The sequence below is a fragment of the Escherichia sp. AM3 genome (genome assembly GCF_032029835.1).
Lineage (GTDB): Bacteria > Pseudomonadota > Gammaproteobacteria > Enterobacterales > Enterobacteriaceae > Escherichia > Escherichia coli.
Genome location: NZ_JAVUPQ010000018.1, coordinates 1 through 56,421 on the forward strand (window position 1 = coordinate 1; position 56,421 = coordinate 56,421).

Annotated in this window: 59 protein-coding genes, 1 pseudogene and 1 CRISPR repeat array (1 of these 61 only partly in view); of the genes and pseudogenes, 35 read left to right on the top strand and 25 right to left on the bottom strand. The window is 53.0% G+C overall.

Annotation, left to right across the window (positions count from 1 at the left end):
* Window position 1: 1 nt before the first annotated feature.
* From RTW80_RS31310 to cas2e, 7 genes and pseudogenes are all read left to right on the top strand, one after another.
* Window positions 2–58: an IS1 family transposase gene (locus RTW80_RS31310; protein WP_003032489.1), complete on the top strand. Its 57-nt coding sequence runs from the start codon at window positions 2–4 to the stop codon at window positions 56–58.
* A gap of 16 nt (window positions 59–74) precedes the next feature.
* A pseudogene (gene casB / locus RTW80_RS09650) lies at window positions 75–416 on the top strand (type I-E CRISPR-associated protein Cse2/CasB); the annotation flags it as partial.
* A 12-nt stretch (window positions 417–428) separates the two neighbouring features.
* A complete protein-coding gene (cas7e, locus tag RTW80_RS09655; RefSeq protein ID WP_085448449.1) occupies window positions 429–1,520 on the top strand; it encodes a type I-E CRISPR-associated protein Cas7/Cse4/CasC in 1,092 nt (363 codons plus the stop codon).
* A gap of 2 nt (window positions 1,521–1,522) precedes the next feature.
* Complete coding sequence (gene cas5e / locus RTW80_RS09660; protein ID WP_000844431.1) at window positions 1,523–2,197, top strand: type I-E CRISPR-associated protein Cas5/CasD; 675 nt, start codon at window positions 1,523–1,525, stop codon at window positions 2,195–2,197.
* Window positions 2,184–2,783: a type I-E CRISPR-associated protein Cas6/Cse3/CasE gene (gene cas6e / locus RTW80_RS09665; RefSeq protein ID WP_000281395.1), complete on the top strand. Its 600-nt coding sequence runs from the start codon at window positions 2,184–2,186 to the stop codon at window positions 2,781–2,783. Before cas5e ends, cas6e begins: the two co-directional genes overlap by 14 nt.
* A 15-nt stretch (window positions 2,784–2,798) precedes the next feature.
* A complete protein-coding gene (gene cas1e / locus RTW80_RS09670) occupies window positions 2,799–3,716 on the top strand; it encodes a type I-E CRISPR-associated endonuclease Cas1e (RefSeq protein WP_000312399.1) in 918 nt (305 codons plus the stop codon).
* A gap of 1 nt (window position 3,717) precedes the next feature.
* Window positions 3,718–4,002 carry a type I-E CRISPR-associated endoribonuclease Cas2e gene (cas2e, locus tag RTW80_RS09675; RefSeq protein WP_001416755.1) on the top strand — a complete coding sequence of 95 codons (285 nt, stop codon included), beginning with the start codon at window positions 3,718–3,720 and terminating at the stop codon, window positions 4,000–4,002.
* A gap of 105 nt (window positions 4,003–4,107) precedes the next feature.
* Window positions 4,108–4,990: a CRISPR direct-repeat array (repeat unit 29 nt; unit sequence GAGTTCCCCGCGCCAGCGGGGATAAACCG).
* Window positions 4,991–5,071: 81 nt separating this feature from the next.
* Here cas2e and iap read toward each other — a convergent pair.
* Window positions 5,072–6,109, bottom strand: a complete 1,038-nt coding sequence (gene iap / locus RTW80_RS09680; RefSeq protein WP_000490426.1) for an alkaline phosphatase isozyme conversion aminopeptidase — start codon at window positions 6,107–6,109, stop codon at window positions 5,072–5,074.
* A gap of 251 nt (window positions 6,110–6,360) precedes the next feature.
* Between iap and cysD the strand changes: the two genes are divergently transcribed.
* The 12 genes from cysD (at window position 6,361) to rpoS (ending at window position 16,131) form a co-directional block, all read left to right on the top strand.
* Window positions 6,361–7,269 (top strand): sulfate adenylyltransferase subunit CysD, encoded by a 909-nt coding sequence (gene cysD / locus RTW80_RS09685; RefSeq protein WP_000372110.1) that lies wholly within the window; start codon window positions 6,361–6,363, stop codon window positions 7,267–7,269.
* Between the two features lies 1 nt (window position 7,270).
* Entirely contained in the window at window positions 7,271–8,698 is a 1,428-nt protein-coding gene (gene cysN, locus RTW80_RS09690; protein ID WP_096967628.1) for a sulfate adenylyltransferase subunit CysN, read from the top strand.
* Entirely contained in the window at window positions 8,698–9,303 is a 606-nt protein-coding gene (cysC, locus tag RTW80_RS09695) for an adenylyl-sulfate kinase (RefSeq protein WP_001173673.1), read from the top strand. Before cysN ends, cysC begins: the two co-directional genes overlap by 1 nt.
* Window positions 9,304–9,352: 49 nt before the next feature.
* Window positions 9,353–9,676, top strand: coding sequence for a DUF3561 family protein (locus RTW80_RS09700; RefSeq protein ID WP_001246104.1), 324 nt, complete (start codon window positions 9,353–9,355; stop codon window positions 9,674–9,676).
* A gap of 193 nt (window positions 9,677–9,869) precedes the next feature.
* On the top strand, window positions 9,870–10,181 hold the full coding sequence (gene ftsB, locus RTW80_RS09705; protein ID WP_000517476.1) for a cell division protein FtsB: 312 nt from the start codon (window positions 9,870–9,872) through the stop codon (window positions 10,179–10,181).
* A gap of 18 nt (window positions 10,182–10,199) precedes the next feature.
* Entirely contained in the window at window positions 10,200–10,910 is a 711-nt protein-coding gene (gene ispD / locus RTW80_RS09710; protein ID WP_000246138.1) for a 2-C-methyl-D-erythritol 4-phosphate cytidylyltransferase, read from the top strand.
* Window positions 10,910–11,389 (top strand): 2-C-methyl-D-erythritol 2,4-cyclodiphosphate synthase, encoded by a 480-nt coding sequence (gene ispF, locus RTW80_RS09715; RefSeq protein ID WP_124064006.1) that lies wholly within the window; start codon window positions 10,910–10,912, stop codon window positions 11,387–11,389. Before ispD ends, ispF begins: the two co-directional genes overlap by 1 nt.
* Window positions 11,386–12,435 (top strand): tRNA pseudouridine(13) synthase TruD, encoded by a 1,050-nt coding sequence (gene truD, locus RTW80_RS09720; protein WP_000568946.1) that lies wholly within the window; start codon window positions 11,386–11,388, stop codon window positions 12,433–12,435. The genes ispF and truD overlap by 4 nt, the downstream gene beginning before the upstream one ends.
* Window positions 12,416–13,177 (top strand): 5'/3'-nucleotidase SurE, encoded by a 762-nt coding sequence (gene surE / locus RTW80_RS09725; protein ID WP_001295182.1) that lies wholly within the window; start codon window positions 12,416–12,418, stop codon window positions 13,175–13,177. The genes truD and surE overlap by 20 nt, the downstream gene beginning before the upstream one ends.
* Complete coding sequence (pcm, locus tag RTW80_RS09730; RefSeq protein ID WP_000254708.1) at window positions 13,171–13,797, top strand: protein-L-isoaspartate O-methyltransferase; 627 nt, start codon at window positions 13,171–13,173, stop codon at window positions 13,795–13,797. The genes surE and pcm overlap by 7 nt, the downstream gene beginning before the upstream one ends.
* 184 nt (window positions 13,798–13,981) lie before the next feature.
* Complete coding sequence (nlpD, locus tag RTW80_RS09735; protein WP_224692580.1) at window positions 13,982–15,076, top strand: murein hydrolase activator NlpD; 1,095 nt, start codon at window positions 13,982–13,984, stop codon at window positions 15,074–15,076.
* A 62-nt stretch (window positions 15,077–15,138) separates the two neighbouring features.
* On the top strand, window positions 15,139–16,131 hold the full coding sequence (rpoS, locus tag RTW80_RS09740) for an RNA polymerase sigma factor RpoS (protein WP_000081550.1): 993 nt from the start codon (window positions 15,139–15,141) through the stop codon (window positions 16,129–16,131).
* 93 nt (window positions 16,132–16,224) lie between these two features.
* On the opposite strand, the gene RTW80_RS09745 is transcribed toward rpoS, so the two are convergent.
* The 5 genes from RTW80_RS09745 to ltnD all read right to left on the bottom strand — a co-directional run bounded on the left by RTW80_RS09745 (window position 16,225) and on the right by ltnD (window position 21,261).
* Window positions 16,225–17,589, bottom strand: coding sequence for a GntP family transporter (locus RTW80_RS09745; RefSeq protein ID WP_000104459.1), 1,365 nt, complete (start codon window positions 17,587–17,589; stop codon window positions 16,225–16,227).
* An 88-nt stretch (window positions 17,590–17,677) separates the two neighbouring features.
* Entirely contained in the window at window positions 17,678–18,454 is a 777-nt protein-coding gene (locus tag RTW80_RS09750; RefSeq protein WP_001136925.1) for an HPr family phosphocarrier protein, read from the bottom strand.
* Window positions 18,455–18,458: 4 nt separating this feature from the next.
* Window positions 18,459–19,097, bottom strand: coding sequence for an aldolase (locus tag RTW80_RS09755; protein ID WP_001278994.1), 639 nt, complete (start codon window positions 19,095–19,097; stop codon window positions 18,459–18,461).
* Window positions 19,094–20,356 carry a 3-oxo-tetronate kinase gene (otnK, locus tag RTW80_RS09760; RefSeq protein WP_000590403.1) on the bottom strand — a complete coding sequence of 421 codons (1,263 nt, stop codon included), beginning with the start codon at window positions 20,354–20,356 and terminating at the stop codon, window positions 19,094–19,096. The genes RTW80_RS09755 and otnK overlap by 4 nt, the downstream gene beginning before the upstream one ends.
* Entirely contained in the window at window positions 20,353–21,261 is a 909-nt protein-coding gene (ltnD, locus tag RTW80_RS09765) for an L-threonate dehydrogenase (protein WP_000847971.1), read from the bottom strand. Before ltnD ends, otnK begins: the two co-directional genes overlap by 4 nt.
* Window positions 21,262–21,456: 195 nt before the next feature.
* Here ltnD and ygbI point away from each other — a divergent pair, with 195 nt between their 5' ends.
* The gene (ygbI, locus tag RTW80_RS09770) at window positions 21,457–22,224 is read left to right on the top strand and encodes a DNA-binding transcriptional repressor YgbI (protein WP_001295181.1); all 768 of its coding nucleotides are present in this window, start codon (window positions 21,457–21,459) and stop codon (window positions 22,222–22,224) included.
* A 50-nt stretch (window positions 22,225–22,274) separates the two neighbouring features.
* Here the strand turns inward: ygbI and pphB are convergent, their stop codons facing one another.
* On the bottom strand, window positions 22,275–22,931 hold the full coding sequence (gene pphB, locus RTW80_RS09775; protein ID WP_001141320.1) for a protein-serine/threonine phosphatase: 657 nt from the start codon (window positions 22,929–22,931) through the stop codon (window positions 22,275–22,277).
* Between the two features lie 105 nt (window positions 22,932–23,036).
* Entirely contained in the window at window positions 23,037–25,598 is a 2,562-nt protein-coding gene (gene mutS / locus RTW80_RS09780) for a DNA mismatch repair protein MutS (protein ID WP_001272928.1), read from the bottom strand.
* 75 nt (window positions 25,599–25,673) lie between these two features.
* Here mutS and RTW80_RS09785 point away from each other — a divergent pair, with 75 nt between their 5' ends.
* Window positions 25,674–25,808 (top strand): hypothetical protein, encoded by a 135-nt coding sequence (locus RTW80_RS09785; RefSeq protein ID WP_000611932.1) that lies wholly within the window; start codon window positions 25,674–25,676, stop codon window positions 25,806–25,808.
* A gap of 76 nt (window positions 25,809–25,884) precedes the next feature.
* Window positions 25,885–26,238 (top strand): nitrous oxide-stimulated promoter family protein, encoded by a 354-nt coding sequence (locus tag RTW80_RS09790; RefSeq protein WP_000015497.1) that lies wholly within the window; start codon window positions 25,885–25,887, stop codon window positions 26,236–26,238.
* 36 nt (window positions 26,239–26,274) lie between these two features.
* Here RTW80_RS09790 and flhA read toward each other — a convergent pair whose 3' ends face one another.
* From flhA to hypA, 6 genes are all read right to left on the bottom strand, one after another.
* Window positions 26,275–28,353, bottom strand: a complete 2,079-nt coding sequence (gene flhA, locus RTW80_RS09795; RefSeq protein ID WP_001301332.1) for a formate hydrogenlyase transcriptional activator FlhA — start codon at window positions 28,351–28,353, stop codon at window positions 26,275–26,277.
* A 73-nt stretch (window positions 28,354–28,426) separates the two neighbouring features.
* Complete coding sequence (gene hypE, locus RTW80_RS09800; RefSeq protein ID WP_001059922.1) at window positions 28,427–29,437, bottom strand: hydrogenase maturation carbamoyl dehydratase HypE; 1,011 nt, start codon at window positions 29,435–29,437, stop codon at window positions 28,427–28,429.
* The gene (hypD, locus tag RTW80_RS09805; RefSeq protein ID WP_001212985.1) at window positions 29,434–30,555 is read right to left on the bottom strand and encodes a hydrogenase formation protein HypD; all 1,122 of its coding nucleotides are present in this window, start codon (window positions 30,553–30,555) and stop codon (window positions 29,434–29,436) included. The genes hypE and hypD overlap by 4 nt, the downstream gene beginning before the upstream one ends.
* Window positions 30,555–30,827: a hydrogenase 3 maturation protein HypC gene (gene hypC / locus RTW80_RS09810; protein ID WP_000334881.1), complete on the bottom strand. Its 273-nt coding sequence runs from the start codon at window positions 30,825–30,827 to the stop codon at window positions 30,555–30,557. The genes hypD and hypC overlap by 1 nt, the downstream gene beginning before the upstream one ends.
* Window positions 30,818–31,690, bottom strand: coding sequence for a hydrogenase nickel incorporation protein HypB (hypB, locus tag RTW80_RS09815; protein WP_000337665.1), 873 nt, complete (start codon window positions 31,688–31,690; stop codon window positions 30,818–30,820). The genes hypC and hypB overlap by 10 nt, the downstream gene beginning before the upstream one ends.
* A gap of 3 nt (window positions 31,691–31,693) precedes the next feature.
* The gene (gene hypA, locus RTW80_RS09820; RefSeq protein ID WP_001299100.1) at window positions 31,694–32,044 is read right to left on the bottom strand and encodes a hydrogenase maturation nickel metallochaperone HypA; all 351 of its coding nucleotides are present in this window, start codon (window positions 32,042–32,044) and stop codon (window positions 31,694–31,696) included.
* A 211-nt stretch (window positions 32,045–32,255) separates the two neighbouring features.
* On the opposite strand from hypA, the gene hycA reads away from it, so the two are divergent.
* From hycA to hycI, 9 genes are all read left to right on the top strand, one after another.
* Window positions 32,256–32,717: a formate hydrogenlyase regulator HycA gene (gene hycA, locus RTW80_RS09825; protein WP_000158056.1), complete on the top strand. Its 462-nt coding sequence runs from the start codon at window positions 32,256–32,258 to the stop codon at window positions 32,715–32,717.
* 124 nt (window positions 32,718–32,841) lie between these two features.
* A complete protein-coding gene (gene hycB, locus RTW80_RS09830) occupies window positions 32,842–33,453 on the top strand; it encodes a formate hydrogenlyase subunit HycB (protein WP_001079186.1) in 612 nt (203 codons plus the stop codon).
* Complete coding sequence (hycC, locus tag RTW80_RS09835) at window positions 33,450–35,276, top strand: formate hydrogenlyase subunit 3 (RefSeq protein ID WP_001274388.1); 1,827 nt, start codon at window positions 33,450–33,452, stop codon at window positions 35,274–35,276. Before hycB ends, hycC begins: the two co-directional genes overlap by 4 nt.
* Before the next feature lie 2 nt (window positions 35,277–35,278).
* Window positions 35,279–36,202 (top strand): formate hydrogenlyase subunit HycD, encoded by a 924-nt coding sequence (gene hycD / locus RTW80_RS09840; protein ID WP_000115224.1) that lies wholly within the window; start codon window positions 35,279–35,281, stop codon window positions 36,200–36,202.
* 17 nt (window positions 36,203–36,219) lie between these two features.
* Complete coding sequence (hycE, locus tag RTW80_RS09845) at window positions 36,220–37,929, top strand: formate hydrogenlyase subunit HycE (protein ID WP_001288122.1); 1,710 nt, start codon at window positions 36,220–36,222, stop codon at window positions 37,927–37,929.
* Between the two features lie 9 nt (window positions 37,930–37,938).
* Entirely contained in the window at window positions 37,939–38,481 is a 543-nt protein-coding gene (gene hycF / locus RTW80_RS09850; RefSeq protein ID WP_000493785.1) for a formate hydrogenlyase subunit HycF, read from the top strand.
* Window positions 38,481–39,248, top strand: coding sequence for a formate hydrogenlyase subunit HycG (hycG, locus tag RTW80_RS09855; RefSeq protein ID WP_063119328.1), 768 nt, complete (start codon window positions 38,481–38,483; stop codon window positions 39,246–39,248). The genes hycF and hycG overlap by 1 nt, the downstream gene beginning before the upstream one ends.
* Window positions 39,245–39,655, top strand: a complete 411-nt coding sequence (gene hycH, locus RTW80_RS09860; protein WP_001291921.1) for a formate hydrogenlyase assembly protein HycH — start codon at window positions 39,245–39,247, stop codon at window positions 39,653–39,655. Before hycG ends, hycH begins: the two co-directional genes overlap by 4 nt.
* Window positions 39,648–40,118, top strand: coding sequence for a hydrogenase maturation peptidase HycI (gene hycI, locus RTW80_RS09865; RefSeq protein WP_000132961.1), 471 nt, complete (start codon window positions 39,648–39,650; stop codon window positions 40,116–40,118). The genes hycH and hycI overlap by 8 nt, the downstream gene beginning before the upstream one ends.
* A gap of 158 nt (window positions 40,119–40,276) precedes the next feature.
* On the opposite strand, the gene ascB is transcribed toward hycI, so the two are convergent.
* Both ascB and ascF read right to left on the bottom strand, forming a co-directional pair.
* Window positions 40,277–41,701, bottom strand: a complete 1,425-nt coding sequence (ascB, locus tag RTW80_RS09870) for a 6-phospho-beta-glucosidase AscB (protein ID WP_000110363.1) — start codon at window positions 41,699–41,701, stop codon at window positions 40,277–40,279.
* Window positions 41,702–41,709: 8 nt separating this feature from the next.
* Entirely contained in the window at window positions 41,710–43,167 is a 1,458-nt protein-coding gene (ascF, locus tag RTW80_RS09875) for a PTS cellobiose/arbutin/salicin transporter subunit IIBC (protein ID WP_063119329.1), read from the bottom strand.
* A 259-nt stretch (window positions 43,168–43,426) separates the two neighbouring features.
* Between ascF and ascG the strand changes: the two genes are divergently transcribed.
* The 3 genes from ascG to hypF all read left to right on the top strand — a co-directional run bounded on the left by ascG (window position 43,427) and on the right by hypF (window position 47,518).
* A complete protein-coding gene (ascG, locus tag RTW80_RS09880) occupies window positions 43,427–44,437 on the top strand; it encodes a DNA-binding transcriptional regulator AscG (RefSeq protein WP_032174543.1) in 1,011 nt (336 codons plus the stop codon).
* A gap of 148 nt (window positions 44,438–44,585) precedes the next feature.
* Entirely contained in the window at window positions 44,586–45,113 is a 528-nt protein-coding gene (gene hydN / locus RTW80_RS09885; protein WP_001078777.1) for an electron transport protein HydN, read from the top strand.
* A 152-nt stretch (window positions 45,114–45,265) separates the two neighbouring features.
* Window positions 45,266–47,518, top strand: coding sequence for a carbamoyltransferase HypF (gene hypF / locus RTW80_RS09890; RefSeq protein ID WP_001107639.1), 2,253 nt, complete (start codon window positions 45,266–45,268; stop codon window positions 47,516–47,518).
* 127 nt (window positions 47,519–47,645) lie between these two features.
* Here hypF and norW read toward each other — a convergent pair whose 3' ends face one another.
* Entirely contained in the window at window positions 47,646–48,779 is a 1,134-nt protein-coding gene (norW, locus tag RTW80_RS09895; protein WP_032247430.1) for an NADH:flavorubredoxin reductase NorW, read from the bottom strand.
* Window positions 48,776–50,215: an anaerobic nitric oxide reductase flavorubredoxin gene (gene norV, locus RTW80_RS09900; RefSeq protein WP_000029618.1), complete on the bottom strand. Its 1,440-nt coding sequence runs from the start codon at window positions 50,213–50,215 to the stop codon at window positions 48,776–48,778. Before norV ends, norW begins: the two co-directional genes overlap by 4 nt.
* Before the next feature lie 186 nt (window positions 50,216–50,401).
* On the opposite strand from norV, the gene norR reads away from it, so the two are divergent.
* The gene (norR, locus tag RTW80_RS09905; RefSeq protein ID WP_000010751.1) at window positions 50,402–51,916 is read left to right on the top strand and encodes a nitric oxide reductase transcriptional regulator NorR; all 1,515 of its coding nucleotides are present in this window, start codon (window positions 50,402–50,404) and stop codon (window positions 51,914–51,916) included.
* On the opposite strand, the gene gutQ is transcribed toward norR, so the two are convergent.
* From gutQ to srlA, 7 genes are all read right to left on the bottom strand, one after another.
* Window positions 51,913–52,878 (bottom strand): arabinose-5-phosphate isomerase GutQ, encoded by a 966-nt coding sequence (gutQ, locus tag RTW80_RS09910; protein ID WP_001287397.1) that lies wholly within the window; start codon window positions 52,876–52,878, stop codon window positions 51,913–51,915. The genes norR and gutQ overlap by 4 nt on opposite strands.
* Entirely contained in the window at window positions 52,871–53,644 is a 774-nt protein-coding gene (gene srlR / locus RTW80_RS09915) for a glucitol operon DNA-binding transcriptional repressor SrlR (protein WP_000804550.1), read from the bottom strand. The genes gutQ and srlR overlap by 8 nt, the downstream gene beginning before the upstream one ends.
* Window positions 53,645–53,710: 66 nt before the next feature.
* Window positions 53,711–54,070, bottom strand: coding sequence for a transcriptional regulator GutM (gene gutM, locus RTW80_RS09920; protein ID WP_000252907.1), 360 nt, complete (start codon window positions 54,068–54,070; stop codon window positions 53,711–53,713).
* A 105-nt stretch (window positions 54,071–54,175) separates the two neighbouring features.
* Complete coding sequence (gene srlD / locus RTW80_RS09925; RefSeq protein ID WP_001077351.1) at window positions 54,176–54,955, bottom strand: sorbitol-6-phosphate dehydrogenase; 780 nt, start codon at window positions 54,953–54,955, stop codon at window positions 54,176–54,178.
* A 3-nt stretch (window positions 54,956–54,958) separates the two neighbouring features.
* Window positions 54,959–55,330 (bottom strand): PTS glucitol/sorbitol transporter subunit IIA, encoded by a 372-nt coding sequence (srlB, locus tag RTW80_RS09930; protein WP_000216210.1) that lies wholly within the window; start codon window positions 55,328–55,330, stop codon window positions 54,959–54,961.
* A 10-nt stretch (window positions 55,331–55,340) separates the two neighbouring features.
* On the bottom strand, window positions 55,341–56,300 hold the full coding sequence (gene srlE / locus RTW80_RS09935) for a PTS glucitol/sorbitol transporter subunit IIB (protein ID WP_000148868.1): 960 nt from the start codon (window positions 56,298–56,300) through the stop codon (window positions 55,341–55,343).
* On the bottom strand, window positions 56,297–56,421 hold the 3' portion of the coding sequence (gene srlA / locus RTW80_RS09940) for a PTS glucitol/sorbitol transporter subunit IIC (RefSeq protein WP_000573321.1). It continues 439 nt past the right edge of the window; the window shows 125 of its 564 coding nt (coding positions 440–564); its start codon lies off the right edge, out of view — the gene reads right to left on this strand; it ends in the stop codon at window positions 56,297–56,299. Before srlA ends, srlE begins: the two co-directional genes overlap by 4 nt.

Below are 56,421 nucleotides of genomic sequence, written 5' to 3' on the forward strand. Positions count from 1 at the left end.
GGTGGAGCTGCATGACAAAGTCATCGGGCATTATCTGAACATAAAACACTATCAATAAGTTGGAGTCATTACCTGGTTGGGAAAACCCACGTCACCAGCAGGCTCTTTTGCGCATGGTGTTTTGCCTGAGCGCAGGAAAGAATGTCATCCGACATCAGGACAAAAAACCGGAGCAAACAACAGGTTTCTCGTTGGGAAGAGCTTTAGCCAATAGTGGAAGAATTAACGAGCGCCGTATCTTTCAATTAATTCGGGCTGACAGAACAGCCGATATGGTCCAGTTACGTCGATTACTTACTCACGCCGAACCCGTACTTGACTGGCCATTAATGGCCAGGATGTTGACCTGGTGGGGAAAGCGCGAACGCCAGCAACTTCTGGAAGATTTTGTATTGACCACAAACAAAAATGCGTAAGGAAACCTTTCTATGTCTAACTTTATCAATATTCATGTTCTGATCTCTCACAGCCCTTCATGTCTGAACCGCGACGATATGAACATGCAGAAAGACGCTATTTTCGGCGGGAAAAGACGAGTAAGAATTTCAAGTCAAAGCCTTAAACGTGCGATGCGTAAAAGTGATTATTATGCACAAAATATTGGTGAATCCAGTCTCAGAACAATTCATCTTGCACAATTACGTGATGTTCTTCGGCAAAAACTTGGTGAACGTTTTGAGCAAAAAATCATCGATAAGACATTAGCTCTGCTCTCCGGTAAATCAGTTGATGAAGCCGAAAAGATTTCTGCCGATGCGGTTACTCCCTGGGTTGTGGGAGAAATAGCCTGGTTCTGTGAGCAGGTTGCAAAAGCAGAGGCTGATAATCTGGATGATAAAAAGCTGCTCAAAGCTCTTAAGGAAGATATTGCCGCCATACGTGTGAATTTACAGCAGGGTGTTGATATTGCGCTTAGTGGAAGAATGGCAACCAGCGGCATGATGAGTGAGTTGGGAAAAGTTGATGGTGCAATGTCCATTGCGCATGCGATCACTACCCATCAGGTTGATTCTGATATTGACTGGTTCACCGCCGTAGATGATTTACAGGAACAAGGTTCTGCACATCTGGGAACACAGGAATTTTCATCGGGTGTTTTTTATCGTTATGCCAATATTAACCTCGCTCAACTTCAGGAAAATTTAGGCGGTGCCTCCAGGGAGCAGGCTCTGGAAATTGCAACCCATGTTGTTCATATGCTGGCAACAGAGGTCCCTGGAGCAAAACAGCGTACTTATGCCGCTTTTAACCCTGCGGATATGGTAATGGTTAATTTCTCCGATATGCCACTTTCTATGGCAAATGCTTTTGAAAAAGCGGTGAAAGCGAAAGATGGCTTTTTGCAACCGTCTTTACAGGCGTTTAATCAATATTGGGATCGCGTTGCCAATGGATATGGTCTGAACGGAGCCGCTGCGCAATTCAGCTTGTCTGATGTAGACCCTATTACTGGTCAGGTACAGCAAATGCCTACTTTAGAACAGTTAAAGTCCTGGGTTCGTAATAATGGCGAGGCGTGAACATGAAATCTTATTTGATCTTGCGACTTGCTGGGCCAATGCAAGCTTGGGGACAGCCGACCTTTGAAGGAACGCGACCTACCGGAAGATTTCCGACCCGAAGCGGGTTATTAGGGCTACTCGGGGCTTGTCTTGGGATCCAACGTGATGATACTTCTTCATTACAGGCGTTATCAGAGAGTGTGCAATTTGCAGTGCGCTGCGATGAACTCATTCTTGACGATCGTCGTGTGTCTGTAACGGGGTTGCGTGATTACCATACAGTCCTTGGAGCGCGAGAAGATTACCGTGGTTTGAAAAGTCATGAAACGATTCAAACATGGCGCGAATATTTATGTGATGCCTCCTTTACCATCGCTATCTGGTTAACACCACAGGCAACGATGGTTATGTCAGAACTTGAAAAAGCAGTATTAAAGCCTCGGTATACACCGTATCTGGGGCGGAGAAGTTGCCCACTAACACACCCGCTTTTTCTTGCAACATGCCAGGCATCGGATCCTCAGAAGGCGCTATTAAATTATGAGCCCGTTGGCGGCGATATATATAGTGAGGAATCAGTTACAGGGCATCATTTAAAATTTACGGCGCGCGACGAACCGATGATCACCTTACCTCGACAATTTGCTTCCCGAGAATGGTATGTGATTAAAGGAGGTATGGATGTATCTCAGTAAAATCATCATTGCCAGGGCCTGGAGCAGGGATCTTTACCAACTTCACCAGGGATTATGGCATTTATTTCCAAACAGACCGGATGCTGCTCGTGATTTTCTTTTTCATGTTGAGAAGCGAAACACACCAGAAGGCTGTCATGTTTTATTGCAGTCAGCGCAAATGCCTGTTTCAACTGCCGTTGCGACAGTCATTAAAACTAAACAGGTTGAATTTCAACTTCAGGTTGGTGTTCCACTCTATTTTCGGCTTCGGGCAAATCCGATCAAAACTATTCTCGACAATCAAAAGCGCCTGGACAGTAAAGGGAATATTAAACGCTGTCGGGTTCCGTTAATAAAAGAAGCAGAACAAATCGCGTGGTTGCAACGTAAATTGGGCAATGCGGCGCGCGTTGAAGATGTGCATCCCATATCGGAACGGCCACAGTATTTTTCTGGGGAAGGTAAAAATGGAAAAATCCAAACGGTTTGCTTTGAAGGTGTGCTCACCATTAACGATGCGCCAGCGTTAATAGATCTTTTACAGCAAGGTATTGGGCCAGCCAAATCGATGGGATGTGGTTTGCTATCTTTGGCTCCACTGTGATTGAGGTGTAATAAAATGGCTTGGCTTCCTCTTAACCCCATTCCACTCAAAGATCGCGTCTCCATGATCTTTCTGCAATATGGGCAGATCGATGTAATAGATGGCGCGTTTGTACTTATCGACAAGACAGGGATCCGCACTCATATTCCTGTTGGCTCGGTTGCCTGCATCATGCTGGAACCTGGTACACGGGTTTCGCATGCAGCTGTACGCTTGGCTGCGCAAGTTGGAACATTGTTGGTATGGGTGGGGGAAGCGGGCGTTCGTGTTTATGCTTCTGGTCAGCCTGGTGGTGCGCGTTCAGATAAGCTGCTCTACCAGGCAAAACTTGCTCTGGATGAAGATTTGCGTCTGAAGGTAGTACGCAAAATGTTTGAACTTCGGTTTGGTGAACCTGCGCCCGCCCGACGCTCCGTAGAACAACTCAGAGGTATAGAAGGAAGCCGTGTGCGAGCAACTTATGCACTTCTGGCGAAGCAATACGGGGTGACATGGAATGGACGTCGTTACGATCCGAAAGACTGGGAAAAGGGCGATACGGTCAACCAATGCATTAGCGCTGCAACTTCCTGTTTATACGGCGTAACTGAAGCGGCGATACTTGCAGCTGGTTATGCACCAGCTATTGGGTTTGTGCATACAGGAAAGCCTCTTTCCTTTGTTTACGATATCGCGGACATCATTAAATTTGACACTGTTGTACCGAAAGCTTTTGAGATAGCGCGTTGTAATCCTGGTGAGCCGGACCGGGAAGTCCGTTTGGCGTGCAGGGATATTTTTCGCAGTAGTAAAACATTAGCCAAATTGATTCCGCTTATAGAGGACGTGCTTGCTGCTGGAGAAATACAACCGCCGGCCCCACCTGAAGATGCACAGCCTGTTGCCATTCCGCTTCCTGTTTCACTGGGAGATGCAGGCCATCGGAGTAGCTGAAATGAGTATGTTGGTCGTGGTCACTGAAAATGTACCTCCGCGCTTACGAGGCAGATTAGCCATCTGGTTGTTGGAGGTACGTGCAGGGGTATATGTAGGTGATGTATCCGCAAAAATTCGTGAAATGATCTGGGAACAAATAGCTGGATTGGCGGAAGAAGGCAATGTAGTGATGGCATGGGCAACGAATACGGAATCGGGATTTGAGTTCCAGACATTTGGGGTAAACAGGCGTACCCCGGTAGATTTGGATGGTTTAAGGTTGGTATCTTTTTTACCTGTTTGAAAACAAAGAATTAGCTGATCTTTAATAATAAGGAAATGTTACATTAAGGTTGGTGGGTTGTTTTTATGGGAAAAAATGCTTTAAGAACAAATGTATACTTTTAGAGAGTTCCCCGCGCCAGCGGGGATAAACCGACGGCTTCATGTTCTTGGTGATGGGGTTCACCGAGTTCCCCGCGCCAGCGGGGATAAACCGAAAAAATGCGACGACCGCAGCCATTCCGATCTGAGTTCCCCGCGCCAGCGGGGATAAACCGAGATCAACACGGTAGATATTTCCGTGATTGGGGAGTTCCCCGCGCCAGCGGGGATAAACCGGCGTTGGAGTTCGCAGCGGCATTATTGAGCCTGAGTTCCCCGCGCCAGCGGGGATAAACCGAGTCTTTAATCAAAATGGATTTTTATAATGAAGAGTTCCCCGCGCCAGCGGGGATAAACCGGGTTACGCCTGCACAGAGTACAATGCGTGGGGGAGTTCCCCGCGCCAGCGGGGATAAACCGCGGTGGCAGTGATGAGGCGTTCCCAATTAATGGAGTTCCCCGCGCCAGCGGGGATAAACCGCGCACTCAAAATAGTAAATTAATTTATGAATTGAGTTCCCCGCGCCAGCGGGGATAAACCGCATCCGGCGCTGAACATCGCCACCTGCCTAACGAGTTCCCCGCGCCAGCGGGGATAAACCGCGGTGATGCGCGGTATCGATCAGCATCCGGCTGAGTTCCCCGCGCCAGCGGGGATAAACCGGGCACGGAATTGTTATGCTGTTCCCCTGACCGGAGTTCCCCGCGCCAGCGGGGATAAACCGTACAGTTTCCATAAATTCACCTCGTTTATATAGAGTTCCCCGCGCCAGCGGGGATAAACCGATCGGACGATGGCGATCGCAATCGCGCGGGAAGAGTTCCCCGCGCCAGCGGGGATAAACCGTTTTTGTTCTCTTCAAAACGCCGAACAACCAAGAGTTCCCCGCGTCAGCGAGGATAAACCGGACGCACTGGATGCGATGATGGATATCACTTAGAATTCCCCGCCCCTGCGGTAGAACACCCAGCTCCCATTTTCAAACCCATCAAGACGCCTTCGCCAACTCCTTCACCAGAGGTAGCATTATCCGCATAACGTCACGGCAGCGACGTTCTATTCTTCCAGGAAGTGCCTTATCAATATGCTGTTGATTATCCAGTCTTACGTCATGCCAGCTATTTCCCGCAGGGAATGCGGCTGTTTTTGCGCGTTGCTGATAACCATCCTTATTCCCAAGATTCCAGTTAGTCGCTTCCACCGAAAGTACAGCAATGCCCGCTTTGTCGAATATTTCTGCGTCATTACAACACCCAGTGCCTTTCGGATAATTTTTATTCAAACCCGGATTGGTCGTTGCGGCTATTCCGTGACTGCGTGCAATTGCCAGCGCCCTGTCGCGCGTTAATTTCCTTACTGCTTCAGGGGTTTTTACACCGCTGTTGAAATACAATTTATCGCCAACAATTAAGTTATCGAGATTAATCACCAGCAGCGTATTTTTCTTTTCGGTGTCACTCATCCGCTTGAGTAAATTCTCAGCGCCTAATTTCCCTTCCTCTTCGCCGCTGGTCGCCACAAATCGAATACCATACTCGGTAGGCGTATTTTTCAGGCGTTCTGCCAGTTCCAGCATGACACCTAAACCTGCGGCGTTATCATCCATTCCTTGTAACGTCAGCCCGCCGAGATTGGCATCGGCGTCAGCATCGCTCAGCGGGGCGTAAGTATCCAGATGCGCCATAATGATGATCTGCTGCGGCGCTTTGCCTTCATGAGCGGCAATCACCGTACTTCCCGTCACGTTATGCCAGCTCTTACGATTATCGCGGGCGGTATAAATATACCGACTATTAAATGTCCGAATATCACTGCGATAACCCATTTGCTGAAACTGTTGGCGAATATAATCGGCAGATAACATTTCTGCAGGAGTTCCGGTCATGCGTCCCGGAAAGAAAGTAGCAATATGTCGTGCCTGAGTATTAGCAAAATCGCCAGGTTTAGGTGACGAGGCGTGTACGGGGAGAATAAAGCATACGCCGAGCGCCAGGGCAGCGGTACGGTGGCGCAATGCGGAAAACATAGTGAGTCCTTAAATACCATGCAAATTTTTTTACCGCCATAGTATGAAACTGCCGCTGCGCTAAAACAATTTCAAATCTTCCTAAACGCCCGAAATCCGGTGCCTTAAGCACTTTTTGATATTAGCTTTGCCAAATCGTTATTCCGTTAAGGAACTACTCATTCTAATTGGTAATTTCATTCGTTCTCTTACGCTCCCTATAGTCGAAACATCTGATGGCAAGAAAATAGCGGTATTGCAAAGGAACGGTTATGGATCAAATACGACTTACTCACCTGCGGCAACTGGAGGCGGAAAGCATCCATATTATTCGCGAGGTGGCGGCAGAATTCTCAAATCCGGTGATGCTCTACTCTATCGGTAAAGATTCCAGCGTCATGCTGCATCTGGCGCGCAAGGCGTTTTATCCAGGTACGCTGCCTTTCCCGTTGCTGCATGTTGATACCGGCTGGAAATTCCGCGAGATGTATGAGTTCCGCGATCGTACGGCGAAAGCCTATGGCTGCGAGCTGCTGGTGCATAAAAACCCGGAAGGCGTGGCGATGGGGATTAATCCATTCGTGCACGGCAGCGCGAAACATACCGATATTATGAAAACTGAAGGCCTGAAACAGGCGCTGAATAAATACAGTTTTGATGCCGCCTTCGGTGGTGCGCGCCGCGACGAAGAGAAATCCCGCGCTAAAGAGCGAATCTACTCTTTCCGTGACCGCTTCCATCGCTGGGATCCGAAAAATCAGCGCCCGGAGCTGTGGCACAACTACAACGGGCAAATTAATAAAGGCGAAAGCATCCGTGTCTTCCCGCTCTCTAACTGGACCGAGCAGGATATCTGGCAATACATCTGGCTGGAAAATATCGACATTGTGCCGCTGTATCTCGCTGCGGAACGTCCGGTTCTGGAACGCGACGGTATGTTGATGATGATTGATGACAACCGTATCGACCTGCAACCGGGCGAAGTGATTAAAAAACGGATGGTGCGTTTCCGTACGCTGGGCTGCTGGCCGCTGACCGGTGCGGTGGAGTCAAATGCACAAACACTGCCGGAGATCATCGAAGAGATGCTGGTTTCCACCACCAGTGAACGTCAGGGCCGCGTGATTGACCGCGACCAGGCGGGATCCATGGAGCTGAAAAAACGTCAGGGGTATTTTTAAGATGAACACCGCACTTGCACAACAAATCGCCAATGAAGGCGGCGTCGAAGCCTGGATGATTGCGCAACAACATAAAAGCCTGCTGCGTTTTCTGACCTGTGGTAGCGTCGATGACGGCAAAAGTACCCTGATTGGTCGTCTGCTGCACGATACCCGCCAAATCTATGAAGATCAGCTCTCATCGCTGCATAACGACAGTAAGCGTCACGGCACCCAGGGCGAAAAGCTGGATCTGGCTCTGCTGGTGGACGGCCTGCAAGCTGAGCGCGAACAGGGCATCACCATTGACGTGGCCTACCGCTATTTCTCTACCGAGAAGCGTAAATTTATTATCGCCGACACCCCAGGGCACGAGCAGTACACCCGCAATATGGCGACTGGCGCATCGACATGTGAACTGGCGATCTTACTGATCGATGCCCGTAAAGGCGTGCTCGATCAAACCCGTCGTCACAGTTTTATCTCCACACTGTTGGGGATCAAACATCTGGTCGTGGCGATCAACAAAATGGATCTGGTGGATTACAGTGAAGAGACGTTCACCCGTATTCGTGAAGATTATTTGACCTTTGCCGGGCAGCTGCCGGGTAATCTGGATATCCGCTTTGTGCCGCTCTCTGCACTGGAAGGCGACAACGTGGCATCGCAAAGTGAAAGTATGCCGTGGTACAGCGGTCCGACACTGCTCGAAGTGCTGGAAACCGTGGAGATCCAGCGAGTGGTGGATGCTCAGCCAATGCGCTTCCCGGTGCAGTACGTTAACCGCCCAAATCTCGATTTTCGTGGCTACGCCGGAACGCTGGCATCCGGTCGCGTGGAAGTCGGGCAACGTTTAAAAGTGCTGCCCTCTGGTGTGGAATCAAACGTCGCGCGGATCGTGACTTTTGATGGTGATCGCGAAGAAGCCTTTGCCGGAGAAGCGATCACCCTGGTGCTGACGGATGAGATCGACATCAGCCGTGGCGATCTGCTGCTGGCGGCAGACGAAGCGTTACCAGCTGTGCAGAGCGCGTCGGTGGATGTGGTATGGATGGCGGAACAGCCGCTTTCCCCGGGCCAGAGTTATGACATCAAAATTGCCGGTAAGAAGACGCGTGCTCGTGTTGATGGCATTCGTTATCAGGTTGATATTAATAACCTTACCCAACGCGAAGTTGAAAACCTGCCGCTGAACGGCATCGGCCTGGTGGATCTCACTTTTGACGAGCCACTGGTGTTAGATCGTTATCAGCAAAATCCAGTTACCGGTGGGCTGATTTTTATCGATCGCCTGAGCAATGTGACCGTGGGTGCCGGTATGGTGCACGAGCCAGTTAGCCAGGCAACTGCTGCGCCATCTGAATTCAGTGTATTCGAACTGGAATTGAATGCTCTGGTTCGTCGCCACTTTCCGCACTGGGGCGCGCGCGATTTGCTGGGGGATAAATAATGGCGCTGCATGACGAAAACGTCGTCTGGCATAGCCATCCGGTCACTGTGCAACAACGCGAGCTACACCACGGTCATCGTGGTGTAGTGCTGTGGTTTACCGGCCTCTCCGGGTCCGGTAAATCAACGGTCGCCGGGGCGCTGGAGGAGGCGTTACATAAACTCGGCGTCAGTACGTATCTGCTGGATGGCGACAATGTTCGCCACGGATTATGCAGCGATCTCGGTTTTAGCGATGCCGATCGTAAAGAGAATATCCGTCGCGTCGGTGAAGTGGCGAATTTGATGGTTGAAGCCGGACTGGTGGTGCTGACCGCATTTATCTCGCCACACCGCGCCGAACGCCAGATGGTTCGTGAACGCGTAGGAGAAGGGCGCTTTATCGAAGTGTTTGTCGATACGCCGCTGGCGATTTGCGAAGCCCGCGATCCAAAAGGCTTATATAAGAAAGCGCGTGCCGGTGAACTGCGCAACTTTACGGGAATAGATTCCGTTTACGAAGCGCCTGAATCGGCAGAAATTCATCTCAATGGTGAACAATTAGTAACAAATTTGGTACAGCAATTATTAGATCTGTTGAGACAGAACGATATTATCAGATCCTGAGACACCACCGGGTTTCCATGCCCGGTTCGTCAAAGTAACAGGATCAAATATGCGTAATAGCCATAACATTACACTAACAAATAACGACAGCCTTACTGAGGATGAAGAAACCACATGGTCACTGCCTGGTGCCGTGGTCGGTTTTATCTCCTGGTTATTTGCGCTGGCGATGCCGATGTTGATTTATGGCTCTAACACGCTGTTCTTCTTTATCTACACCTGGCCTTTCTTTCTGGCGCTGATGCCCGTTGCGGTAGTGGTGGGGATTGCGCTGCATTCATTGATGGACGGAAAGCTACGCTACAGTATTGTTTTCACCCTGGTGACAGTAGGCATTATGTTTGGCGCACTGTTTATGTGGCTGCTGGGCTAATTTGTACTTTCCCGTCTCCTCTGTTCATAATTCAAACCGTAACTAATAATGAGATTATGTTCTGCACGCCCTGGGTATACGTAACAATGGACAAATGTGGTACATTTGCCCGCGTTGTCGCGGTATCCCCAACAGAGGATGTAGAGTCGTCTTCGGATGCATGGGATGATGATGCCGTTTTTCAGGGGGCAGGATGGGTAAACTAACGCTGCTGTTGCTGGCTATTCTGGTCTGGCTACAGTATTCGCTGTGGTTCGGTAAGAACGGTATACATGACTATACCCGCGTCAATGATGATGTGGCGGCACAGCAAGCTACAAACGCGAAACTTAAAGCGCGAAACGATCAACTTTTTGCCGAAATTGACGATCTCAATGGCGGCCAGGAGGCGCTCGAAGAGCGTGCGCGTAATGAACTCAGCATGACCAGGCCGGGCGAAACTTTTTATCGTCTGGTGCCTGACGCGTCGAAGCGCGCACAGTCTGCGGGGCAAAACAATCGATAAATCAGCCCGGGAATTAACATGGCAACCACTCATTTGGATGTTTGCGCCGTGGTTCCGGCGGCCGGATTTGGCCGTCGAATGCAAACGGAATGTCCTAAGCAATATCTCTCAATCGGTAATCAAACCATTCTTGAACACTCGGTGCATGCGCTGCTGGCGCATCCCCGGGTGAAACGAGTCGTCATTGCCATAAGTCCTGGCGATAGCCGTTTTGCACAACTTCCTCTGGCGAATCATCCGCAAATCACCGTTGTAGATGGCGGTGATGAGCGTGCCGATTCCGTGCTGGCAGGTCTGAAAGCCGCTGGCGACGCGCAGTGGGTATTGGTGCATGACGCCGCTCGTCCTTGTTTGCATCAGGATGACCTCGCGCGATTGTTGGCGTTGAGCGAAACCAGCCGCACGGGGGGGATCCTCGCCGCACCAGTGCGCGATACTATGAAACGTGCCGAACCGGGCAAAAATGCCATTGCTCATACCGTTGATCGCAACGGCTTATGGCACGCGCTGACGCCGCAATTTTTCCCTCGTGAGCTGTTACATGACTGTCTGACGCGCGCTCTAAATGAAGGCGCGACTATTACCGACGAAGCCTCGGCGCTGGAATATTGCGGATTCCATCCTCAGTTGGTCGAAGGCCGTGCGGATAACATTAAAGTCACGCGCCCGGAAGATTTGGCACTGGCCGAGTTTTACCTCACCCGAACCATCCATCAGGAGAATACATAATGCGAATTGGACACGGTTTTGACGTACATGCCTTTGGCGGTGAAGGCCCAATTATCATTGGTGGCGTACGCATTCCTTACGAAAAAGGATTGCTGGCGCATTCTGATGGCGACGTGGCGCTCCATGCGTTGACCGATGCATTGCTTGGCGCGGCGGCGCTGGGGGATATCGGCAAGCTGTTCCCGGATACCGATCCGGCATTTAAAGGTGCCGATAGCCGCGAGCTGCTACGCGAAGCCTGGCGTCGTATTCAGGCGAAGGGTTATACCCTTGGCAACGTCGATGTCACTATCATCGCTCAGGCACCGAAGATGTTGCCGCACATTCCACAAATGCGCGTGTTTATTACCGAAGATCTCGGCTGCCATATGGATGATGTTAACGTGAAAGCCACTACTACGGAAAAACTGGGATTTACCGGACGTGGGGAAGGGATTGCCTGTGAAGCGGTGGCGCTACTCATTAAGGCAACAAAATGATTGAGTTTGATAATCTCACTTACCTCCACGGTAAACCGCAAGGCACCGGGCTGCTGAAAGCCAATCCGGAAGACTTTGTGGTGGTGGAAGATTTGGGCTTTGAGCCTGATGGTGAAGGTGAGCATATTCTGGTTAGAATCCTCAAAAACGGCTGCAATACCCGTTTTGTGGCGGATGCACTGGCGAAATTCCTGAAAATTCATGCCCGTGAAGTCAGCTTCGCTGGGCAAAAAGACAAACATGCTGTTACGGAACAGTGGTTATGCGCTCGCGTGCCGGGCAAGGAAATGCCCGATCTGAGCGCCTTTCAACTGGAAGGCTGCCAGGTGCTGGAGTATGCGCGGCACAAGCGCAAGCTGCGTTTAGGGGCGCTGAAAGGAAACGCCTTTACCCTGGTTCTGCGCGAAGTGAGCAATCGCGATGACGTTGAACAACGTCTGAACGATATTTGCGTAAAAGGTGTACCGAACTACTTCGGTGCCCAACGTTTTGGGATTGGCGGTAGCAACTTGCAGGGGGCGCAGCGCTGGGCGCAAACCAATACTCCGGTGCGCGATCGCAATAAACGGAGTTTTTGGTTGTCGGCAGCCCGCAGTGCGTTGTTTAATCAGATTGTTGCTGAGCGCCTCAAAAAAGCAGACGTTAATCAAGTTGTTGACGGCGATGCGCTACAATTAGCCGGACGTGGTAGCTGGTTTGTCGCAACCACCGAAGAACTGGCGGAATTACAGCGTCGCGTTAACGATAAAGAGCTGATGATAACCGCCGCATTGCCGGGCAGTGGCGAATGGGGAACTCAGCGTGAAGCGCTGGCATTCGAACAAGCAGCTGTCGCCGCAGAAACTGAATTACAAGCTTTACTGGTGCGCGAAAAAGTTGAAGCCGCGCGCAGAGCGATGCTGCTGTATCCGCAACAATTAAGCTGGAATTGGTGGGATGACGTCACCGTAGAGATCCGTTTCTGGCTTCCGGCGGGTAGTTTTGCAACCAGCGTTGTCAGGGAACTTATCAACACAACAGGTGATTATGCGCATATTGCTGAGTAATGATGACGGGGTACATGCACCCGGTATACAAACGCTGGCGAAAGCCTTGCGTGAGTTTGCTGACGTTCAGGTGGTCGCCCCCGATCGTAACCGCAGCGGCGCTTCAAATTCTCTGACACTGGAATCCTCCCTGCGCACGTTTACCTTTGAAAATGGTGATATTGCTGTGCAAATGGGAACCCCGACCGATTGCGTCTATCTTGGCGTGAATGCTCTGATGCGTCCGCGCCCGGACATTGTTGTGTCCGGAATTAACGCCGGGCCGAATCTGGGGGATGATGTTATTTATTCCGGTACGGTAGCCGCCGCGATGGAAGGCCGTCATTTAGGTTTTCCGGCGCTTGCCGTCTCGCTTGACGGGCATAAACATTACGACACTGCCGCGGCGGTAACCTGTTCAATTTTGCGCGCACTGTGTAAAGAGCCGCTGCGCACCGGGCGTATTCTTAATATTAACGTTCCGGATTTACCCTTGGATCAAATCAAAGGTATTCGCGTGACGCGCTGCGGTACACGACATCCGGCAGATCAGGTGATCCCGCAGCAAGATCCGCGCGGCAATACGCTGTACTGGATTGGCCCGCCGGGCGGTAAATGTGATGCCGGTCCGGGGACCGATTTTGCTGCGGTAGATGAGGGCTATGTCTCCATCACGCCGCTGCATGTGGATTTAACTGCGCATAGCGCGCAAGATGTGGTTTCAGACTGGTTAAACAGCGTGGGAGTTGGCACGCAATGGTAAGCAGACGCGTACAAGCACTTCTGGATCAATTACGTGCGCAAGGTATTCAGGATGAGCAGGTGCTGAATGCACTTGCCGCCGTGCCGCGTGAAAAATTCGTTGATGAAGCGTTTGAACAAAAAGCCTGGGACAATATCGCCTTGCCGATAGGTCAGGGGCAGACAATTTCGCAGCCATATATGGTGGCGCGAATGACCGAATTACTCGAGCTAACGCCGCAGTCGCGGGTGCTGGAAATTGGCACCGGTTCGGGATATCAAACGGCAATCCTGGCGCATCTTGTCCAGCATGTTTGCTCGGTTGAACGGATTAAAGGCTTGCAGTGGCAGGCACGTCGCCGCCTGAAAAATCTTGATTTACATAATGTTTCAACCCGTCATGGCGATGGATGGCAAGGTTGGCAGGCACGTGCGCCGTTTGACGCTATCATTGTTACGGCGGCACCGCCGGAAATTCCAACTGCGCTAATGACGCAGCTGGACGAAGGCGGGATTCTCGTCTTACCCGTAGGGGAGGAGCACCAGTATTTGAAACGGGTGCGTCGTCGGGGAGGCGAATTTATTATCGATACCGTGGAGGCCGTGCGCTTTGTCCCTTTAGTGAAGGGTGAGCTGGCTTAAAACGTGAGGAAATACCTGGATTTTTCCTGGTTATTTTGCCGCAGGTCAGCGTATCGTGAACATCTTTTCCAGTGTTCAGTAGGGTGCCTTGCACGGTAATTATGTCACTGGTTATTAACCAATTTTTCCTGGGGGATAAATGAGCGCGGGAAGCCCAAAATTCACCGTTCGCCGCATTGCGGCTTTGTCACTGGTTTCGCTATGGCTGGCAGGCTGTTCTGACACTTCAAATCCACCGGCACCGGTCAGCTCCGTTAATGGCAATGCGCCTGCAAATACTAATTCTGGTATGTTGATTACGCCGCCGCCGAAAATGGGGACGACGTCTACAGCGCAGCAACCGCAAATTCAGCCGGTACAGCAGCCACAAATTCAGGCTACTCAACAACCGCAAATCCAGCCAGTGCAGCCAGTAGCTCAGCAGCCGGTACAGATGGAAAACGGACGCATCGTCTATAACCGTCAGTATGGGAACATTCCGAAAGGCAGTTATAGCGGCAGTACCTATACCGTGAAAAAAGGCGACACACTTTTCTATATCGCCTGGATTACTGGCAACGATTTCCGTGACCTTGCTCAGCGCAACAATATTCAGGCACCATACGCGCTGAACGTTGGTCAGACCTTGCAGGTGGGTAATGCTTCCGGTACGCCAATCACTGGCGGAAATGCCATTACCCAGGCCGACGCAGCAGAGCAAGGAGTTGTGATCAAGCCTGCACAAAATTCCACCGTTGCTGTTGCGTCGCAACCGACAATTACGTATTCTGAATCTTCGGGTGAACAGAGTGCTAACAAAATGTTGCCGAACAACAAGCCAGCTGCGACCACGGTCACAGCGCCTGTAACGGTACCAACAGCAAGCACAACCGAGCCAACTGTCAGCAGTACATCAACCAGTACGCCTATCTCCACCTGGCGCTGGCCGACTGAGGGCAAAGTGATCGAAACCTTTGGCGCTTCTGAGGGGGGCAACAAGGGGATTGATATCGCAGGCAGCAAAGGACAGGCAATTATCGCGACCGCAGATGGCCGCGTTGTTTATGCTGGTAACGCGCTGCGCGGCTACGGTAATCTGATTATCATCAAACATAATGATGATTACCTGAGTGCCTACGCCCATAACGACACAATGCTGGTCCGGGAACAACAAGAAGTGAAGGCGGGGCAAAAAATAGCAACCATGGGTAGCACCGGAACCAGTTCAACACGCTTGCATTTTGAAATTCGTTACAAGGGGAAATCCGTAAACCCGCTGCGTTATTTGCCGCAGCGATAAATCGGCGGAACCAGGCTTTTGCTTGAATGTTCCGTCAAGGGATCACGGGTAGGAGCCACCTTATGAGTCAGAATACGCTGAAAGTTCATGATTTAAATGAAGATGCGGAATTTGATGAGAACGGAGTTGAGGTTTTTGACGAAAAGGCCTTAGTAGAAGAGGAACCCAGTGATAACGATTTGGCCGAAGAGGAACTGTTATCGCAGGGAGCCACACAGCGTGTGTTGGACGCGACTCAGCTTTACCTTGGTGAGATTGGTTATTCACCACTGTTAACGGCCGAAGAAGAAGTTTATTTTGCGCGTCGCGCACTGCGTGGAGATGTCGCCTCTCGCCGCCGGATGATCGAGAGTAACTTGCGTCTGGTGGTAAAAATTGCCCGCCGTTATGGCAATCGTGGTCTGGCGTTGCTGGACCTTATCGAAGAGGGCAACCTGGGGCTGATCCGCGCGGTAGAGAAGTTTGACCCGGAACGTGGTTTCCGCTTCTCAACATACGCAACCTGGTGGATTCGCCAGACGATTGAACGGGCGATTATGAACCAAACCCGTACTATTCGTTTGCCGATTCACATCGTAAAGGAGCTGAACGTTTACCTGCGAACCGCACGTGAGTTGTCCCATAAGCTGGACCATGAACCAAGTGCGGAAGAGATCGCAGAGCAACTGGATAAGCCAGTTGATGACGTCAGCCGTATGCTTCGTCTTAACGAGCGCATTACCTCGGTAGACACCCCGCTGGGTGGTGATTCCGAAAAAGCGTTGCTGGACATCCTGGCCGATGAAAAAGAGAACGGTCCGGAAGATACCACGCAAGATGACGATATGAAGCAGAGCATCGTCAAATGGCTGTTCGAGCTGAACGCCAAACAGCGTGAAGTGCTGGCACGTCGATTCGGTTTGCTGGGGTACGAAGCGGCAACACTGGAAGATGTAGGTCGTGAAATTGGCCTCACCCGTGAACGTGTTCGCCAGATTCAGGTTGAAGGCCTGCGCCGTTTGCGTGAAATCCTGCAAACGCAGGGGCTGAATATCGAAGCGCTGTTCCGCGAGTAAGTAAGCATCTGTCAGAAAGGCCAGTCTCAAGCGAGGCTGGCCTTTTCTGTGCACAATAAAAGGTCCGATGCCCATCGGACCTTTTTATTAAGGTCAAATTACCGCCCATACGCACCAGGTAATTAAGAATCCGGTAAAACCGAGAATGGTCGTTAACACTGTCCAGGTTTTCAGACCGTCTGCTACCGACAACCCCAGATATTTGGTCACAATCCAGAACCCTGAGTCATTAATATGTGACGCGCCAAGCCCACCAAAGCAGGCTGCCAGCGTCACCAATACGCACTGAATCGGATTCAATCCCATCACCGCTTCTGAGAGTAACCCGCCGGTTGTCAGGATTGCTACGGTTGCTGACCCCTGCGATGCACGCAGCGCCAGTGAAATAATAAATGCGGCTGGTAACAGAGGCAGGTCAATCATTTGTAGCATGTTGGCAAGGGCTTTGCCGACGCCCGATTCCACCAGCACTTTGCCAAATACCCCTCCAGCACCAGTAACCAAAATCACTACCGCCGCAGTGGGAAGGGCTGAGCCCATAATGTCGCTGGTGTGTTGTAAGCTCCAGCCGCGACGTAAAGCCAATAACCAGAATGCCAGCACCAGCGCAATCATTAGAGCTACCATTGGTGAGCCGATCAGCTGTAGCGTACCAAGCAGGGGATGCGAAGGCGGCATCAGTGTTGCGGAAACCGTACCCGCCATGATAATCGCGATAGGAATAACAATTAGCGAGGTGACCAGCGCGACGCCCGGTGGATTTATTTTATCGCTTAATTTTGTCGCGCCTTCCTCACTGGCCGGAGCCAGTTGCATCTGTTCCAGTACTTCTACTGACATCGCATATTGGCGCTTATTGATTATTTTCGCTGCAAAGTAGCCAACAACCCCTACGGGAATAGAAATCGCAATACCGATGATGGTTAGCCAGCCGATGTCTGCGTGGAGTAACCCCGCTGCGGCGACAGGGCCTGGATGCGGCGGTACCGCCACGTGAACAGTGAGCATGATCCCAGCGACAGGCAGGCCAAATTTGAGTGGCGATATTTTGGCAACCTTGGCAAAACCGTAAATGATTGGCGCAAGAATAATAAAGCCGACATCAAAGAAGACGGGAATACCGAGGAAGAACGCTGCCAGAGTCAGCGCAGCGATAGTTCGTTTGTCACCTAACTTGCGACTGAAATAATTAGCCAGTGACTCTGCACCACCAGAGTGTTCGATCATACGCCCCAGCATAGCGCCCAGACCAATAATAATAGTGACGGAACCAAGCACACCGCCCATCCCGGCGATCATCACTTTACCCACTTCGCCCGCCGGTATACCCGCCGCAAGTGCGACTAACAGGCTGACGAGGAGCAGAGCAACGAATGGTTGTACCTTTGCCTTGATGACCAGCAGCAACAGCATGATTACGCCAGTTAACGCAATGCATAACAATGTAATTGTGGACATGGGAAACCCTGTCTGAAAGTTATAGTTAACCTACCCCATCCGTAGATGGGGGGATGTATGGGTACGTTGTAATTAGGGATTTAACGAATTAGCGCCAGGCGTCAAACCAGCCAAGCCCTTCTTCGGTGAGGCCACGAGGTTTATATTCACAACCGATCCAGCCCTGATATCCCACCTCATCGAACAGGCGGAACAGCCACGGATAGTTGATTTCTCCATCGTCCGGTTCATGTCGATCAGGTAGTCCGGCAATTTGTACGTGCGCATATTTCCCGGCGTAGTCGCGGATTAAATGCGTCAGGTTGCCATCTACTTTTTGCGCATGAAAAGTATCTAGTTGAATAAACACGTTATCTCGCGCAACTTCTTCAACAATAGCCAGTGCCTGATACTGGCTGGAGAAGAGATAATGAGGCTTAACGCCGGGGCTGAGTGCTTCAACTAATATTCGCTTGCCGTGTGGCGCAAAGCGGTCGGCAGCGTAGCGGAGATTATCGATAAATACTGCCCGGTACCGTTCAGCATCTTCGCCAGCGGGCACGACGCCTGCCATCACATGGACTTGTTCACAATTGAGCGCCAATGCATATTCCAGTGCCAGGTCGATGTCTGCGTGTGCTTCGTGCTCACGTCCGGGAAGGGCGGATAATCCCCATTCCCCCGCATTAATATCTCCGGGAGCGGTATTGAACAGCGCCAGTGTCAGATGGTTTTGCTCCAGTTGCTTTTGGATTTGCAGGGTGGAGTAGTCATAGGGAAACAGAAATTCCACAGCATCAAACCCGGCTTTTCGCGCTGCGGCGAAGCGTTCAATAAAAGGCACTTCGGTGAACATCATGGATAAATTAGCTGCAAAACGAGGCATTGCATTAACTCCTTAATTCCGCAATTTCACCTGCGGTCAGATAACGGATCGGGCGGTCACCGAGAATAAAAATCAGCTTTGCCGTTTCCTCCAGCTCTTCCATATTGTTGGCGGCTTCTTGCAGGCTTTCACCGCAAACCACTGGGCCATGATTTGCCAGTAAAAAAGCCTGATTGTCTGCTGCCAGTTCCGCCAGATCCTGTGCGATGCGTTTATCGCCCGGTCGGTAATAAGGCACCAGCGGGACATTTCCCATCCGCATCACCACGTATGGTGTGAACGGACGAATAACGTTGCTGCTGTCCAGCCCTTGCAGGCAGGAAAGCGCCGTCGACCATGTGCTGTGCAAATGCACCACCGCTTTACAACGCGGATTGTTGCGATACAGCGCCAGATGAAAGAGCACCTCTTTCGAGGGTTTGTCACCACTTAACCATTCGCCATCCGCGGCGACTTTGGAAAGCCGCTGCGGATCGAGATTGCCCAGGCATGAACCTGTCGGTGTCGCCAGTAAATTCCCGTCAGGTAAAAGCAGCGACAGATTGCCAGCCGAACCGGTTGCATAGCCGCGCTGAAAGAATGAACTGGCAATCCGCGTCATCTCCTCTCGCAAAGACTGCTCTACTTTTGCGAAATCGCTCATGATAAAAACTCTCTTTGGGCTCGTGAAAAAAAGGCGTCATCACCGAAGTTGCCAGATTTAAGGGCGAGTGAGACAGGCTTATCCAGTGCGTTTACCCACGGCACGCCGGGGGAAATGGTTGGGCCAATATGAAACCCTTTTATTCCCAGGCTCTGTGTGACTACGCCGGAGGTCTCACCGCCTGCGACAATAAAGCGTGTCACGCCTTCCGCTGCTAACCGCGCCGCTAGTTGAGAAAACAGTGTTTCTACTGCCTGACTGGCTTTTTGTGCACCGTATTGCTGTTGAATTGCTGCCAATGCGTCAGTGCTGGCGGTGGCAAAAACCAGTGGAGCAAGTACACTTTCCTGGCCCAGAACCCACTCTGCCAGTTCGTGTGCATAAGCGGCCAGAGTTTCAATTGAGAGGCAGCGTGCCACATCAACTTCACGGGCTGGTGCAATTTGACGGTAATGTGCTACCTGGCGGTTGGTCATTTGAGAGCATGAACCGGAGAGCACTACGCCGCGCCCAGCGAGCGGACGCCCTGCTTTGCGAGCCTGGTTACCGTTTTCTTGCGCCCACTGCCGGGCCAGGCCAATCGCCAGACCAGAACCGCCCGTTACCAGTGGGGCATCGCGCAAGGCTTCTCCCTGAATTTCCAGATGGTGTTCGGTCAGCGCATCAAGCACCGCGTAGCGGTAGCCCTCTTGCTGTAAGCGAGCCAGCTCTTGACGAACGGCATCCACACCTTGTTCGAAAACATGTGCCGAAACGACGCCGCAGCGCCCTGTGGATTGCGCTTCAACCAGACGGGGAAGATAGCTGTCGGTCATGGGATTTACCGGGTGATGGCGCATCCCGGATTCGGCCAGCAGTTGATTCATTACGAACAAATACCCCTGATAAACCGTACGTCCGTTGACCGGCAGGGCCGGAGAGAAGACCGTAAACGGCGTGTCGAGAGCATCCATTAAGGCATCGGTAACCGGGCCAATATTACCTTTCGCCGTACTGTCGAAAGTAGAGCAGTATTTGAAATAGATCTGTTTGCAACCTTGCTGTTGCAACCAGCTCAGAGCCGCCAGCGATTGCTGTGTGGCTTCAACCACTGGACAGGAGCGCGTTTTCAGGCTGATCACCAGTGCGTCGATTGCTTCCGGCATTTTACCTGTTGGAACACCGTTAATTTGTACCGTTGGTAGACCGTTTTCCACCAGAAAACTGGCGATATCCGTCGCGCCGGTAAAATCATCGGCGATAACGCCAATCTTGATCATGATTTCGCTCCCGGTAGAGTGATGCCAGAGAAAATCTTGATAACTGCGCTATCGTCTTCTTTCCCGTAACCCGCGTTACTGGCGCTGGTGAACATATTCAATGCTGTTGAGGCCAATGGCAGCGGGAAGTGCAGGGCTTTGGCTGTATCGGCAACCAGACCAAGATCCTTAACAAAAATATCGACGGCTGAATGCGGGGTGTAATCGCCATCCACCACATGACGCATCCGGTTTTCGAACATCCAGGAATTTCCGGCGGCATTGGTCACGACGTCATACATCACATCCAGCGGGATCCCCGCACGGGCTGCAAGTGCCATCGCTTCGGCTCCGGCAGCAATATGTACGCCCGCTAACAACTGGTGAATAATTTTTACGGTCGAACCTAGTCCCGGTTCTGCACCTATGCGATAAACTTTTCCGGCAACGGCTTCCAGCACGGGTGCCAGTCGTTCAAAGGCAATATCGCTACCGGAGGCCATGATAGTCATTTCACCGTTAGCGGCTTTTACTGCACCTCCAGAAACTGGCGCATCCAGCATTTCCAGATCGAATCCAGCCAGAGCGATAGCAATTTCTTGCGCATCAGCACTAGCGATAGTGGAAGAAACCATTACTGCCGTACCGGGTTTCAGATGTTGTGCAACGCCTGTTTCACCAAACAGCACCTGTTTAACCTGGGCCGCATTGACCACCAGCACCAGCAGAGCGTCCAGTTTTTCGGCAAACGTCGCGGCGTTATCAGAAACCCCGCAAGCACCTGCCTCTTTCAACGTAGCGCAGGCATTGCTGTTCAGGTCTGCGCCCCAGGTAGAAAGACCTGCGCGGACACATGACAGTGCTGCTCCCATTCCCATTGACCCTAAGCCAACGATACCGACATGAAACTCAGATCCCGTTTTCATCTGCTCTCCTTGTTAATTTAAGTGATATTTTGTTTGATATTGTGAATATAAGCGCTGGAAGATAACGATATGGTGAGCTGATTCACATAAATTAACATTGTGTGTTATTTTATGTGAACTAAGCGTTAGTTGCGCCGCGCACGTTTCGCAGGCAAATAGCGTAGAATGTCAGCAGGACAAAGGAAGGAGCAAAAGTTGATACCCGTAGAGCGTCGCCAAATCATCCTTGAGATGGTAGCTGAAAAAGGCATTGTCAGTATTGCTGAACTAACGGACAGAATGAATGTGTCACATATGACCATTCGTCGGGATTTACAAAAACTGGAGCAGCAGGGAGCCGTTGTGCTGGTGTCCGGAGGCGTCCAGTCTCCGGGACGCGTGGCGCATGAACCTTCTCATCAGGTAAAAACTGCGCTGGCAATGACGCAAAAAGCGGCTATTGGCAAGCTGGCGGCAAGTCTTGTTCAGCCGGGAAGTTGTATCTATCTGGATGCGGGAACGACCACGTTAGCGATAGCACAGCATCTGATTCACATGGAGTCACTGACTGTGGTCACAAACGATTTCGTTATTGCAGACTACTTGCTCGACAACAGTAATTGCACAATTATTCACACTGGCGGTGCAGTGTGTCGGGAAAACCGTTCCTGTGTCGGGGAAGCCGCTGCGACCATGCTGCGCAGCCTGATGATTGATCAGGCTTTTATTTCTGCATCGTCATGGAGTGTGCGGGGGATTTCTACGCCAGCGGAAGATAAAGTCACGGTGAAACGGGCGATTGCCAGTGCCAGCCGCCAGCGAGTTTTGGTCTGTGATGCGACGAAATATGGTCAGGTGGCGACATGGCTGGCGTTACCATTAAGCGAGTTTGATCAGATTATCACAGACGACGGTTTGCCGGAGAGTGCCAGTCGCGCGCTGGCGAAGCAGGATCTCTCTTTGCTGGTAGCGAAAAATGAATAATGGCCTGCAATAACATTTGGTTACTCATGCTTCACAGAAGAAGCATGAGACTACTTTATTTTATAAAATGACAGCCGCCCGCTTTTCGGCGTGCCGGTATCAATATAAATCTGGTTAGCGAACGTCTGAATGTTATCAAACATCATATGTCCAAATATAAAATAATCAGCGCCGTTTATTTGTTGTAACTCGCCATTAAGCGATTTCTGCACACGATCAACAGGCCAGAGTAATTCGCTTTCTACTATTTCTTTACCAAACTGATATTCATCACCCGGATAATCTGCATGTGCGATGACATATTTTATGTTGTCATTAATGATTTCAATAATATGTGGAAGGTGATGGAATTTCAGCAACAGATCTATTGCCTCTTGTTGCTCTGAATCATTTAAATCGAAAAACCAGTCACCACCGCTGGCAAGCCACATATTTCCATCGCCGGTCGCGAACGCATCCAGCGCCATTGCTTCGTGGTTGCCTTTAACCGGCGTAAACCAGGGCTGGTTTAGCAGGCGCAGCACGTTAAGACTCTCCGGCCCACGATCGATGTTATCGCCTACCGAAATAAGTAAGTCGGTTTCAGGGCAAAAAGAGAGTTGATGTAAGCGGGATTGTAATAATTGATATTCACCATGAATATCACCAACGACCCATATATGGCGATAGTGATGGGCATTAATTTTTTGATAGCGTGTAGATGGCATGGTTTTACCCTGTAAAATAAGCTTTCCTATTATACAGGGTGTTTTTATTTTATTCGTCAGTTGTCGTTAATATTCCCGATAGCAAAAGACTATCGGGAATTGTTATTACACCAGGCTCTTCAAGCGATAAATCCATTCCAGCGCCTGACGCGGAGTCAGTGAATCCGGGTCCAGGTTTTCCAGAGCTTCGACCGCTGGCGAGGTTTCTTCCGGTACTGACAGCAAAGACATTTGCGTACCATCCACTTGCGTAGCGGCGGCGTTCGGCGAAATGCTTTCCAGCTCACGCAGTTTTTGCCGTGCGCGCTTAATCACCTCTTTTGGCACGCCTGCCAGAGCTGCAACCGCCAGGCCGTAGCTTTTGCTCGCCGCGCCATCCTGCACGCTGTGCATAAAGGCAATGGTGTCGCCGTGCTCCAGTGCATCGAGATGCACGTTGGCGACGCCTTCCATTTTCTCCGGTAACTGTGTCAGCTCGAAATAGTGGGTGGCAAACAGCGTCAACGCTTTAATCTTATTCGCCAGATTTTCCGCGCACGCCCACGCCAGCGACAGACCATCGTAAGTGGAAGTTCCGCGCCCAATCTCATCCATCAGCACCAGACTGTACTCGGTGGCGTTATGTAAAATATTGGCGGTTTCAGTCATCTCCACCATAAAGGTTGAGCGCCCGGAAGCCAGGTCATCTGCCGCGCCTACGCGGGTAAAGATACGGTCAATCGGGCCAATCTCGACTTTTTGCGCCGGTACGTAGCTGCCGATATAGGCCATCAGCGCAATCAACGCGGTCTGGCGCATATAGGTACTTTTACCGCCCATGTTCGGACCGGTGATGATCAACATACGGCGCTGCGGCGACAGATTCAGCGGGTTAGCGATAAATGGCTCATTCAGTACTTGTTCAACTACCGGATGGCGACCTTCGGTAATGCGAATGCCCGGTTTATCAATGAAGGTCGGGCAGGTGTAGTTCAGGGTATAGGCCCGTTCCGCCAGGTTAACCAGCACGTCGAGTTCCGCCAGCGCGCTCGCGCTCTGTTGCAACGCTTCCAGATGCGGCAACAGCAGGTCGAACAGCTCTTCATAAAGCTGTTTTTCCAGTGCCAGTGCTTTGCCTTTTGAGGTGAGAACTTTATCTTCGTACTCTTTTAGCTCTGGAATGATGTAGCGCTCGGCGTTTTTCAGCGTCTGGCGACGCATGTAGTTGATGGGTGCCAGATGGCTTTGCCCACGGCTGATTTGAATGTAGTAGCCGTGCACCGCATTAAAGCCAACTTTCAGCGTGTCCAGGCCGGTACGTTCACGCTCGCGGACTTCCAGACGCTCCAGATAATCGGTCGCGCCGTCAGCCAGCGCGCGCCACTCATCCAGCTCTTCGTTATAGCCCGATGCGATAACACCACCGTCGCGTACCAGCACCGGCGGTGTGTCGATGATTGCTCGCTCCAGCAGATCGCGCAGCTCGGCAAACTCGCCCATCTTCTCACGTAGCGCCTGTACCGGTGCACTATCGACAGTTTCTAACTGCGCACGCAGCTCCGGCAGTTGCTGGAAAGCGTGGCGCATACGGGCCAGATCGCGTGGGCGAGCAGTTCGTAAAGCCAGACGTGCCAGAATACGTTCCAGGTCGCCGACCTGACGCAGTACCGGCTGTAGCCCGGCGGTGAAATCCTGCAATGCGCCAATAGTTTGCTGGCGCTCAAGCAACACGCGGGTATCGCGCACTGGCATATGCAGCCAGCGTTTCAGCATACGGCTGCCCATCGGCGTGACGGTGCAGTCGAGCACAGAAGCCAGCGTATTTTCCGCACCACCCGCCAGGTTCTGGGTGATTTCCAGATTACGACGCGTCGCGGCATCCATAATGATGCTGTCCTGCTCACGTTCCATGGTGATGGAACGAATATGCGGCAGAGTCGTACGTTGGGTATCTTTCGCATACTGCAACAGACAACCGGCAGCACAAAGTCCGCGCGGCGCGTTCTCGACGCCAAAACCGACCAGATCGCGGGTCCCAAATTGCAGATTCAACTGCTGGCGCGCGGTGTCGATTTCAAACTCCCACAGCGGGCGACGGCGCAGGCCGCGACGGCCTTCAATTAACGACATTTCAGCAAAATCTTCTGCATACAGCAGTTCCGCAGGATTAGTGCGTTGCAGTTCTGCCGCCATCGTTTCGCGGTCAGCCGGTTCGCTCAGGCGAAAACGCCCGGAACTGATATCCAGCGTCGCGTAGCCGAAACCTTTGCTGTCCTGCCAGATAGCCGCCAGCAGGTTGTCCTGACGCTCCTGCAACAGGGCTTCATCGCTGATGGTGCCTGGCGTAACGATACGCACAACTTTGCGCTCAACCGGACCTTTGCTGGTCGCCGGATCGCCAATTTGTTCGCAGATGGCAACGGACTCTCCCTGATTCACCAGTTTGGCGAGATAGTTTTCCACCGCATGGTAGGGAATCCCCGCCATCGGGATCGGCTCTCCCGCCGAAGCACCGCGTTTGGTCAGTGAAATATCCAGCAGTTGCGACGCGCGTTTTGCGTCGTCATAAAACAGTTCATAAAAATCACCCATCCGGTAAAACAGCAGGATCTCGGGATGCTGGGCTTTCAGCCTGAGATACTGCTGCATCATGGGCGTATGGGCGTCGAAATTTTCTATTGCACTCATGGGGTTATGTCCGGTTCCCTGATATTAAATGGGGTGTGATGGTTTTTATTTTCGTTGTAATCACATAAGGCGCACATGATACCGGAGTTAATCATTTCAGGGGAAGAAGCGAACGGCGAGTTCTTGATGCTGGTTCCGGGAAAGATGCTGTTTTGCAGCTTTTGCGTGATGCTTATGAAGCAAGTACGCAAAATTGTATCGGTTGGCTAACCCTTCTTCTTTGGAGTCATAGTGCCCTTTAAGATTAAGATGTAATATAAATACATCTTAATGAGGTGGAGGCAGCATGTCCGGCAAGCGTATCTCTCGTGAAAAACTGACGATTAAAAAAATGATCGATCTTTATCAAGCGAAATGCCCGCAGGCGTCAGCGGAGCCGGAGCATTACGAGGCGTTGTTTGTTTACGCGCAAAAGCGGCTGGATAAATGTGTGTTCGGCGAAGAGAAACCAGCCTGTAAGCAGTGTCCGGTGCACTGTTACCAGCCTGCAAAGCGTGAAGAGATGAAACAGATTATGCGTTGGGCCGGGCCGAGAATGCTGTGGCGTCATCCGATCTTAACCGTGCGTCATCTCATCGATGACAAGCGTCCGGTGCCAGAACTGCCGGAAAAATATCGTCCGAAAAAACCTCATGAATAGTATGCCGGACAGGCAGATCTGTCCGGCAATTTGCAGTTAAATCAATGCCGATTTATCAATTCCCAGCCGCTTCATCCGTGACAGCAGGGTCGTGCGTTTCAGCCCCAGACGTTGCGCAGCGCCTTTAGGCCCGGCAACCACGCCGTTGGTTTCTTTCAGCACGCGCACAATCAACTGATATTCATCTTCGCCCTCCAGGGCGACAACCGTTGCGGCAGGCGGCGTTTCAGGTTCCGGTAAAACAATATCTGGCAATGACAGCTGCAGCACGTTACCGCGTGTTAGCAATACCGCGCGCTCAATGACGTTTTCCAGTTCGCGTACGTTACCCGGCCACTCCATGTTGCTCAAGGTGCGCAGCGTCTCGGCAGGAATGCTGTCGATATTGCGCCCCAGACGACGGGCAATTTTGAAGGTAAAGGCTTTCGCCAGCAGCGGAATATCTTCCGGACGCTCGCGTAGTGGCGGCAGGTGAATCGGGAATACGTTCAGGCGGTAATAGAGATCGCTACGGAACTCACGGTCGGCGACCATTTTTTTCAGATCGCGGTTAGTCGCGGCGATTAGACGCACGTCCGTCTGAATGATTTTGTTGCTGCCGAGACGTTCAAACTCCTGTTCCTGCAATACACGCAGCAACTTCGGCTGTAACTCCAGTGGCATATCGCCCACTTCGTCGAGGAACAGGGAGCTTTTATCCGCCAGTTCAAAACGACCGATACGCTGGGCGCTGGCACCGGTAAAAGCCCCACGCTCATGACCAAACAGATCGCTTTCCAGCAATCCGGCAGGCATCGCCGCGCAGTTCATTTTGACCATGCGGCGATTATTACGCCCACTGAGATTATGGATCGCACGGGCAATCAGCTCTTTACCCGTGCCAGTTTCACCGAGGATCAGCACGGTACTGTCACTTTGCGCCACCATTTCAACTTGTTTAAGCACGCTGTACATGGCTTCGCTGCGGCCAATAATCTCGCCAAATTCACTATCAACATTGTTGAGCTGCTCGGTCAGGGCGAGGTTTTCATCAACCAGCCGTTCTTTCAGACGATGGATTTCCTGATAGGCGAGGGCGTTATCGACAGCGATTGCCACACGTTCGGCAATCTGGCGCAGTAAATTCAGATTGGTAGTGGTAAACACTTTCTCTTCGCATTGCGCCAGTTTCAACACGCCCAGCATGGTGTCGCCAGACATCAGCGGTAACAGGCACAAGGTTTGAATCTGGTTGCCCCAGGTGTCGAACAACATGCGTTCATAGGGGGCTAAATCGTCCCGCTCGTGGAGATTGATCAGCAGCATCTCTTTACTTTTGAACACGCGTTCGGTGAGGGTTCCGGCTTCATCGACTTCGCTCTGTTCGTGGGCGGGATGCTGTTTATCAAGATAGTGAGTGGAGTAGATGTTGAGTTTGTTTTTACGGTGGCTGCGTAAGACGATACTGATATCGTCAATGTCGAAATAGTAATGGATTTCTTTGGCGACTTCGCTGACCAGTTCGTCCATATCCAGGCGGGAAAGCACCGCGTTGGTGATGGCGACCAGGATGCGGAAGTTATCGCGTTCCCGGCATAACAACTCATAGTCGACATTGTTAACGACGCGGCTCTGGATTTGTTCGGTGACGACAGAAACGATCTGCGTAAATGTTTGCAGACGATTGAACTCTTTTTCGCTCCAGGGGCGATCGTCATAACGAATAAATTCACAGCCACCAAAAATATGCCCTTCCGCCGCCAGTGGCATCAGGCAATAGTGACCAAATTTTGGGTATAGCCCACCTGCGTCCAGCTGCGGCCAGGTTTCACAAAATTCTTCGTAACTGCAATGCAGCGTATCAGGGCGCGACAAAATGCTGCGTACCGGACCGTGTGCCAGAACAGTTTCGTCTTCATATTTAATGGGGGTGTCTTTTTCACGCGACGCGTAATAAGACGCACGTTGAGTCTGCGCTTGCCACAACACAATAGCCGCGTTGTCGGCGAGCGCAGAACGCTTTACCAGTTGCGAAAGAGCCTCACACAGCGAGGCCAGATCGGGCTGCTGCAATAGTGTCCGAGTGATGTCGAACAACCCTTGTTGTCCGAGATCACTCATCGGTGTATATGACATTTTGTTCTTCCAGGAAAGCACCGCAAAGCGGTGCAAAAGGTCATTGACTAACTATAGGAGATTTAGAATTTTATTAGCATATACGCGGAAGCGGTTCGGCGTGTGGTAAATCGAGGGTTCGTTTCACGCCATACAGACCGGCAAGACGAACACCTTTACGTTCCACCACTTCACCAATCAGCGCCGCGTCTTTCCCCAGTGGATGGGAATGTAACGCTGCCAGCACTTGCTCTGCCGCGTTGCGTTCAACAGCTATTACTAGTTTGCCTTCGTTGGCAAAGTTCAGGGCGTCCAGTCCCAGCAATTCGCAAACGCCACGCACGGCAGGTTTAACAGGCAGTGCCGCTTCTGAAAGTTCAATACCACAACCGCAGGCTGCCGCGAACTCATGAACCACCGCGTTTACACCACCACGGGTGGCATCACGCAGCGCTTTCACGCCGGGAATGTCACGCAGCGTCTGAATAAGCGGCGTCAGCACCGCGCAGTCGCTGACCAGTTCGCCATCCAGCCCCAGCTGCTCACGCAGGTTAAGGATAGTCGCCCCGTGGTCGCCGAGTGTACCGCTCACCAGCAATACATCGCCTGCGGTTAGCGTCTGTGCGCCCCAGTGAATATTCGCCGGAATTGCGCCCATGCCAGCGGTGTTGATAAACAGTTTATCTACCGCGCCGCGCTGCACCACTTTAGTATCGCCAGTAACGATGGCAATGCCTGCCGCGCGGGCGGTTTCTGCCATGCTGGTCACTACGGCTTTCAGTGTCTCCATCGGCAATCCTTCTTCGAGGATAAAGCCACAGGAGAGATAGCGCGGAATAGCGCCACTGACCGCAACGTCATTGGCTGTGCCGCAAATCGCCAGCTTGCCGATATTACCGCCAGGGAAGAACAGCGGGTCAATAACGTAACTGTCGGTGGAGAACGCCAGACGGTCGCCTTCCGCTACCAGCTGCGCCAGATCAAGACGTGCCTGATCTTCCTGCTCTGCCAGCCACGGGTTGGCAAAGGCTTCCATAAACAGGCTGTTGATTAATTGCTGCATCGCCTGGCCGCCGCTACCGTGGGCGAGTTGGATATTATTCACGCTTCACTCTCCTGCTGACGATACTGATACCACGCGGCGCACGCTCCTTCGGAGGAAACCATCAGCGCACCAAACGCGGTTTGAGGATTACAGGTGTTACCAAACAGCGGGCATTGATGCGGCTTACATTTGCCCGTTAATACCTCACCACAACGCGCGCGCGGGTCATCGCAGACCTGCTGCGGTGCCGGGCGGAAATGTGCTTCGGCATCGAATCGTTGATAATCCGGCGTCAGGTGCACGCCAGAAGATTCAATCACGCCTAAGCCGCGCCATTCGCTGTCGCCGTTGACACAGAACACATCGGCAATCGCCTGTTGCGCCAGCAGGTTACCGGCATCCGGTACCACTCGACGATACTGATTCTCTACCTTGCTGTGGGCCGCTATTTTCTGCTGCACCAGCATGACCACGCCTTGTAGTAGATCAAGGGGTTCGAATCCAGCAACCACCAGCGGACGATGAAAATCGCTGGCGATAAAATTATAGGCGTCGGTGCCGATAACCATACTGACGTGACCCGGCGCGAGGAACGCATCGATACCGTTATCCGGCTGTTCCAGCAAACTGCGCAACGTCGGGATAAGCGTAATGTGCTGGCAGAAGAAGTAAAAATTCTGCACATCACGCGCTTTCGCCTGTTGCAGAGTGATAGCGGTGGTCGGCATAGTGGTTTCAAAACCTAAGCCGAAGAACACCACTTTGCGGGTTGGATTCTCCTGCGCCAGTTTCAACGCATCCATCGGCGAGTAAACGATGCGCACATCGGCACCGCGTGCTTTTGCCTGCAACAGCGATCCCTGTTTCCCCGGCACGCGCATGGCGTCGCCAAAGGTACAGAAGATGACTTCCGGATGGCTGGCAATCTCCACGCAGGTGTCGATTCTACCCATCGGCAGTACGCACACCGGGCACCCCGGACCGTGGATAAACTCAACGTTTTCCGGCAGTAACTGGTCGAGGCCGAATTTAAAGATAGCGTGGGTATGACCGCCACACACTTCCATAATCCGCAGAGGGCGTTCGGCGGTGTAAGAGAGATGTGAAGCACGTTCGCGCAGATGCTCAATTAACTGCATCACCTGTTCCGGCGCGCGATATTCATCAACAAAACGCATTATTTTTCCTCGCCATACAACAGCGCGCCGACATCCGGCTCAACGTCAAACATGTTTTGTAAGGCGTCGAGAGTGTCGCGTGCTTCGGCTTCATTAATTACGCTCATGGCAAAGCCAACGTGTACCAGTACCCACTGGCCCACGCGCGGCTGACCGTTTTCATCGCAGCTGCCGACTAACGTTAAATCGACATCGCGCTGAATGCCGCAGACGTCGACTTTCGCCTGGTTGCCGTCAATGGTGCGGATCTGGCCGGGAACGCCTATGCACATCGCTGTGTCTCCAGCCAGTTCAGCCACTGGTCCATCCCTTCGCCGCTGGTGGCGGAAATAAGGATGATTTCAATTTCTGGATTGACTTCGCGGGCGCAGGCGATGCACTTTTCAACGTCAAAGTTGAGATACGGCAACAGGTCAACTTTGTTGAGCAGCATCAGCGAGGCGGCGGCAAACATATGCGGATATTTCAGCGGTTTGTCTTCACCTTCGGTAACGGAAAGCACCGCCACTTTGTGTTTTTCACCGAGATCGAAGCTGGCCGGGCATACGAGGTTGCCAACGTTTTCGATAAACAGAATACCGTTATCGTCCAGTGGCAGACGCGGTGCGGCGTCGGCAATCATCTGTGCGTCAAGATGGCAGCCTTTACCGGTGTTCACCTGAATCGCTGGTGTGCCGGTAGCGCGAATGCGTGCGGCATCGTTCACGGTTTGCTGGTCGCCTTCAATAACTGCGCACGGAACGCTGTCTTTCAGGCGCATTAGGGTTTCCGTCAGCAGGGTGGTTTTACCGGAACCAGGGCTGGAAACCAGGTTGAGCACCAGTTGCTTGCGGGCAGCAAAGCGCGCGCGGTTGCGTTCAGCCAGACGGTTATTTTTGTCCAGCACGTCAATTTCGACTTCCAGCATCCGACGCTGGCTCATGCCCGGTGCGTGAGTGCCCGCTTCGCCATGACCGTAATGCAGGTCGCCTTCTTCAGTCTGGCTGGGGGTAAATTCAGGCGCTTTAATGCCGGTGATTTTCATCTTCGGGCGTGCCGCCGGGGCAAATGGCGCGCTACGAAACGCGGAATGAGGGTTATGTTCATCACCCTCGATATACAGGTTGCCTTCACCGCAACCGCATGTTGTACACATCGCTCACTCCTGGTCTATTTCTATCCGCCGAATCTGTAAACCGTCGTCTGCCACAATCTGCAGCATGTCACCATGACACTGTGGACAGCGGCGGACGCGCTGGGTCAGTAGCGTCACATACTGTTGGCATGTTTCACACCAGCATTCGGCCTCTTGTTCTTCGAGGTGCAGTTTACAACCTTCCGCCACGCTGCCGCGGCAAACCAGATCAAAACAAAAGGCAAGAGAGCTGGTTTCGACACAAGAAAATGCGCCAATTTTGAGCCAGACCCCAGTTACGCGTTTTGCGCCGTGTTTTGCGGCCTGCTGTTCGATCAATTCCAGTGCCCGTTGGCAGAGGGTTATTTCGTGCATATCGCCTCCCATTAACTATTGCCAGCTACAAGCAATAATTGTGCCAGTGTTGATTATCCCTGCGGTGAATAATGTCGATGATGTCGAAATGACACGTCGACACGGCGACGAAATTCATTTTTAGCTTAAAAATCTCTTTAATAACAATAAATTAAAAGTTGGCACAAAAAATGCTTAAAGCTGGCATCTCTGTTAAACGGGTAACCTGACAATGACTATTTGGGAAATAAGCGAGAAAGCCGATTACATCGCACAGCGGCATCGTCGCCTACAGGACCAGTGGCACATCTACTGCAATTCGCTGGTTCAGGGGATCACGTTATCGAAAGCGCGCCTGCATCACGCCATGAGCTGCGCGCCGGACAAAGAACTCTGTTTCGTCCTTTTTGAACATTTTCGCATTTACGTCACCCTGGCGGATGGCTTTAACAGCCACACCATCGAGTATTACGTCGAAACAAAAGATGGCGAAGACAAACAGCGGATTGCGCAGGCGCAACTGAGCATTGACGGCATGATTGATGGCAAGGTCAACATCCGCGATCGCGAACAGGTTCTGGAACACTATCTCGAAAAAATCGCTGGCGTTTACGACAGCTTATACACCGCTATTGAAAACAATGTGCCGGTGAATTTAAGCCAACTGGTAAAGGGACAAAGCCCGGCAGCATGAGCTGAGGCTTTGCCCGTTTTGCAGGCGTTACGCCTGTTTGGGGATGGGCGTGTCGATGAGTGTCGAAAATGACATTTCATCGGCATGTTTTCGTCAAAAATGACAATCACCTGAGGAATGCCTGGTGAATCGTTTTGTAATTGCTGACTCCACGCTCTGTATCGGCTGCCACACTTGTGAGGCCGCCTGTTCAGAGACGCATCGCCAGCACGGCCTGCAATCAATGCCGCGCCTGAGAGTGATGCTGAATGAAAAAGAATCTGCGCCGCAGCTCTGTCACCACTGTGAAGATGCACCCTGCGCGGTGGTCTGCCCGGTTAACGCCATCACCCGCGTTGATGGGGCCGTGCAGTTGAATGAAAGCCTGTGCGTAAGCTGCAAGCTGTGCGGCATCGCCTGCCCGTTTGGCGCAATTGAATTTTCCGGCAGCCGTCCGCTGGATATTCCGGCAAACGCCAATACCCCGAAAGCGCCACCGGCACCGCCTGCTCCGGCGCGTGTCAGCACATTGCTTGACTGGGTGCCAGGTATTCGCGCGATCGCCGTCAAATGTGACCTTTGTAGCTTTGATGAACAAGGTCCGGCCTGCGTGCGGATGTGCCCGACTAAAGCCCTGCATCTGGTGGATAACACCGATATCGCCCGCGTCAGCAAACGTAAGCGTGAGCTGACCTTTAACACGGACTTTGGCGATCTCACCTTGTTTCAGCAGGCTCAAAGTGGAGAGGCTAAATGAGCGCAATTTCCCTGATCAATAGCGGCGTGGCGTGGTTTGTCGCCGCCGCTGTTCTGGCATTTCTCTTTTCTTTTCAAAAAGCGTTAAGTGGCTGGATAGCTGGAATTGGCGGCGCGGTTGGTAGTCTGTATACGGCAGCCGCGGGCTTCACTGTACTGACTGGCGCGGTTGGCGTGAGCGGTGCGCTGTCGCTGGTAAGCTACGATGTGCAAATCTCTCCGCTTAACGCGATTTGGCTGATTACGCTCGGTCTGTGCGGTCTGTTTGTCAGCCTCTACAACATTGACTGGCATCGCCACGCGCAGGTGAAGTGCAACGGCTTGCAGATCAATATGTTGATGGCTGCCGCCGTCTGCGCCGTCATTGCCAGCAACCTCGGCATGTTCGTGGTAATGGCCGAAATCATGGCCCTGTGCGCGGTGTTCCTCACCAGCAACAGCAAAGAGGGCAAACTGTGGTTTGCGCTGGGGCGTCTTGGCACTCTGCTGCTGGCGATTGCTTGCTGGCTGCTGTGGCAGCGTTACGGCACGCTGGATCTGCGCCTGCTGGATATGCGTATGCAACAGCTGCCGCTCGGTTCCGATATCTGGCTGCTCGGAGTGATTGGCTTTGGCCTACTGGCCGGGATTATTCCGCTGCACGGCTGGGTGCCGCAGGCACATGCGAACGCCTCTGCGCCAGCTGCCGCGTTGTTTTCTACGGTAGTCATGAAAATTGGCCTGCTGGGCATTTTAACCCTGTCACTGCTGGGCGGTAATGCACCGCTGTGGTGGGGGATCGCGCTGCTGGTGCTCGGCATGATCACCGCGTTTGTCGGTGGTCTGTATGCGCTGATGGAGCACAACATCCAGCGCCTGCTGGCTTACCACACCCTGGAAAATATCGGCATCATCCTGCTGGGGCTGGGCGCTGGCGTAACGGGTATCGCGCTCGAACAACCGGCGCTGATTGCTCTTGGCCTGGTCGGTGGTCTGTACCATCTGCTTAACCATAGCCTGTTCAAAAGCGTACTGTTCCTCGGGGCGGGGAGCGTCTGGTTCCGTACCGGTCATCGCGATATCGAAAAACTCGGTGGTATTGGCAAGAAAATGCCGGTTATCTCCATCGCCATGTTAGTCGGGCTGATGGCAATGGCTGCGCTGCCGCCGCTGAATGGTTTTGCCGGGGAATGGGTTATCTATCAATCATTTTTCAAACTGAGCAATAGTGGCGCGTTTGTTGCCCGTCTGCTGGGGCCGCTGCTCGCTGTGGGGCTGGCAATTACCGGTGCGCTGGCGGTGATGTGTATGGCGAAAGTCTATGGCGTCACGTTCCTCGGCGCGCCGCGTACCAAAGAAGCCGAAAACGCCACCTGTGCGCCGCTCCTGATGAGCGTAAGCGTAGTGGCACTGGCGATTTGCTGCGTAATTGGCGGTGTTGCTGCGCCGTGGCTACTGCCGATGCTCTCTGCTGCTGTACCTCTGCCGCTGGAGCCTGCTAACACCACCGTTTCTCAACCGATGATCACGTTGCTGCTGATTGCCTGCCCGCTGCTGCCATTCATCATTATGGCGATTTGCAAAGGCGATCGTTTGCCATCGCGTTCCCGCGGTGCGGCCTGGGTGTGCGGTTACGACCACGAAAAATCAATGGTGATTACCGCTCACGGTTTTGCCATGCCGGTGAAACAGGCGTTTGCGCCGGTGCTGAAACTACGCAAATGGCTGAATCCGGTGTCTCTGGTGCCGGGCTGGCAGTGCGAGGGGAGTGCGTTGCTGTTCCGCCGGATGGCGCTGGTTGAACTGGCGGTACTGGTGGTGATTATTGTTTCACGAGGAGCCTGAGAATGAGTGTTTTATATCCGTTAATTCAGGCGCTGGTGTTATTTGCCGTTGCGCCGCTGCTCTCCGGTATAACCCGCGTGGCGCGCGCCCGCTTGCATAACCGTCGCGGGCCGGGCGTGTTGCAGGAGTATCGCGACATTATCAAACTGCTGGGGCGTCAGAGCGTCGGCCCGGATGCCTCCGGCTGGGTGTTCCGCCTGACGCCGTATGTGATGGTGGGCGTCATGCTGACTATCGCTACTGCGCTGCCGGTGGTGACCGTCGGTTCTCCGCTGCCGCAACTGGGTGATTTGATCACCTTACTGTATCTCTTTGCCATCGCGCGTTTCTTCTTTGCCATTTCTGGTCTGGATACCGGTAGCCCGTTTACCGCTATCGGCGCGAGCCGTGAAGCGATGCTTGGCGTGCTGGTCGAACCGATGCTGCTGCTTGGTCTGTGGGTTGCCGCACAGGTTGCCGGTTCCACCAACATCAGCAACATCACCGACACCGTTTATCACTGGCCGCTGAGCCAGAGCATCCCGCTGGTACTGGCGCTTTGTGCCTGTGCGTTCGCCACCTTTATCGAAATGGGCAAACTGCCGTTCGACCTGGCGGAAGCCGAGCAGGAGCTGCAGGAAGGCCCGCTCTCTGAATACAGCGGCAGCGGCTTTGGCGTCATGAAATGGGGTATCAGCCTGAAACAGCTGGTGGTGTTGCAGATGTTCGTCGGGGTGTTTATTCCGTGGGGACAAATGGAAACCTTCACCGCCGGTGGACTGCTGCTGGCGCTGGTGATTGCCATCGTAAAACTGGTGGTCGGCGTCCTGGTTATCGCGCTGTTCGAAAACAGCATGGCCCGTCTGCGTCTTGATATTACTCCGCGCATTACCTGGGCTGGGTTTGGCTTTGCATTTTTAGCGTTCGTCTCCTTGCTGGCGGCGTGATTAAAGAGAGTTTGAGCATGTCTGAAGAAAAATTAGGTCAACATTATCTCGCCGCGCTGAATGAGGCATTTCCGGGCGTCGTGCTGGACCACGCCTGGCAGACCAAAGATCAGCTGACTGTCACCGTAAAGGTGAACTACCTGCCGGAAGTGGTGGAGTTTCTTTACTACAAACAGGGTGGCTGGCTGTCGGTGCTGTTTGGTAACGACGAACGCAAACTGAATGGTCATTACGCCGTTTACTACGTGCTGTCGATGGAGAAGGGCACTAAGTGTTGGATTACGGTTCGCGTCGAAGTTGACGCCAACAAACCGGAATATCCGTCCGTGACGCCGCGCGTTCCGGCGGCGGTGTGGGGCGAGCGTGAAGTGCGCGATATGTACGGTTTGATTCCGGTTGGTCTGCCGGATGAACGTCGTCTGGTGCTGCCGGATGACTGGCCGGATGAACTTTATCCGCTGCGTAAAGACAGCATGGATTATCGTCAGCGTCCGGCACCGACCACCGATGCTGAAACCTACGAGTTCATCAACGAACTGGGCGACAAGAAAAACAACGTCGTGCCGATTGGTCCGCTGCACGTCACTTCTGATGAACCGGGCCACTTCCGTCTGTTCGTCGATGGCGAAAACATTATCGACGCCGACTACCGTCTGTTCTACGTCCATCGCGGCATGGAAAAACTGGCGGAAACCCGTATGGGTTATAACGAAGTGACCTTCCTCTCTGACCGTGTGTGCGGGATCTGCGGCTTTGCCCACAGCACCGCCTACACCACGTCGGTGGAAAACGCGATGGGTATTCAGGTGCCAGAACGTGCGCAGATGATCCGCGCCATTCTGCTGGAGGTAGAACGCTTGCACTCGCATCTGCTCAACCTTGGCCTGGCCTGTCACTTTACCGGCTTCGACTCCGGCTTTATGCAGTTCTTCCGCGTGCGTGAAACCTCCATGAAAATGGCAGAGATCCTTACCGGTGCGCGTAAAACCTACGGCCTGAACTTGATCGGCGGGATTCGTCGCGATCTGCTGAAAGACGACATGATCCAGACCCGCCAGCTGGCACAACAGATGCGTCGTGAAGTGCAGGAGCTGGTGGATGTGCTGCTGAGCACTCCGAACATGGAACAGCGCACTGTCGGCATTGGTCGTCTGGACCCGGAAATCGCTCGCGACTTCAGTAACGTCGGCCCGATGGTCCGTGCCAGCGGTCACGCCCGTGATACCCGCGCCGATCACCCGTTTGTCGGCTATGGCCTGCTACCAATGGAAGTCCACAGCGAGCAGGGCTGCGACGTTATTTCCCGTCTGAAAGTGCGTATCAACGAAGTCTATACCGCGCTGAACATGATCGACTACGGTCTGGATAACCTGCCGGGTGGCCCACTGATGGTGGAAGGCTTTACCTACATTCCGCACCGCTTTGCGCTGGGCTTTGCCGAAGCGCCGCGCGGCGATGATATCCACTGGAGCATGACCGGCGACAACCAGAAGCTGTACCGCTGGCGCTGCCGTGCCGCGACCTACGCGAACTGGCCGACCCTGCGCTACATGCTGCGCGGCAACACCGTTTCCGATGCGCCGCTGATTATCGGTAGCCTCGACCCTTGCTACTCCTGTACCGACCGCATGACCGTGGTCGATGTGCGTAAGAAGAAGAGCAAAGTGGTGCCGTACAAAGAACTCGAGCGTTACAGCATTGAGCGTAAAAACTCGCCGCTGAAATAAGGAATCGCCATGTTTACCTTTATCAAAAAAGTCATCAAAACCGGCACGGCGACCTCGTCTTATCCGCTGGAGCCGATTGCGGTTGATAAAAACTTCCGTGGTAAGCCAGAGCAGAACCCGCAGCAGTGCATCGGCTGCGCGGCCTGCGTCAATGCCTGCCCGTCAAACGCCTTAACGGTTGAAACTGACCTCGCCACAGGAGAGCTTGCCTGGGAGTTTAATCTTGGGCGCTGCATCTTCTGTGGACGCTGCGAAGAAGTCTGCCCGACGGCGGCGATCAAACTGTCGCAAGAGTACGAACTGGCGGTGTGGAAGAAAGAAGACTTCCTGCAACAGTCCCGCTTCGCGCTGTGCAACTGCCGCGTCTGCAATCGTCCTTTCGCCGTCCAGAAAGAGATCGACTACGCCATTGCGCTGCTTAAGCACAACGGCGACAGCCGCGCGGAAAACCACCGCGAAAGCTTTGAGACTTGCCCGGAATGTAAGCGCCAGAAATGCCTGGTGCCGTCCGACCGTATTGAACTGACTCGCCATATGAAAGAGGCCATCTGATGAGCAATTTATTAGGCCCCCGTGACGCCAACGGCATTCCGGTCCCCATGACGGTGGATGAATCCATCGCCAGCATGAAGGCGTCGTTACTGAAAAAAATCAAACGTTCTGCCTATGTTTACCGCGTGGACTGCGGCGGCTGCAACGGTTGCGAAATCGAAATTTTCGCCACTTTATCGCCGCTGTTTGATGCAGAACGCTTCGGCATTAAAGTCGTTCCTTCACCGCGTCATGCGGATATTTTACTGTTTACCGGCGCGGTCACCCGTGCAATGCGATCCCCTGCGCTGCGTGCGTGGCAGTCCGCGCCGGACCCGAAAATTTGTATCTCCTACGGTGCCTGCGGTAACAGCGGCGGGATCTTCCACGATCTCTACTGCGTGTGGGGCGGTACGGATAAAATTGTCCCTGTGGATGTTTATATCCCTGGCTGCCCGCCAACGCCTGCCGCCACGCTGTACGGCTTTGCAATGGCGCTCGGCCTGCTGGAGCAGAAAATTCACGCCCGTGGGCCGGGTGAACTGGATGAACAACCGGCGGAGATCCTGCATGGCGATATGGTGCAGCCGCTGCGCGTGAAAGTGGATCGCGAATCACGTCGCCTGGCGGGTTATCGTTACGGTCGTCAGATTGCCGATGATTACCTTACACAGTTAGGGCAGGGCGAAGAACAGGTTGCACGCTGGCTGGAAGCGGAAAACGATCCGCGTCTGAACGAGATTGTCAGCCATCTGAATCATGTTGTTGAAGAGGCGCGTATCCGATGAGTGAAAAGGTGGTGTTCAGTCAACTGAGCCGTAAATTTATTGATGAGAACGATGCCACGCCCGCCGAGGCGCAGCAGGTGGTCTATTACAGCCTGGCGATTGGTCACCACCTTGGGGTTATCGATTGCCTGGAAGCGGCGCTCACCTGCCCGTGGGATGAATATCTGGCATGGATTGCCACTCTGGAGGCAGGCAGTGAAGCCCGCCGCAAAATGGAAGGCGTGCCGAAATATGGTGAGATCGTCATCGACATTAACCATGTGCCGATGCTGGCCAACGCATTCGATAAAGCCCGGGCAGCGCAAACTTCGCAGCAGCAGGAATGGAGTACAATGCTGTTAAGTATGCTGCATGATATTCATCAGGAAAACGCCATCTATTTGATGGTGAGGAGACTGCGTGACTGACGTTTTACTCTGTGTTGGCAATAGCATGATGGGCGATGATGGCGCAGGTCCGCTGCTGGCGGAAAAGTGCGCCGCCGCGCCGAAAGGTAACTGGGTGGTGATTGACGGCGGTAGCGCACCGGAAAACGACATCGTCGCTATCCGTGAACTGCGCCCGACACGACTGCTGATTGTCGACGCCACGGATATGGGGCTAAACCCCGGCGAGATCCGCATCATCGACCCGGATGATATCGCCGAGATGTTTATGATGACTACCCATAACATGCCGTTGAATTACCTTATCGACCAGTTGAAAGAAGATATTGGCGAAGTGATTTTCCTCGGCATTCAGCCGGATATCGTCGGCTTTTACTACCCGATGACCCAGCCGATTAAAGATGCGGTAGAAACCGTTTATCAACGACTGGAAGGCTGGGAAGGAAATGGCGGCTTCGCGCAGTTAGCGGTGGAAGAAGAGTAGTTTTTCATTAAGGAATCAGGACAGGGATGTTCTTGATGGGGTGAACCAGCTCTGATGCCAAATGCTAAATTGCCCGATGCGCTGCGCTTATCGGGCCTTCATGGTTCGTGCGACATGTAGGCCGGATAAGGCGTTCACGCCGCATCCGGCACTGTTACCTACTCTAAATCTTCCCCATTACTGGCAATCACTTTTTTATACCACCAGAATGATTTCTTACGCGTGCGCGTCAGCGTACCGTTGCCTGCGTCGTCACGGTCAACAAAGACAAAGCCGTAGCGTTTGCTCATTTCACCCGTAGAGGCGGAAACTAAATCAATACAGCCCCATGTGGTGTAGCCCATCAGCGGAATGCCGTCTGCAATCGCTTCGCCCATTGCGCGGATATGTTCGCGTAAGTAGCTGATGCGATAGTCGTCGTTAATCTCGCCATTGGCAGCAAATTCATCTTTTGCGCCCAGGCCGTTTTCCACCAGAAACAGCGGCTTCTGATAACGATCGTACATCATATTCATGGTGATACGCAGACCGAGTGGATCAATTCCCCAGCCCCAGTCGCTCACCTGTAGATACGGATTACGCAGCGATTTCACCACGTTCGCCGCACTGCTGTTGTTGGCGTTCATCTCCGCCGAGGCGCAGCGCGAGGCGTAATAGCTGAAAGAGACAAAATCGACGGTGTTTTTCAGGATTTCATCATCGCCCGGTGCTTTGTTGATGGTTACCCCTTTTTCGCGGAATACGCGGGCAGAGTAAGCCGGATACGTGCCCCGCGCCTGCACATCGATAAAAAACAGGTTTTCCCGGTCTTTCTCCAGCGCCGCCCAGACATCTTCCGGCTTGCAACTGTAAGGGTAGAAGTTACCGCCCGCCAGCATACAGCCCACCTGATTTTGCGGGTTAACCTCATGGGCGATTTTGGTGGCTAGCGCACTGGCAACCAGCTGGTGATGCGCGGCCTGATATTTCACCTGATCCTGATTTTCACCTTCTTCAAACACCAGACCCGCGCCGGAGAACGGGCTATGCAACATAATGTTGATTTCATTGAAGGTTAGCCAGTATTTCACCAGACCATCAAATGCTTCAAAGCAGGTTCTGGCGTAGCGGCTGAAAAACTCCACCAGCTTGCGGTTACGCCAGGAGCCATATTCGGTGACCAGATGCATCGGCACATCGAAGTGGCACAACGTGACCAGCGGTTCGATACCGTACTTTTTACACTCTTCAAAGACAGAACGATAAAAAGCAATGCCCTGCTGATTGGGCGTGATTTCATCGCCCTGCGGAAAGAGACGGCTCCAGGCAATTGAGGTACGGAAAACCTTGAATCCCATCTCTGCCATCAGGGCGATATCTTCTTTATAACGATGATAAAAATCCGTCGCCTCATGGCTGGGATAAAACTCGTCATCTCGCAACTGAAAACGTTTTTCCAGCCCCAGTTTCACCGCCATTCGATGCTCGCCGTGTGGGATCATATCGACAGTGGTCAGACCTTTGTCACCTTCACGGAACGCACCTTCAGACTGGTTGGCGGCAAGCGCGCCGCCCCATAAAAAACTTTCTGGAAATACTGACATTTTCATCCTCAATTAAGACTTACTTCTTTGGCGACGGTCGGTTGTACGCTCTGATACTTTCGCGCCTGGGCAGCCGCTTCCTCAACAGGAATATCCTCAAAGCCGAGCAACAGTGTGAGGATAAACGACAGCACCACCGCCAGCGCCATGACCGCGAACACCCAGACGATGCTCATTGGATTCGCCGGATCGAAGAACTGCACGCTGGTAAATAGCCCCGGCGCTGCCATTGAGTGGCTGGCAAGCCCCGCCATACCGGCAACCGCGCCGCAAATAAAACCGCTGATAAGACTGGCGATAAGCGGACGTTTCAGGCGGATCGCCACGCCATATAACGCCGGTTCGGAAATCCCCGCCATAATGGCTGATGCCGCCGCAGCCAGCGCCGTCTGACGCAGTTCCGGGTTTTTCGTTTTCCACGCCACTGCCAGTGATGAACCGCCCAGCGACAGGTTAGCGCCGATCTCTGACGGCATGACCATCCCTTCTTTGCCGGTTTCGGCAATGGTCTGAATGATGGTTGGCGTAAAGACGCGGTGCATCCCGGTCATTACCAGCAGAGGCCACAGCGCGCCCATAATGGCGACTGAAAGCCAGCCCAGATAACCATGAATGGTGTAAACCAGCGCCGAAATGGCGCTACCGATCCAGATACCAATCGGGCCAATCAGCAGGATTGCCAGCGGTGCGGCAATCAACACAATCAGCATTGGTTTGAGGAAGTTTTTGGTCACCGCCGGTGTAATGCTGTCCACCCAGCGTTCGATATATGACAGGCACCAGGTCATCACCAGCGCCGGGATCACCGTGTAGGTGTATTTCACCGCGGTGACCGGAATCAGGGCAAATTCGACATGTTCACCCTGGGCCGCTTTCGCCATCAGTTCAATAAAACTCGGATGTACCAGCACACCCGCGATGGCAATCGCCAGCGACATATTGGTTTTAAATTTGATGGCGGCAGATGCCGCGACCATCAGCGGCAGGAAGAAGAAAGCACCGTCACCAATCACATTCAGAATGGTTAAGATCGGCGATCCTTTTGTCAGCACGCCGCTCATCTCGAGGATCATTGCCAGCAGTTTGACCATCGATCCGCCGATAATCGCCGGGATCAGCGGTGACATGGTGCCGATCAGCGCATCGAGGATCCCCGCACCAATGCGACGTAGCGTGAGTTTGGGTTTACCCACGGGCTGTGCGGGCTGCATATCTCCCGGCAGCAGGCTGACGACTTCCTGAAAGGCTTGTGAAACGGTATTGCCGATAATCACCTGACACTGGTTGTCACTACGTACCACGCCGAGCACGCCGGGGATGGTTTTTAACGTCGGGCTGTCGATAAGCGCATCATCTTTGATAACAAAGCGCAACCGCGTCATACAGTGCGTGACCGCCGAGATGTTATCAACGCCGCCCAGTGCCGCTATCACCGAGCGTGCCAGCGCCGCATAATTTTTGGCCATCGGATTTTATCCTGTTATCAGTAGGGTAGATGTAGTTGTTATCAGTCGACGTGACGGAAAAATGCCGATGCTGAAACGGAATTAAGAAACCGGTTTCACAAAATCATGAATAGTTGTCACTAAATAAGCAAGAGAGTGAATTGTTCATTTTTTATATTTGTGAAACCGGTCACCTGAATATTTTTCCCGCCGATTGTGCAAGGACAATCGGCAAACGGTGCAGTACACTGCGTTGATTGCGTGTAAAGGGATGAAAATGATGACGACAATGCTGGAAGTGGCGAAGCGCGCCGGGGTTTCAAAAGCGACCGTTTCCCGCGTGCTTTCAGGTAATGGCTACGTCAGCCAGGAGACTAAAGATCGCGTGTTTCAGGCGGTAGAAGAGAGCGGTTACCGTCCAAACTTGCTGGCGCGCAATCTGTCGGCGAAGAGTACTCAGACGCTGGGGCTGGTAGTGACCAACACGCTTTACCACGGCATTTATTTTAGTGAATTACTGTTTCATGCCGCGCGAATGGCGGAAGAGAAAGGGCGACAGTTGCTATTGGCAGATGGTAAACACAGCGCCGAAGAAGAGCGCCAGGCGATTCAGTATCTGCTGGATTTGCGCTGCGACGCCATTATGATTTACCCGCGTTTTTTAAGCGTGGATGAGATCGATGACATCATTGACGCGCACAGTCAGCCGATAATGGTGCTTAATCGCCGCCTGCGCAAAAATAGCAGCCATAGCGTCTGGTGCGATCATAAACAGACCAGCTTTAACGCCGTGGCAGAGTTGATAAACGCCGGGCATCAGGAGATTGCTTTCCTTACCGGCTCGATGGATTCCCCCACCAGCATTGAACGTCTTGCCGGGTATAAAGACGCGCTGGCGCAGCATGGTATTGCGCTCAATGAACAACTTATCGCTAACGGTAAATGGACGCCCGCCAGCGGGGCCGAAGGGGTAGAAACGTTGCTCGAACGTGGGGCTAAATTTAGCGCGTTAGTTGCCAGTAACGACGATATGGCGATAGGTGCGATGAAAGCGTTGCACGAGCGCGGCGTAGCGGTGCCAGAGCAGGTGTCAGTTATCGGATTCGATGATATCGCAATTGCCCCCTATATCGTTCCGGCGCTCTCCAGCGTAAAAATTCCGGTGACTGAGATGATTCAGGAAATTATTGGACGGCTGATTTTTATGCTCGATGGGGGCGCTTACACACCGCCGAAAACCTTCAGCGGAAAACTGATCCGCCGCGACTCACTCATTGCTCTTTCGCGATAAACATTGTCATCACATGTCATCGTCACTAGTGTCGATGACATCTTTTTTCCTGCATTACAGAAATTAATTTCCTTAAATAACAGTAAATTAAAAACTGGCATGATTTGTGAATGTATCGGCGTATTAACTGTCATTGCTGGAGAATTTGATGAACCGTTTCATCATTGCTGACGCGAGTAAATGTATTGGTTGCCGTACCTGTGAAGTGGCGTGCGTGGTTTCTCATCAGGAAAATCAGGACTGTGCATCGCTGACCCCGGAAACATTTTTACCGCGTATCCATGTCATTAAAGGTGTGAACATTTCCACGGCGACAGTTTGCCGTCAGTGTGAAGATGCACCGTGCGCTAACGTCTGCCCGAATGGTGCTATCAGCCGTGATAAAGGGTTTGTTCATGTGATGCAGGAACGTTGCATTGGTTGCAAAACCTGCGTGGTGGCTTGCCCGTATGGCGCGATGGAAGTGGTGGTACGTCCGGTGATTCGCAACAGCGGCGCGGGGCTGAATGTACGGGCTGACAAAGCCGAAGCCAATAAATGCGACCTGTGCAACCATCGTGAAGACGGCCCGGCGTGTATGGCGGCTTGCCCGACCCATGCGCTGATTTGTGTCGATCGTAATAAACTTGAACAACTGAGCGCAGAAAAACGTCGCCGTACTGCGCTGATGTTCTAAAAATCTTACAGAACTGTTCTGGCATCAAAGGAATTCCCGGAAATATTCGTAGAATACGGAGCTGGCGGTATCGCCGACCTGAGACTGCCGGATACGACGCAGTCGTGTCCGGCAGGGCGGGTTACGCAATTCATGATGGCGGGAATAACTCAATGGCAAAAAACACATCTTGCGGTGTCCAACTGCGTATTCGTGGCAAAGTGCAGGGCGTCGGTTTTCGTCCGTTTGTCTGGCAGCTGGCACAGCAATTAAATCTTCACGGCGATGTCTGTAATGACGGCGATGGCGTAGAAGTCCGGCTGCTGGAAGACCCGGAAACGTTTCTTGTTCAATTGCATCAGCACTGTCCGCCACTGGCGCGTATTGATAGCGTCGAGCGTGAGCCGTTTATCTGGTCACAACTGCCCACCGAGTTCACTATCCGCCAGAGCGCGGGCGGTGCCATGAATACGCAAATTGTCCCGGATGCTGCCACTTGCCATGCTTGCCTTGCCGAAATGAATACCCCAGGCGAACGGCGTTATCGTTATCCGTTTATCAACTGTACCCACTGCGGCCCGCGCTTCACCATTATTCGCGCCATGCCTTACGACCGCCCGTTTACCGTGATGGCGGCGTTTCCGCTGTGTCCGGCCTGTGATAAAGAGTACCGTGACCCGCTCGATCGTCGCTTCCACGCCCAGCCGGTGGCCTGCCCGGAGTGTGGCCCGCATCTTGAATGGGTAAGTCATGGTGAACATGCAGAACAAGAGGCGGCATTACAGGCAGCTATCGCACAGTTAAAAATGGGCAACATTGTCGCCATCAAAGGGATTGGCGGATTTCATCTTGCCTGCGATGCACGTAACAGTAACGCGGTGGCGACACTGCGGGCACGCAAACATCGCCCGGCGAAACCGCTGGCGGTTATGTTGCCAGTGGCAGAAGGTTTACCAGACGCTGCGCGCCAGTTGCTTACCACGCCCGCCGCGCCGATTGTGCTGGTGGATAAAAAATACGTTCCTGAGCTTTGTGATGATATCGCCCCTGGCCTTAACGAAGTCGGGGTGATGTTGCCTGCGAACCCGCTCCAGCATTTGCTGTTACAGGAACTGCAATGCCCGCTGGTGATGACCTCCGGCAACCTGAGCGGTAAACCACCGGCTATCAGCAACGAACAGGCGCTGGCGGATTTGCAGGGCATTGCCGACGGATTCTTGATACATAACCGCGACATCGTGCAGCGGATGGATGATTCGGTGGTGCGCGAAAGCGGCGAAATGCTGCGCCGTTCGCGGGGGTATGTGCCGGATGCGCTGGCTTTGCCTCTGGGCTTTAAAAATGTTCCGCCTGTGCTGTGTCTCGGCGCGGATCTGAAAAACACCTTCTGCCTGGTGCGCGGTGAACAAGCGGTGTTGAGTCAGCATCTGGGCGATTTAAGTGACGATGGCATCCAGATGCAGTGGCGCGAAGCGTTACGCCTGATGCAAAACATCTACGATTTCACTCCGCAATACGTTGTGCATGACGCGCATCCGGGCTATGTCTCCAGCCAGTGGGCGCGCGAAATGAATCTGCCGACGCAAACGGTGCTGCATCATCATGCCCACGCAGCGGCGTGTCTGGCAGAGCATCAGTGGCCGCTGGATGGCGGTGATGTCATTGCTTTGACGCTCGACGGTATCGGTATGGGGGAGAACGGCGCTTTGTGGGGCGGCGAGTGCCTGCGGGTGAACTATCGCGAATGCCAGCACCTGGGCGGCTTGCCTGCGGTGGCGCTTCCGGGTGGCGATTTGGCAGCGAAGCAGCCGTGGCGAAACCTGCTGGCGCAGTGCCTGCGCTTTGTGCCGGAGTGGCAGAATTACTCTGAAACAGCAAGTGTGCAACAGCAAAACTGGAGCGTGCTGGCGCGGGCCATTGAGCGTGGAATTAACGCGCCGCTGGCGTCATCGTGTGGGCGTTTTTTCGATGCAGTGGCGGCGGCACTGGGCTGTGCGCCAGCCACGTTAAGTTATGAAGGTGAAGCGGCTTGTGCTCTGGAGGCGCTCGCAGCCTCATGCCACGGAGTGACGCATCCGGTGACAATGCCGCGGGTGGACAATCAACTGGATCTCGCCACTTTCTGGCAGCAGTGGCTGAACTGGCAGGCACCGGTTAATCAACGCGCGTGGGCGTTTCATGATGCGCTGGCGCAGGGTTTTGCCGCGTTGATGCGTGAGCAGGCCACGATGCGTGGTATCACTACGCTGGTATTTAGCGGCGGGGTTATTCATAACCGTTTGCTGCGTGCACGTCTGGCGCATTATCTCGCTGATTTCACATTGCTCTTTCCACAGAGTTTACCGGCGGGTGATGGCGGTTTGTCTCTGGGGCAGGGGGTTATTGCTGCGGCGCGTTGGTTAGCGGGTGAAGTCCAGAACGGATAAAACGTGTTGCATTTGGACACCATTGCCGGATGCGGCGTAAACGCCTTATCCGGCCTACACATGCGTCCCCGTAGGTCGGATAAGACGCGCCAGCGTCGCATCCGACATTTTAGGCACAGTAGCCCACCTACATCGGCAATGTTTTCAACAATCCAAATGCCTCTTTCATCCGATCCTCACTGACCACAAAGGCGCGAAGCTGGTCAGCATCGTCAACGCCGCGCGCCACCATTCCCTGGCGTTCGGTATTAATTTGCCAGCGTAAATCCTGACGCTGGGTTTCGCCTGCCAGATGCAGCGGTAATTCCGGCGTTTTGATTTTCACCAGCATCGCCGGGAGTTTCAGCGGCGTGTTATTGCCGAGAAGATTTTTTGCCAGCACTATCGCGCTAAGTTGAATCGGCTGGAGGAACGGCAATACCTGACCGTTAATTTCCGCGCAATCGCCCAGCGCGTAAATATCGGTATTACTGGTTTGCAGATAACTATCGACGCAAACGCCGCGATTAATCGTCAGCCCGGCGCGTCGTGCCAGGGCGGTTTCCGGGCGCAGTCCGGTGGCGGCAATTACCGCATCCACTTCGATGCTACGCTGGCGGTCCAGCGTTGCCAGAATGCCAGAATCCGTTTTTTCCAGCCCCTGTAACTGAGATTTCAACAGCAGATGAACGCCCATCTCCGTCAACCGATGCTGCAAGCGGCTGCTTACTTCCGGTGGCATTAACGACGCCAGAATACTGGCAGCGTTGTCGATTAGCGTGACCGCTTTGCCTGCACGACAAAAATCCATCGCCAGTTCGCTACCAATCAAACCACCGCCAACAATCAACACGCGTCGGGCATCCCGCAGTTGCGTTTCACAGGCGCGATACTCTTGCTGACTATTTAACGTCAGCATTAACTCACGCCCAGGCACAGGCGGGACAAAGGCACTGGCACCGGTTGCCAGTACTAGCTTGTCGTATTGCCACTGATTATTCTGGCTTTTCACCACACGGGCTTCGGCATCGATATCCGTCACCCAGGTTTGTGGAAACAGGTGCAGATTAAACTGCTCGGCAAATTCACCCGCCGTCTGGCGGGTAAGGTCATCGGCACGTTGCCCCTGACTGATAACATGGCTGAGGTCAGGTTTGTTGTACTCATCCATGCTGTCGGCGGCAATCAGGGTTAATGGAATACTGGCGTCCTGTTTGCGAATATTTTTCACCAGTTGGCGGGCGGCGAAGCCCGAACCAATGATCACAATGCCGTTGCTCATTTTGCCTCCGATGCCAGTTCGTCAAAGACGTCTTTGCCGAGAGAGCATTCCGGGCAGAGGAAGTTATCCGGAACTTCACTCCACGGCGTTCCTGGCGCAACGTCCTGCATTGGCTCGCCTTTTGCCGGATCGTAAATCCACTGGCAGACGCTGCACTGCATCCGTGGGCCGAGGTCGGACTTCGTGGTGGCAGAGGTTTCTTCTTTAACCACCGTATTCACCGTGCTCTGCGGCAGCGGCGCGAGCGCCCACTGACGGGCGATTTCGCGACCGTGTTCACGGCATAACTCCAGAGCGTCCTGGTCTGGTCGCCATTTGGCTTTCAGGCTAAGCGACATTTCGAAACCCGCATCCTGCAGGCGCGTGGAAAGACGATCCACTGCACCGCCGCTCCAGCCGTGAGAGCCGAAAGCACTGGCGCGTTTGTTACGGAAGCGTAATCCGGTCATCTCCTCCACCAGCCCGGCGATTTTCGGCATCATCACGTTATTCATCGTCGAAGTGCCGACCAGCACGCCTTTTGAGCGGAAGACATTGGTCAGGATTTCGTTTTTATCGCTTCGGGCGACGTTGAAAATTTTCACCGCCACGCGTGGGTCGGTTTCCGCAATCCCCTGGGCGATAGCGTCAGCCATCATGCGGGTGTTATTCGACATGGTGTCGTAGAAAATGGTGATTCTGTCTTCCTGATAATCAGCCGCCCATTTCAGGTACAGCTCGACAATTTGCGTCGGGTTATCGCGCCATACCACGCCGTGGGAAGTGGCTATCATATCGACTGGTAAGTTAAAGCCCAGGATCTCGGTAATTTTCGGTGTTACCAGGCGGCTGAACGGCGTCAGGATATTGGCGTAGTAACGCTGGCACTGCTCGAAAAGCTCCGTCTGATCCACTTCATCGTTGAACAGATGCTCGTCGCAGTAGTGCTGACCGAAAGCATCGTTACTGAACAGCACCGCGTCGCCTGTCAGGTAAGTCATCATGCTGTCCGGCCAGTGCAGCATTGGTGTTTCGACAAAAATGAGCTGTTTGCCGTTGCCGATATCCAGCGTGTCGCCAGTTTTCACCACATTAAAATTCCACTCCGGATGATGGTGATGACCATTTATCGAGTCGATAGCGTTGGCTGTACAGTAGATCGGCGTATCGGGAATTTGTGCCATCAGTTCGGTCAGCGCCCCAGCGTGGTCCTCTTCAGCATGGTTAATCACGATGTAATCGATATCCGCCAGATCGATTTCATTACGCAGGTTCTGCACAAATTCGCGGCTGAATTTATGGTCGACGGTGTCGATCAGCACGTTTTTTTCTTCGCGGATGAGGTAGCTGTTGTAGCTGCTGCCGCGCAGCGTTTTATATTCCGTGCCGTGAAAATCTCGTACTTCCCAGTCACGTTGACCCACCCAATGAATGTTATTTTTCACCACAATAGACATAGCAACCTCAATTTATTCAGCGTGTTCTAAAAAGATGTCTTGCTAATTGCAGATTGCGTGCCAGTTTTTTATCTGATTGTTTTTACTCTATAAATAAAATTATGCCCATTAATGAGTAGTCAAAATGACTATCAATCAAATGGTCGATATGACAATGTCTATAGTCAAATTGACAGTGAGGCAAAGATGAGTTTTTCCGTTGATGTGCTGGCGAATATCGCCATCGAATTGCAGCGTGGGATTGGTCACCAGGATCGTTTTCAGCGCCTGATCACCACGCTACGTCAGGTGCTGGAGTGCGATGCGTCTGCGTTGCTACGTTACGATTCGCGGCAGTTTATTCCGCTTGCCATCGACGGTCTGGCAAAGGATGTACTCGGTAGACGCTTTGCGCTGGAAGGGCATCCACGGCTTGAAGCGATTGCCCGCGCCGGGGACGTGGTGCGCTTTCCTGCAGACAGCGAATTGCCCGATCCCTATGACGGTTTGATTCCCGGGCAGGAGAGTCTGAAGGTTCACGCCTGCGTTGGTCTGCCATTGTTTGCCGGACAAAACCTGATCGGCGCACTGACGCTCGACGGGATGCAGCCCGATCAGTTCGATGTTTTCAGCGACGAAGAGTTACGGCTGATTGCCGCGCTGGCGGCGGGAGCGTTAAGCAATGCGTTGCTGATTGAACAACTGGAAAGCCAGAATATGCTGCCAGGCGATGCCACGCCGTTTGAAGCGGTGAAACAGACGCAGATGATTGGCTTGTCCCCTGGCATGACGCAACTGAAGAAAGAGATTGAGATTGTGGCGGCGTCCGATCTCAACGTTCTGATCAGCGGTGAGACGGGAACCGGTAAGGAGCTGGTGGCGAAAGCGATTCATGAGGCCTCGCCACGGGCGGTGAATCCGCTGGTCTATCTCAACTGTGCCGCACTGCCGGAAAGTGTGGCGGAAAGTGAGTTGTTCGGGCATGTGAAAGGAGCGTTTACTGGCGCTATCAGTAACCGCAGTGGGAAGTTTGAAATGGCGGATAACGGCACGCTGTTTCTCGATGAGATCGGCGAGTTGTCGTTGGCATTGCAGGCCAAGCTGCTGAGGGTGTTGCAGTATGGCGATATTCAGCGCGTTGGCGATGACCGCAGTTTGCGGGTCGATGTGCGCGTGCTGGCGGCGACTAACCGCGACTTACGCGAAGAGGTGCTGGCAGGGCGATTCCGCGCCGATTTGTTTCATCGCCTGAGTGTGTTTCCACTTTCGGTGCCGCCGCTGCGTGAGCGGGGCGATGATGTCATTCTGCTGGCGGGGTATTTCTGCGAGCAGTGTCGTTTGCGGCTGGGGCTCTCCCGCGTGGTATTAAGTGCCGGAGCGCGAAATTTACTGCAACACTATCGTTTTCCGGGGAACGTGCGCGAACTGGAACATGCTATTCATCGGGCGGTAGTGCTGGCGAGAGCCACCCGCAACGGCGATGAAGTGATTCTTGAGGCGCAACATTTTGCTTTTCCTGAGGTGACGTTGCCGCCGCCAGAAGCGGCGGCGGTGCCCGTTGTTAAGCAAAACCTGCGTGAAGCGACAGAAGCGTTCCAGCGTGAAACTATTCGCCAGGCACTGGCACAAAATCATCATAACTGGGCTGCCTGCGCGCGGATGCTGGAAACCGACGTCGCCAACCTGCATCGGCTGGCGAAACGTCTGGGAATGAAGGATTAAATAATCCCGGCCTGATAGAAATCCTGCAGGTTAATTGCGCCGGTGAGTTTGCCGTTTTCATCTACCACCGGTGCGGCAGTGATTTTGCGCTTCATCAGGATCTCTTTGGCGTCGATGGCGCGACTTTGCGATTGCAACGTGGTGCCGCCGACCGTCATCGCTTCATTAACTGGCGTGGTGAGTGCGCCGCCGCCAACCAGCCAGCGACGTAAATCGCCGTCGGTAAAGACGCCTTGTACCTGTTGTTGAGCGTCACATACCGCCACCAGCCCCAGACCGGTGCGGCTGAGTTCCAGCATCGCATCCATCACGCTGGCGGTTAACGCCACCTGTGGGATGGCATCGTCACGGCGCATCAGATGATGCACTTTATTCAGCAAGCGAGCGCCCAGTGCCCCGGCTGGGTGGGAGCGGGCAAAATCTTCTTCATTAAATCCGCGCGCCTGCATGACCGCCATCGCCAGCGCGTCACCCATCATCAGGGTATTGACGGTGCTGGAGGTCGGCGCAAGGTGCATCGGGCAGGCTTCGCGTTCTACGGAGATATCCAGCACCGCTTTCGCCGCCAGGCCCAGCGGTGACGTCGGTTTGCCGGTCATCGCCAGCAGCGCGATAGATTTATCTTCCAGACGCGGAATAATGAGATCCAGTTCCTTCGCGCCACCGGAGTAAGAGATAAACAGCATCACATCGCGGCTTTCGATCATCCCCAGATCGCCGTGCAGTGCTTCTGCCGGATGGACAAAAAAAGCCGGTGTGCCGGTACTGGCAAGTGTTGCGGCGATTTTCTTACCAATGTGGCCCGATTTGCCAATTCCCGAAACCACCACTTTGCCTTCGCAGTGCAGGATGATATTGGCGGCGCGAACAAAATCATCGCCCAGACGTTCCGGTAAACGGCTTGCTTCCTGCAATTCCAGTATTAACGTCTGACGTCCCGCGTTCAGTAGTGCTTCACTCATTGCTCTCTCCGGTTATGATCACATCGATCCCTTTCTCTTCCAGCGCCTGACGAAACGCCGGATCGATACCTGCGTCGGTAATCAGCTTATCGACGCTTTCAAGACTGCAAACTACGTTGGGGCTTTTACGGCCAAACTTTGATGAGTCCGCCATCAAAATCACTTCGCGTGCGGCATTGCACATTGCCTTACTGACGGTATAAACCTCGTTGAAGGTGGTTACGCCCGCATTGAGATCGATGCCGTCTGTACCCATGAATAATTTGTCGAAGGTGAAATGCTCGAAGGCATTCTCTGCCAGTTGCCCGTGAAATGAGGCCGATTTTTTGCGAAATGTTCCGCCTGGCATCAGGATAGTTTGTTCGTTATCCAGTTCGGATAGCGCATTGACGATATGCAGGCTGTTGGTCATCACCGTGATGTTATTAAAGCGCGAGAGCAGGGGAACCATCTGCAAAACGGTACTGCCAGCATCAAGAATGATCGAATCGCCATCATGGATAAAACTAACGGCAGCTTCTGCAATCAGCTCTTTCTTGTGGGTGTTGATGAGCGTTTTATGATCGATAGGCGGATCGGATTCCTCTTTATTCAACACCACTCCGCCATAAGTACGAATGACGGTTCCGGCATGTTCCAGAATGACCAGATCTTTGCGAATGGTTGTGCCTGTGGTGTCAAAGTATTGCGCCAATTCTTCAACCGAGCATTTACCCTGCTTTTGCAGATACTCCAGAATGGCGGCCTGACGCTGACGAGGTTTCATGGGCGTGATTACCTGATTTAGGTTTCAAAATGATAACTTCGCAAGCAAGTAACATTCACAACGAAATTATCCACGTTTCAGTTTAAGCGCCAATGATAGAGCATTCTGTGATAGTGGATCATGGGGAAAGATCACATCGGGCTGTAAATCACCCGCATGCATGCCGGTAATTGCGGGAATTTTTTGCGGTCGGGCGAAGATGGTCAGTCCTTTCATAAACAAGGTGTCGACGATGCGCTGCTGATCGTCCAGCGCGATGGCGACCACGACCCGCGGTTTAAAGCGCCCGCTGGAACGGCCCACGCCAACCCGACCTTGCTGGCATAGTGTGTCGAAGGCACGGTTAAAACGAGAAATTTGCCAGCCGCCTAAGGCCAGTTGCGCACACCAGGCGATAACGGCGACAGTGATGAGTGCGGATACCATAACTTTTCCTTAATGTAGTGGCGGAAGTCCTGTAGGCCTGATGAGCGTAGCGCATCAGGCATTCTATTAGTCTCACGGAGATCCTTAACGGATCTCCGCTGTTGATCAGAACATCACCTGACCGCCGGTGACATTGATCGACTGACCAGTGCAGTACGACGCCTTAGGACTGGCGTAGAACAGCAGCATATTCAGCACATCCTGATAATCGCAGCCGCGTTTGAGCGGTACTTTATCGATGTAATACTGCTCGACTTGATCCGGTTTGATACCTAGCTTGGTCGCGTATTGTGGCAACAGCGACTGAAACATCGGCGATTTCAGCAGGTTACCCAGCATCAGTGAATGCACCGTAATGCCGTACTCTGCCAGATCCAGCGCCAGTGATTGAGTCAGCCCGACGCCACCAAATTTCGCTGCGCTGTAGCCAGAGTTGTGTTTGCTGCCCACTTTGCCGGATTTCGAGTTGATCTGAATAATGCGACCCTGAATCCCGTCGCGGATCATCAAACGCGAAAATTCACGGGCACACAGGAAATAACCCACCAGATTCACCTGTAGCGAACGGTCAAAATCGCCGAGCTGGAAGTCGCTGATAAAGGCTGCTTTTGCAATTCCGGCGCTGTAGACCAGCAAATCCACGCGACCAAAGATTTCATCTACCCCACGAGAGAGCGCCAGAACGCTTTGCTCGCTGGTGGCGTCAGCACCAAAACCATACGCTGTTCCTTCACCATATTCGGCGTTAATTTCTTGTGCCACATTTGCGGCTTTGTCGCTCTGAATATCGACAACCGCGACGCGATACCCCTCGGCAGCCAGACCGTGGCACAGGAACGCGCCTAAGGTTTGCCCACCACCGATGACAACGGCAACCTGATTCATTTTTTACTCCTTAACAGATTCAAACTTCAAAACCGATCCCGGCGCGATATCGTCGGGTACAGGGCCTGCCACATGGACAGTGCCCGGAAATTCCGCTTCGTTTAAACCATCGAAGCGCAGGGTGACATGACCCAGTTCGCGAAGGTTGTCTTCCGCCACGCTGCCAACAGCGGTCACCGGATAGCGATGCTGCCCGAGCGTAAATTGCAAACCGGGATGGAGTGCACCTTTCAACTCGCCGTGGCAATGAATGAAGCAATACTCTTCGAGGTCCGCTGGCGCGCCTTCACGAAAGGTGATGAGCATCTGGTCGCTGAGGGCGTCAGTGGCACTCGCGCCAATACGGGTGATGGTGGTCTGATAAATAACGGTCATGTTTCAGCCTCTATTGATAGATAAAACCGGAGACAAACCAGGCGATTAGTACAGTCGGTGCGCCGGTTAAAAAGCGGCTCACCAGTACAGAAGGGACACCGACGCGAACCGTGTCCTGACGGGCTTCCGCCAGCGACAAACCGACCGGGATGAAGTCGCAGGCCGCCTGCGCGTTGATGGCAAACAGTGCCGGTAAAGCCAGATGCGGCGGAATATTGCCGAGACCAATCTGCACGCCAATCAATACGCCGATAACCTGTGCGATAACTGCGCCTGGGCCGAGGAAAGGTGAAAGCAGCGGGAAGGAGCAGATGAGCGCCAGCATGACCAGACCCAGTGGATGGCTCGCCAGCGGAGCAAGACCGTGGGCAATCCAGTCACCAAGGCCAGAAGCCATAATGATGCCAATGAGCGCCGAAACGAATGCCATAAACGGCAGAATGGTTTTTAATACAGTGTCGATGGTGTCACGACCAGATTGAAACAACACGGCAACGGCAGAACCCATACTCATTCCCACCTTCGCCAGTAAACCATCGCTTTGTTCGGTGATTTTCTTGCTGGTGTCATAGTCACGGCCCACGGAAGAGGGGTGTGGTGTCGCATCACCCACTACAGTGATGTTTTCTTCTTTTACGCCAGAGACATAAATATCTTCCACAATGTACTGCGCCAGCGGACCGGACTTGCCCGTCGAGTGGATATTAATGGTGGGAATACGCCGTTTCGGATAGATGCCGCAGCGTAATGTGCCGCCACAGTCGATTACCGCAATGCCAATTTCCGCCTCCGCGGGTTCACCTTCTTTAAATCCGTCAATAGCCTGCCAGCCAGTAAGCTGTGCCAGTTTGTCAACAATCGCAGGCCGGGTACCGGCGGTGATATAGACGATTTTTTTGCCCGGCGTGGCTTTCAGCTCAAGCGGGCCGCCCCAGCCACCCGTTCCTTTTTCGATCCGAATATGCGTCATGATGTTGCTCCTGCCAGGTGAACTTTTTGTTCAAGTTGAATGCCCATCTTTTTCTCAAAAATGGCGGTGGTCAGATCGGTCACCCAGCCGCGGAAGAAGTTGGTGACCAGACCAACCAGCA

What these genes read in the sequence shown, in the direction of transcription:
- cas7e (WP_085448449.1), top strand. Translation starts at nt 429, where the DNA reads ATGTCTAACTTTATCAATATTCATGTTCTGATCTCTCACAGCCCTTCA.
- cas5e (WP_000844431.1), top strand. Translation starts at nt 1,523, where the DNA reads ATGAAATCTTATTTGATCTTGCGACTTGCTGGGCCAATGCAAGCTTGG.
- cas6e (WP_000281395.1), top strand. Translation starts at nt 2,184, where the DNA reads ATGTATCTCAGTAAAATCATCATTGCCAGGGCCTGGAGCAGGGATCTT.
- cas1e (WP_000312399.1), top strand. Translation starts at nt 2,799, where the DNA reads ATGGCTTGGCTTCCTCTTAACCCCATTCCACTCAAAGATCGCGTCTCC.
- cas2e (WP_001416755.1), top strand. Translation starts at nt 3,718, where the DNA reads ATGAGTATGTTGGTCGTGGTCACTGAAAATGTACCTCCGCGCTTACGA.
- iap (WP_000490426.1), bottom strand. Translation starts at nt 6,109, where the DNA reads ATGTTTTCCGCATTGCGCCACCGTACCGCTGCCCTGGCGCTCGGCGTA.
- cysD (WP_000372110.1), top strand. Translation starts at nt 6,361, where the DNA reads ATGGATCAAATACGACTTACTCACCTGCGGCAACTGGAGGCGGAAAGC.
- cysN (WP_096967628.1), top strand. Translation starts at nt 7,271, where the DNA reads ATGAACACCGCACTTGCACAACAAATCGCCAATGAAGGCGGCGTCGAA.
- cysC (WP_001173673.1), top strand. Translation starts at nt 8,698, where the DNA reads ATGGCGCTGCATGACGAAAACGTCGTCTGGCATAGCCATCCGGTCACT.
- RTW80_RS09700 (WP_001246104.1), top strand. Translation starts at nt 9,353, where the DNA reads ATGCGTAATAGCCATAACATTACACTAACAAATAACGACAGCCTTACT.
- ftsB (WP_000517476.1), top strand. Translation starts at nt 9,870, where the DNA reads ATGGGTAAACTAACGCTGCTGTTGCTGGCTATTCTGGTCTGGCTACAG.
- ispD (WP_000246138.1), top strand. Translation starts at nt 10,200, where the DNA reads ATGGCAACCACTCATTTGGATGTTTGCGCCGTGGTTCCGGCGGCCGGA.
- ispF (WP_124064006.1), top strand. Translation starts at nt 10,910, where the DNA reads ATGCGAATTGGACACGGTTTTGACGTACATGCCTTTGGCGGTGAAGGC.
- truD (WP_000568946.1), top strand. Translation starts at nt 11,386, where the DNA reads ATGATTGAGTTTGATAATCTCACTTACCTCCACGGTAAACCGCAAGGC.
- surE (WP_001295182.1), top strand. Translation starts at nt 12,416, where the DNA reads ATGCGCATATTGCTGAGTAATGATGACGGGGTACATGCACCCGGTATA.
- pcm (WP_000254708.1), top strand. Translation starts at nt 13,171, where the DNA reads ATGGTAAGCAGACGCGTACAAGCACTTCTGGATCAATTACGTGCGCAA.
- rpoS (WP_000081550.1), top strand. Translation starts at nt 15,139, where the DNA reads ATGAGTCAGAATACGCTGAAAGTTCATGATTTAAATGAAGATGCGGAA.
- RTW80_RS09745 (WP_000104459.1), bottom strand. Translation starts at nt 17,589, where the DNA reads ATGTCCACAATTACATTGTTATGCATTGCGTTAACTGGCGTAATCATG.
- RTW80_RS09750 (WP_001136925.1), bottom strand. Translation starts at nt 18,454, where the DNA reads ATGCCTCGTTTTGCAGCTAATTTATCCATGATGTTCACCGAAGTGCCT.
- RTW80_RS09755 (WP_001278994.1), bottom strand. Translation starts at nt 19,097, where the DNA reads ATGAGCGATTTCGCAAAAGTAGAGCAGTCTTTGCGAGAGGAGATGACG.
- otnK (WP_000590403.1), bottom strand. Translation starts at nt 20,356, where the DNA reads ATGATCAAGATTGGCGTTATCGCCGATGATTTTACCGGCGCGACGGAT.
- ltnD (WP_000847971.1), bottom strand. Translation starts at nt 21,261, where the DNA reads ATGAAAACGGGATCTGAGTTTCATGTCGGTATCGTTGGCTTAGGGTCA.
- pphB (WP_001141320.1), bottom strand. Translation starts at nt 22,931, where the DNA reads ATGCCATCTACACGCTATCAAAAAATTAATGCCCATCACTATCGCCAT.
- mutS (WP_001272928.1), bottom strand. Translation starts at nt 25,598, where the DNA reads ATGAGTGCAATAGAAAATTTCGACGCCCATACGCCCATGATGCAGCAG.
- RTW80_RS09785 (WP_000611932.1), top strand. Translation starts at nt 25,674, where the DNA reads ATGATACCGGAGTTAATCATTTCAGGGGAAGAAGCGAACGGCGAGTTC.
- RTW80_RS09790 (WP_000015497.1), top strand. Translation starts at nt 25,885, where the DNA reads ATGTCCGGCAAGCGTATCTCTCGTGAAAAACTGACGATTAAAAAAATG.
- flhA (WP_001301332.1), bottom strand. Translation starts at nt 28,353, where the DNA reads ATGTCATATACACCGATGAGTGATCTCGGACAACAAGGGTTGTTCGAC.
- hypD (WP_001212985.1), bottom strand. Translation starts at nt 30,555, where the DNA reads ATGCGTTTTGTTGATGAATATCGCGCGCCGGAACAGGTGATGCAGTTA.
- hypC (WP_000334881.1), bottom strand. Translation starts at nt 30,827, where the DNA reads ATGTGCATAGGCGTTCCCGGCCAGATCCGCACCATTGACGGCAACCAG.
- hypB (WP_000337665.1), bottom strand. Translation starts at nt 31,690, where the DNA reads ATGTGTACAACATGCGGTTGCGGTGAAGGCAACCTGTATATCGAGGGT.
- hypA (WP_001299100.1), bottom strand. Translation starts at nt 32,044, where the DNA reads ATGCACGAAATAACCCTCTGCCAACGGGCACTGGAATTGATCGAACAG.
- hycA (WP_000158056.1), top strand. Translation starts at nt 32,256, where the DNA reads ATGACTATTTGGGAAATAAGCGAGAAAGCCGATTACATCGCACAGCGG.
- hycC (WP_001274388.1), top strand. Translation starts at nt 33,450, where the DNA reads ATGAGCGCAATTTCCCTGATCAATAGCGGCGTGGCGTGGTTTGTCGCC.
- hycD (WP_000115224.1), top strand. Translation starts at nt 35,279, where the DNA reads ATGAGTGTTTTATATCCGTTAATTCAGGCGCTGGTGTTATTTGCCGTT.
- hycE (WP_001288122.1), top strand. Translation starts at nt 36,220, where the DNA reads ATGTCTGAAGAAAAATTAGGTCAACATTATCTCGCCGCGCTGAATGAG.
- hycF (WP_000493785.1), top strand. Translation starts at nt 37,939, where the DNA reads ATGTTTACCTTTATCAAAAAAGTCATCAAAACCGGCACGGCGACCTCG.
- hycG (WP_063119328.1), top strand. Translation starts at nt 38,481, where the DNA reads ATGAGCAATTTATTAGGCCCCCGTGACGCCAACGGCATTCCGGTCCCC.
- hycH (WP_001291921.1), top strand. Translation starts at nt 39,245, where the DNA reads ATGAGTGAAAAGGTGGTGTTCAGTCAACTGAGCCGTAAATTTATTGAT.
- ascB (WP_000110363.1), bottom strand. Translation starts at nt 41,701, where the DNA reads ATGTCAGTATTTCCAGAAAGTTTTTTATGGGGCGGCGCGCTTGCCGCC.
- ascF (WP_063119329.1), bottom strand. Translation starts at nt 43,167, where the DNA reads ATGGCCAAAAATTATGCGGCGCTGGCACGCTCGGTGATAGCGGCACTG.
- ascG (WP_032174543.1), top strand. Translation starts at nt 43,427, where the DNA reads ATGACGACAATGCTGGAAGTGGCGAAGCGCGCCGGGGTTTCAAAAGCG.
- hydN (WP_001078777.1), top strand. Translation starts at nt 44,586, where the DNA reads ATGAACCGTTTCATCATTGCTGACGCGAGTAAATGTATTGGTTGCCGT.
- hypF (WP_001107639.1), top strand. Translation starts at nt 45,266, where the DNA reads ATGGCAAAAAACACATCTTGCGGTGTCCAACTGCGTATTCGTGGCAAA.
- norW (WP_032247430.1), bottom strand. Translation starts at nt 48,779, where the DNA reads ATGAGCAACGGCATTGTGATCATTGGTTCGGGCTTCGCCGCCCGCCAA.
- norV (WP_000029618.1), bottom strand. Translation starts at nt 50,215, where the DNA reads ATGTCTATTGTGGTGAAAAATAACATTCATTGGGTGGGTCAACGTGAC.
- norR (WP_000010751.1), top strand. Translation starts at nt 50,402, where the DNA reads ATGAGTTTTTCCGTTGATGTGCTGGCGAATATCGCCATCGAATTGCAG.
- gutQ (WP_001287397.1), bottom strand. Translation starts at nt 52,878, where the DNA reads ATGAGTGAAGCACTACTGAACGCGGGACGTCAGACGTTAATACTGGAA.
- srlR (WP_000804550.1), bottom strand. Translation starts at nt 53,644, where the DNA reads ATGAAACCTCGTCAGCGTCAGGCCGCCATTCTGGAGTATCTGCAAAAG.
- gutM (WP_000252907.1), bottom strand. Translation starts at nt 54,070, where the DNA reads ATGGTATCCGCACTCATCACTGTCGCCGTTATCGCCTGGTGTGCGCAA.
- srlD (WP_001077351.1), bottom strand. Translation starts at nt 54,955, where the DNA reads ATGAATCAGGTTGCCGTTGTCATCGGTGGTGGGCAAACCTTAGGCGCG.
- srlB (WP_000216210.1), bottom strand. Translation starts at nt 55,330, where the DNA reads ATGACCGTTATTTATCAGACCACCATCACCCGTATTGGCGCGAGTGCC.
- srlE (WP_000148868.1), bottom strand. Translation starts at nt 56,300, where the DNA reads ATGACGCATATTCGGATCGAAAAAGGAACGGGTGGCTGGGGCGGCCCG.